55 protein-coding genes and 2 tRNA genes (1 of these 57 running past the window's edge) are annotated in these 56,561 nt (G+C 62.6%); 40 read left to right on the plus strand and 17 right to left on the minus strand.

All coding sequences use genetic code 11. The annotated features are described in order from the left end of the window. Window positions 1-1,144 precede the first annotated feature (1,144 nt). Window positions 1,145-1,957: a fructosamine kinase family protein gene (locus tag HMPREF1137_RS09040; protein WP_009054731.1), complete on the plus strand. Its 813-nt coding sequence runs from the start codon at window positions 1,145-1,147 to the stop codon at window positions 1,955-1,957. 80 nt (window positions 1,958-2,037) lie between these two features. Here HMPREF1137_RS09040 and HMPREF1137_RS09045 read toward each other — a convergent pair whose 3' ends face one another. After that, the gene (locus tag HMPREF1137_RS09045) at window positions 2,038-3,603 is read right to left on the minus strand and encodes a molybdopterin-dependent oxidoreductase (protein ID WP_009054707.1); all 1,566 of its coding nucleotides are present in this window, start codon (window positions 3,601-3,603) and stop codon (window positions 2,038-2,040) included. A 260-nt stretch (window positions 3,604-3,863) separates the two neighbouring features. Further along, on the minus strand, window positions 3,864-5,606 hold the full coding sequence (locus HMPREF1137_RS09050; protein ID WP_009054712.1) for a pyruvate dehydrogenase: 1,743 nt from the start codon (window positions 5,604-5,606) through the stop codon (window positions 3,864-3,866). Window positions 5,607-5,747: 141 nt separating this feature from the next. Here HMPREF1137_RS09050 and HMPREF1137_RS09055 point away from each other — a divergent pair. Then, a tRNA-Ile gene (locus HMPREF1137_RS09055) sits at window positions 5,748-5,824 on the plus strand. Here the strand turns inward: HMPREF1137_RS09055 and HMPREF1137_RS10665 are convergent. Further along, entirely contained in the window at window positions 5,781-6,122 is a 342-nt protein-coding gene (locus HMPREF1137_RS10665; protein ID WP_155835418.1) for a helix-turn-helix domain-containing protein, read from the minus strand. The two genes, HMPREF1137_RS09055 and HMPREF1137_RS10665, sit on opposite strands and share 44 nt — an antisense overlap. A gap of 95 nt (window positions 6,123-6,217) precedes the next feature. Here HMPREF1137_RS10665 and HMPREF1137_RS10670 point away from each other — a divergent pair, with 95 nt between their 5' ends. Together HMPREF1137_RS10670 and HMPREF1137_RS09065 are read left to right on the plus strand one after the other, a co-directional pair. Beyond that, window positions 6,218-6,445 carry a helix-turn-helix domain-containing protein gene (locus tag HMPREF1137_RS10670; protein WP_155835419.1) on the plus strand — a complete coding sequence of 76 codons (228 nt, stop codon included), beginning with the start codon at window positions 6,218-6,220 and terminating at the stop codon, window positions 6,443-6,445. 741 nt (window positions 6,446-7,186) lie between these two features. Continuing rightward, window positions 7,187-7,693, plus strand: a complete 507-nt coding sequence (locus HMPREF1137_RS09065) for a hypothetical protein (protein WP_009054745.1) — start codon at window positions 7,187-7,189, stop codon at window positions 7,691-7,693. A gap of 250 nt (window positions 7,694-7,943) precedes the next feature. Here HMPREF1137_RS09065 and HMPREF1137_RS10585 read toward each other — a convergent pair whose 3' ends face one another. Further along, window positions 7,944-8,117, minus strand: a complete 174-nt coding sequence (locus HMPREF1137_RS10585) for a hypothetical protein (protein WP_231284103.1) — start codon at window positions 8,115-8,117, stop codon at window positions 7,944-7,946. A gap of 93 nt (window positions 8,118-8,210) precedes the next feature. On the opposite strand from HMPREF1137_RS10585, the gene HMPREF1137_RS10590 reads away from it, so the two are divergent. Next, window positions 8,211-8,771: a hypothetical protein gene (locus HMPREF1137_RS10590; RefSeq protein ID WP_231284105.1), complete on the plus strand. Its 561-nt coding sequence runs from the start codon at window positions 8,211-8,213 to the stop codon at window positions 8,769-8,771. 72 nt (window positions 8,772-8,843) lie between these two features. Here the strand turns inward: HMPREF1137_RS10590 and HMPREF1137_RS09075 are convergent, their stop codons facing one another. Beyond that, window positions 8,844-9,161, minus strand: a complete 318-nt coding sequence (locus tag HMPREF1137_RS09075; RefSeq protein ID WP_009054701.1) for a hypothetical protein — start codon at window positions 9,159-9,161, stop codon at window positions 8,844-8,846. 193 nt (window positions 9,162-9,354) lie between these two features. Between HMPREF1137_RS09075 and HMPREF1137_RS10185 the strand changes: the two genes are divergently transcribed. From HMPREF1137_RS10185 to HMPREF1137_RS09110, 8 genes are read left to right on the plus strand one after another with little or no spacing between them, the layout of a single operon-like run. Continuing rightward, on the plus strand, window positions 9,355-9,897 hold the full coding sequence (locus HMPREF1137_RS10185) for a DUF6668 family protein (protein ID WP_009054703.1): 543 nt from the start codon (window positions 9,355-9,357) through the stop codon (window positions 9,895-9,897). Continuing rightward, a complete protein-coding gene (locus HMPREF1137_RS09080) occupies window positions 9,894-10,193 on the plus strand; it encodes a hypothetical protein (RefSeq protein WP_009054690.1) in 300 nt (99 codons plus the stop codon). The genes HMPREF1137_RS10185 and HMPREF1137_RS09080 overlap by 4 nt, the downstream gene beginning before the upstream one ends. 10 nt (window positions 10,194-10,203) lie before the next feature. Then, window positions 10,204-11,028, plus strand: coding sequence for a DUF8175 domain-containg protein (locus HMPREF1137_RS09085; protein ID WP_009054727.1), 825 nt, complete (start codon window positions 10,204-10,206; stop codon window positions 11,026-11,028). Window position 11,029: 1 nt separating this feature from the next. Further along, the gene (locus HMPREF1137_RS09090) at window positions 11,030-12,211 is read left to right on the plus strand and encodes a TrbL/VirB6 family protein (RefSeq protein ID WP_009054705.1); all 1,182 of its coding nucleotides are present in this window, start codon (window positions 11,030-11,032) and stop codon (window positions 12,209-12,211) included. Continuing rightward, a complete protein-coding gene (locus HMPREF1137_RS09095) occupies window positions 12,208-13,692 on the plus strand; it encodes an SCO6880 family protein (RefSeq protein ID WP_009054655.1) in 1,485 nt (494 codons plus the stop codon). Before HMPREF1137_RS09090 ends, HMPREF1137_RS09095 begins: the two co-directional genes overlap by 4 nt. After that, on the plus strand, window positions 13,689-15,119 hold the full coding sequence (locus HMPREF1137_RS09100) for a putative type IV secretion/conjugal transfer ATPase (RefSeq protein ID WP_009054715.1): 1,431 nt from the start codon (window positions 13,689-13,691) through the stop codon (window positions 15,117-15,119). The genes HMPREF1137_RS09095 and HMPREF1137_RS09100 overlap by 4 nt, the downstream gene beginning before the upstream one ends. 16 nt (window positions 15,120-15,135) lie before the next feature. Further along, a complete protein-coding gene (locus HMPREF1137_RS09105; protein ID WP_231284109.1) occupies window positions 15,136-16,779 on the plus strand; it encodes a type IV secretory system conjugative DNA transfer family protein in 1,644 nt (547 codons plus the stop codon). 9 nt (window positions 16,780-16,788) lie between these two features. After that, window positions 16,789-17,715 (plus strand): hypothetical protein, encoded by a 927-nt coding sequence (locus tag HMPREF1137_RS09110; RefSeq protein ID WP_009054654.1) that lies wholly within the window; start codon window positions 16,789-16,791, stop codon window positions 17,713-17,715. A 59-nt stretch (window positions 17,716-17,774) separates the two neighbouring features. Here the strand turns inward: HMPREF1137_RS09110 and HMPREF1137_RS09115 are convergent, their stop codons facing one another. The 12 genes from HMPREF1137_RS09115 to HMPREF1137_RS10680 all read right to left on the minus strand — a co-directional run bounded on the left by HMPREF1137_RS09115 (window position 17,775) and on the right by HMPREF1137_RS10680 (window position 30,055). Continuing rightward, a complete protein-coding gene (locus tag HMPREF1137_RS09115) occupies window positions 17,775-18,248 on the minus strand; it encodes a DUF4913 domain-containing protein (RefSeq protein ID WP_009054670.1) in 474 nt (157 codons plus the stop codon). Further along, window positions 18,245-19,786, minus strand: coding sequence for a hypothetical protein (locus HMPREF1137_RS09120; protein ID WP_009054678.1), 1,542 nt, complete (start codon window positions 19,784-19,786; stop codon window positions 18,245-18,247). Before HMPREF1137_RS09120 ends, HMPREF1137_RS09115 begins: the two co-directional genes overlap by 4 nt. Window positions 19,787-19,876: 90 nt before the next feature. Next, complete coding sequence (locus HMPREF1137_RS09125) at window positions 19,877-21,682, minus strand: relaxase/mobilization nuclease domain-containing protein (RefSeq protein WP_034497642.1); 1,806 nt, start codon at window positions 21,680-21,682, stop codon at window positions 19,877-19,879. After that, window positions 21,679-22,086: a plasmid mobilization protein gene (locus HMPREF1137_RS10620; RefSeq protein WP_081493543.1), complete on the minus strand. Its 408-nt coding sequence runs from the start codon at window positions 22,084-22,086 to the stop codon at window positions 21,679-21,681. Before HMPREF1137_RS10620 ends, HMPREF1137_RS09125 begins: the two co-directional genes overlap by 4 nt. A gap of 909 nt (window positions 22,087-22,995) precedes the next feature. Continuing rightward, window positions 22,996-23,580 (minus strand): recombinase family protein, encoded by a 585-nt coding sequence (locus HMPREF1137_RS09130; RefSeq protein WP_034497645.1) that lies wholly within the window; start codon window positions 23,578-23,580, stop codon window positions 22,996-22,998. Between the two features lie 38 nt (window positions 23,581-23,618). Continuing rightward, the gene (locus HMPREF1137_RS09135) at window positions 23,619-24,524 is read right to left on the minus strand and encodes a Fic/DOC family protein (protein WP_009054740.1); all 906 of its coding nucleotides are present in this window, start codon (window positions 24,522-24,524) and stop codon (window positions 23,619-23,621) included. Further along, window positions 24,517-24,726 (minus strand): hypothetical protein, encoded by a 210-nt coding sequence (locus HMPREF1137_RS09140; protein WP_009054677.1) that lies wholly within the window; start codon window positions 24,724-24,726, stop codon window positions 24,517-24,519. Before HMPREF1137_RS09140 ends, HMPREF1137_RS09135 begins: the two co-directional genes overlap by 8 nt. A gap of 179 nt (window positions 24,727-24,905) precedes the next feature. Beyond that, window positions 24,906-25,523 carry a hypothetical protein gene (locus HMPREF1137_RS09145; protein ID WP_155835416.1) on the minus strand — a complete coding sequence of 206 codons (618 nt, stop codon included), beginning with the start codon at window positions 25,521-25,523 and terminating at the stop codon, window positions 24,906-24,908. Window positions 25,524-25,563: 40 nt separating this feature from the next. Further along, window positions 25,564-26,496, minus strand: coding sequence for a C40 family peptidase (locus HMPREF1137_RS10625; RefSeq protein ID WP_286131811.1), 933 nt, complete (start codon window positions 26,494-26,496; stop codon window positions 25,564-25,566). A 68-nt stretch (window positions 26,497-26,564) separates the two neighbouring features. Further along, a complete protein-coding gene (locus tag HMPREF1137_RS09155) occupies window positions 26,565-26,906 on the minus strand; it encodes a glutaredoxin family protein (protein ID WP_009054648.1) in 342 nt (113 codons plus the stop codon). 1,366 nt (window positions 26,907-28,272) lie between these two features. Beyond that, window positions 28,273-29,073, minus strand: a complete 801-nt coding sequence (locus HMPREF1137_RS09165) for a ParA family protein (protein ID WP_009054675.1) — start codon at window positions 29,071-29,073, stop codon at window positions 28,273-28,275. A 64-nt stretch (window positions 29,074-29,137) separates the two neighbouring features. Next, window positions 29,138-30,055, minus strand: a complete 918-nt coding sequence (locus HMPREF1137_RS10680; protein ID WP_081493544.1) for a tyrosine-type recombinase/integrase — start codon at window positions 30,053-30,055, stop codon at window positions 29,138-29,140. An 81-nt stretch (window positions 30,056-30,136) separates the two neighbouring features. On the opposite strand from HMPREF1137_RS10680, the gene HMPREF1137_RS10320 reads away from it, so the two are divergent. From HMPREF1137_RS10320 to rplR, 27 genes are all read left to right on the plus strand, one after another. Next, window positions 30,137-30,262, plus strand: a tRNA-OTHER gene (locus HMPREF1137_RS10320). A 254-nt stretch (window positions 30,263-30,516) separates the two neighbouring features. Then, entirely contained in the window at window positions 30,517-33,993 is a 3,477-nt protein-coding gene (rpoB, locus tag HMPREF1137_RS09170) for a DNA-directed RNA polymerase subunit beta (RefSeq protein WP_009054749.1), read from the plus strand. Window positions 33,994-34,008: 15 nt separating this feature from the next. Continuing rightward, window positions 34,009-37,911 (plus strand): DNA-directed RNA polymerase subunit beta', encoded by a 3,903-nt coding sequence (locus HMPREF1137_RS09175; protein WP_009054724.1) that lies wholly within the window; start codon window positions 34,009-34,011, stop codon window positions 37,909-37,911. Window positions 37,912-38,141: 230 nt separating this feature from the next. Further along, a complete protein-coding gene (locus tag HMPREF1137_RS09180; RefSeq protein WP_009054697.1) occupies window positions 38,142-39,590 on the plus strand; it encodes an LPXTG cell wall anchor domain-containing protein in 1,449 nt (482 codons plus the stop codon). A 349-nt stretch (window positions 39,591-39,939) separates the two neighbouring features. Further along, the gene (locus tag HMPREF1137_RS09185; protein ID WP_009054729.1) at window positions 39,940-42,891 is read left to right on the plus strand and encodes a glycoside hydrolase family 3 C-terminal domain-containing protein; all 2,952 of its coding nucleotides are present in this window, start codon (window positions 39,940-39,942) and stop codon (window positions 42,889-42,891) included. A 504-nt stretch (window positions 42,892-43,395) separates the two neighbouring features. Beyond that, a complete protein-coding gene (rpsL, locus tag HMPREF1137_RS09190) occupies window positions 43,396-43,770 on the plus strand; it encodes a 30S ribosomal protein S12 (RefSeq protein WP_003790639.1) in 375 nt (124 codons plus the stop codon). Further along, window positions 43,770-44,240 carry a 30S ribosomal protein S7 gene (gene rpsG / locus HMPREF1137_RS09195; RefSeq protein ID WP_003790637.1) on the plus strand — a complete coding sequence of 157 codons (471 nt, stop codon included), beginning with the start codon at window positions 43,770-43,772 and terminating at the stop codon, window positions 44,238-44,240. Before rpsL ends, rpsG begins: the two co-directional genes overlap by 1 nt. An 80-nt stretch (window positions 44,241-44,320) precedes the next feature. Continuing rightward, the gene (gene fusA, locus HMPREF1137_RS09200; protein WP_009054718.1) at window positions 44,321-46,444 is read left to right on the plus strand and encodes an elongation factor G; all 2,124 of its coding nucleotides are present in this window, start codon (window positions 44,321-44,323) and stop codon (window positions 46,442-46,444) included. A 147-nt stretch (window positions 46,445-46,591) separates the two neighbouring features. Continuing rightward, on the plus strand, window positions 46,592-47,779 hold the full coding sequence (gene tuf, locus HMPREF1137_RS09205; protein WP_003790633.1) for an elongation factor Tu: 1,188 nt from the start codon (window positions 46,592-46,594) through the stop codon (window positions 47,777-47,779). Between the two features lie 607 nt (window positions 47,780-48,386). Continuing rightward, window positions 48,387-48,695 (plus strand): 30S ribosomal protein S10, encoded by a 309-nt coding sequence (rpsJ, locus tag HMPREF1137_RS09210; protein ID WP_003790631.1) that lies wholly within the window; start codon window positions 48,387-48,389, stop codon window positions 48,693-48,695. Between the two features lie 11 nt (window positions 48,696-48,706). Then, window positions 48,707-49,372: a 50S ribosomal protein L3 gene (gene rplC / locus HMPREF1137_RS09215; RefSeq protein ID WP_009054692.1), complete on the plus strand. Its 666-nt coding sequence runs from the start codon at window positions 48,707-48,709 to the stop codon at window positions 49,370-49,372. A gap of 2 nt (window positions 49,373-49,374) precedes the next feature. Further along, window positions 49,375-50,019, plus strand: a complete 645-nt coding sequence (rplD, locus tag HMPREF1137_RS09220) for a 50S ribosomal protein L4 (RefSeq protein WP_009054699.1) — start codon at window positions 49,375-49,377, stop codon at window positions 50,017-50,019. Then, window positions 50,016-50,321, plus strand: coding sequence for a 50S ribosomal protein L23 (gene rplW, locus HMPREF1137_RS09225; protein ID WP_003790626.1), 306 nt, complete (start codon window positions 50,016-50,018; stop codon window positions 50,319-50,321). Before rplD ends, rplW begins: the two co-directional genes overlap by 4 nt. Window positions 50,322-50,343: 22 nt before the next feature. Continuing rightward, the gene (gene rplB, locus HMPREF1137_RS09230) at window positions 50,344-51,180 is read left to right on the plus strand and encodes a 50S ribosomal protein L2 (protein WP_009054709.1); all 837 of its coding nucleotides are present in this window, start codon (window positions 50,344-50,346) and stop codon (window positions 51,178-51,180) included. Window positions 51,181-51,196: 16 nt separating this feature from the next. Further along, window positions 51,197-51,478 (plus strand): 30S ribosomal protein S19, encoded by a 282-nt coding sequence (gene rpsS, locus HMPREF1137_RS09235; RefSeq protein WP_003790621.1) that lies wholly within the window; start codon window positions 51,197-51,199, stop codon window positions 51,476-51,478. A 29-nt stretch (window positions 51,479-51,507) separates the two neighbouring features. Further along, a complete protein-coding gene (gene rplV, locus HMPREF1137_RS09240) occupies window positions 51,508-51,879 on the plus strand; it encodes a 50S ribosomal protein L22 (RefSeq protein WP_003790620.1) in 372 nt (123 codons plus the stop codon). 1 nt (window position 51,880) lies between these two features. Beyond that, entirely contained in the window at window positions 51,881-52,693 is an 813-nt protein-coding gene (rpsC, locus tag HMPREF1137_RS09245) for a 30S ribosomal protein S3 (RefSeq protein WP_009054672.1), read from the plus strand. Between the two features lie 5 nt (window positions 52,694-52,698). Then, window positions 52,699-53,118 carry a 50S ribosomal protein L16 gene (gene rplP, locus HMPREF1137_RS09250; RefSeq protein WP_003790615.1) on the plus strand — a complete coding sequence of 140 codons (420 nt, stop codon included), beginning with the start codon at window positions 52,699-52,701 and terminating at the stop codon, window positions 53,116-53,118. Next, a complete protein-coding gene (gene rpmC, locus HMPREF1137_RS09255; protein WP_003790613.1) occupies window positions 53,118-53,351 on the plus strand; it encodes a 50S ribosomal protein L29 in 234 nt (77 codons plus the stop codon). The genes rplP and rpmC overlap by 1 nt, the downstream gene beginning before the upstream one ends. Before the next feature lie 5 nt (window positions 53,352-53,356). Next, on the plus strand, window positions 53,357-53,623 hold the full coding sequence (gene rpsQ, locus HMPREF1137_RS09260; protein WP_003790611.1) for a 30S ribosomal protein S17: 267 nt from the start codon (window positions 53,357-53,359) through the stop codon (window positions 53,621-53,623). Between the two features lie 88 nt (window positions 53,624-53,711). Beyond that, window positions 53,712-54,080: a 50S ribosomal protein L14 gene (gene rplN / locus HMPREF1137_RS09265; protein WP_003790609.1), complete on the plus strand. Its 369-nt coding sequence runs from the start codon at window positions 53,712-53,714 to the stop codon at window positions 54,078-54,080. 3 nt (window positions 54,081-54,083) lie between these two features. Then, window positions 54,084-54,515, plus strand: a complete 432-nt coding sequence (gene rplX / locus HMPREF1137_RS09270; protein WP_009054686.1) for a 50S ribosomal protein L24 — start codon at window positions 54,084-54,086, stop codon at window positions 54,513-54,515. A gap of 2 nt (window positions 54,516-54,517) precedes the next feature. Next, complete coding sequence (rplE, locus tag HMPREF1137_RS09275; protein WP_003790605.1) at window positions 54,518-55,063, plus strand: 50S ribosomal protein L5; 546 nt, start codon at window positions 54,518-54,520, stop codon at window positions 55,061-55,063. A gap of 3 nt (window positions 55,064-55,066) precedes the next feature. Beyond that, the gene (locus tag HMPREF1137_RS09280) at window positions 55,067-55,252 is read left to right on the plus strand and encodes a type Z 30S ribosomal protein S14 (RefSeq protein ID WP_003790603.1); all 186 of its coding nucleotides are present in this window, start codon (window positions 55,067-55,069) and stop codon (window positions 55,250-55,252) included. Between the two features lie 62 nt (window positions 55,253-55,314). Then, window positions 55,315-55,713 (plus strand): 30S ribosomal protein S8, encoded by a 399-nt coding sequence (gene rpsH, locus HMPREF1137_RS09285; RefSeq protein WP_009054660.1) that lies wholly within the window; start codon window positions 55,315-55,317, stop codon window positions 55,711-55,713. 15 nt (window positions 55,714-55,728) lie between these two features. Continuing rightward, window positions 55,729-56,271 carry a 50S ribosomal protein L6 gene (gene rplF / locus HMPREF1137_RS09290; RefSeq protein ID WP_009054657.1) on the plus strand — a complete coding sequence of 181 codons (543 nt, stop codon included), beginning with the start codon at window positions 55,729-55,731 and terminating at the stop codon, window positions 56,269-56,271. Beyond that, window positions 56,271-56,561: the 5' portion of a 50S ribosomal protein L18 gene (rplR, locus tag HMPREF1137_RS09295; protein ID WP_003790591.1), read on the plus strand. The gene runs 81 nt beyond the window's last position; 291 of the gene's 372 nt are visible here — the first part of the coding sequence; the start codon lies at window positions 56,271-56,273; the stop codon falls past the right edge of the window. Before rplF ends, rplR begins: the two co-directional genes overlap by 1 nt.

Raw genomic sequence — 56,561 nt, forward strand, 5'->3', positions numbered from 1 at the left:
GGCCCGCCCTGGCCCTGCCTCCACCCACCGGCACCGCGGCCAGGCTATCCGGCGCCCTCCACACCGGCGGCAGCTGGTGTCTCGAAGCCAGGCCAGGCACAGCCGCCGCCCATGGGCACCGCAGCCTGGCCCTCCGGACCCTCCGGCGCCCTTCACACCGGCGGTACCTGGTGTACTGATGGTGTTGCGCGTCGGCTCGAAGACCGGCCAGGCCCCGCCACCGCCCACCGGGACCGCGGTCTGGCCCTGCCACCGCTCACGGGCACCGCGGTCTGGCCCTTCGGTCCCTCCGGCACCCTCCATACCGGCGGCACTTGGTGTGCGGTTGTGTCGACTGGCTCCGCATCCACCTTGTATGCGGTACAAAGTTCGCCCTGCTCGGGTTGTTGGTGGCCAAAGCGGTACAAAGTTCGCCCTGCACGCACGAAACTCGCCAAAACGGGCCATTTCGAGCGAGCAGGGCGAGTTTTATACCGCACATGCAATGAGGAGGGGTGTGCAGGGCGATTTTTGTACCGGAAGCGGGGACGTATGGCTCGTGCAGGGCGAATTTTGTCGCGCCCTCCGGCACCGTCATCAGGCCCCGAACCCCTCCACAGGCACTGAGGACAGGCCGTCCCGTGTGCCGCTGCCCTCCAGATCGGCGAAACCTGCTGCGTACGCGGTTAGGTTATAGGCATCCAGCCAACCTATCCGCATGGGCCCAGGTCTGTCCTCGCGTGCTTGCCGCGCCGTCGGCCGTGGGGGTTTTGCAGCATTAGAAGGCGGCTATCGGCGTGTCGCCGGCGTGTCGGATCTCTAATGATGCAATTCCCCCCGATCAATGGTGTGCAAGCCATGACTCACGAGGGTTGGTGCCCAAAACGCAGACCACCTCGGTGAAATACGTTGAAAATGGGCTCTTGTAGGTGAGGTGGTCTGCGTTTTGGGCAAATCGGCTGCTGATGGGGCGCGTTGTTTGCGCGTGAACCCGCTATTCCGAGCGTTAACCTGCGCTGTTGGCTGGCCGACCTGCAACGACGCTGCGTGTCGGAGGAGTTGCCTCTGCCCCGAACGACCCTTGATATCGTTGAGCCGTCTCGCGCTGATGCGCCACAAACAGGGGGAGCGCCGCAGCTTCCACGTGGACAGGAGGCCACACACGATGGACACCATCAGGAAAGCGGATAGCCGCCGCGGGCGAATCGCCTACGAGGTGGCTGGGCTCGCGTGGCTCGCCGAGGCCTCGGACCCCGGGGCCGCCGTCGTGCCCGTGCTCGATTACGGCGTGACGTGGCTCGAGGAGCACCGCTTGGTCTCCGTCGCCCCAACTCCCAAGGCGGCCGAAGACTTCGGCCGCGCCCTCGCCCACACGCATGCCGCCGGCGCCAGCCACCTGGGTGCGCCGCCGCCCGGCTTCGAGGGGGATGGCTGGATGGGGGAGGCCCACCTGTCGCTACCCGCCCACCCGAGCCCGGCCCCGGCCTCGTCCCACGGTAAATCCTGGGGTGCCTTCTACGCGCGCGAGCGCATCGCCCCCTACGCCGACGACCGCACCTTCACGGCCACAGAACGCGCGCGCATCGAAAAACTCTGCGAGCGCCTCGAATCGGGGGCGCTGGACCATGGCCAGCCGTACCTCGTAGAAGACGCGAAAAACCGCCACAACAACATCGGCGCCGCCCGCACCCACGGCGACCTGTGGAGCGGCAACGTCATGTGGACCCCCGATGGCGCGTTCCTCATCGACCCCGCAGCGCAGGGCGGCCACGCCGAGGAGGACCTCGCGGCCCTCGCCGTCTTCGGCTGCCCGCACTACGAGCGGATCCTCGCCGCCTACAACGAGGCCTCGCCCCTGGAGGACGGCTGGCGCGAGCGCTTCGCCCTCCACCAGATGCACATCATCATGATCCACTGCGCCGTCTTCGGGCGCTCCTACGTGCCCGAGGCCATGGCGATCGCCCGCAGGTACGCATAGACCGCGCCTCTCACCTCGCGCCCGCATTCGCATGCGTGGAGACGAGGAGGGAGGCGTGGTACCGCTCGAAGGCGGGGGAATCAGGCGCGAGCGTCGTAGTGCTGCAGGCCCGAATCCTCTCGTGAGCCGCCCTGGCCGTCGCCCACGTCGTGGTAGTCGTGGATCCACTCCAGGCGGCGCACCCACTTGACCATCTTGTAGCCGTGCTGGGAATCGGCGCGCAGGCGTAGAGGGCCGCCGTAGACCTCGGGCAGAGGCTCGTCGTTCATGCCCCAGGCGAGGATGCACTCGTCGTCGTCGATCATCGACGGGTCGATGCACTCGTAGTAGGGCTCGGTCGGGCGCCCGTCGTAGGTGTGTCCGACGTGTCCGAATGAGGTGACCATCAGGTAGTGCGCGCCTTCCGTGGGCGTGACCTGCTCGAGGAGGTCCTTGAGGCGGATGCCCTCCCACTTCGCGATGCCCGTCCATCCCTGCATGCAGGTGTGCATCGTAATGTTCGTGACTTTACCCAGGGCCTTCAGCTCATCGATGGAGAAAGACTTTTCCTCCTCGACCAGGCCTCCGATTTCGAGTCGGAAGTCTTTGAAGTCGTCCTCGCGCAGGGCGATGTACTCCTCGGACTGCTCCTTTGTCGGCGGGCGCGTGTTGACCCAGTGGAACGGGGAAATGTCGTCCTCGGTGAAGGTCTTCTTCGCGACCTGACGCGACTTCAGGCGGTCGATCGTGAGCGCGCGAATCGGCTGCGTGGCACCCCAGATCCAGCGCTGGGTGCGGCGCAGGTTCGACAGGGACCAGTAGGAGGCTCCGATCCACAGGGCGATGGCCACGACGATGCCGATAATCAGCATGGTGACAGCCTGAGCGAATTGCGCTGCCGAGATGTCGTCGTAGTTTTCGCCGAGCATCATGTGCGCGATGTTGTACTTCGGGTGGACGATGAACACGAGCGCGACGTGCATGACAACGAAGAAGCAGTAGAACGCCATGCCGAGGAAGTGGATCGAACGCGCCGTCTGGCGGTTGCGGAAGATCTTGACATACCCGGGGAAGCGTCCCGCGAACGTGGGGGACATGATGGGGCCGGTCGCGATCATGAGGGGCGCGACGATGAAGACGACCGTGAAGTACATGAGCTTCTGGAGGGCGTCATAGGGCTGGAAGTGCTCGATAGAGGGAATCTGCAGACCCATGTAGATCTTTGCGCTCTCCCAGGCCTCGGGGAAGATGGACCACGAGGTGGGGACGATGCGACGCCACTGGCCAGTCCCGAAGAGGAGAACGACGTACACGAATCCGTTGACGAGCCAGATGGCCGTGACGAGCGCGTGCCACGCGCGGCCCAGGCCGATCTGTCCGCGTCCGGGCAGGGAGATGAGCGGGTGGAGGTTGCGCTGGTCGTCGCGTGCCGTGAACTCGCCGGGAACGGTCGACACCTTGTCCTTCGTGAACTTGAGCCACTCGGATCCGGGCGTGCAGTGATTGTTCCAGTACAGACGTGGGTGCGATGCGAGGACCTCCCAGCCGGAGCGGATGAGGAAGCCCATCATGATGAAGTTGATGAAGTGGGTGATCCTCAGCCAAGCGGGAAAAGTATCGAGGTCGACGGCACCGGCTGCGCTAGCCATTGCTGCGAGCGCGTGCATGGGGGTTCCTCCTGTGTGACGTGAGCGATAGAACGCTTCGTAGATTAGAGGGGAAATGCGCGCAAAAATAGCTGTCAAAACGTAAAGTGTTGCAAGTGACTACAAGTTATGAGCTTGTCTAGCTCTCTTTGAGAGGGTAAAAACCATTTTTTTAGAAAAAAGAATGTTGTTAAAATGCGGGTTTTAGCCATGAAAAACGAGGCCGGGGCCAGGTCGTGTGGTGACCCAGCCCCGGCCTCGTCTCCGGAGATGTGAATGACCTACAGGCGCGGGATGTTGCGCATGTTGGAGGTGGCCATCGAGAAGGCCTCAGCGATGCCGCGGTTGAGGACAATCTTGCTCATTGCGGTCGCGAAACCGACGACCTGGCCACCCGTGATGGCCGGCGGAAGCGAGAGCGCGTTCGGATCCGTGATGACCTCAACGAGGGCGGGGCCGGGCGCTGCGAACGCCTCGCGGTACGCATCCTCCAGACGTGACGCGTCCTCGACGCGCTCCGCGTGGAAGCCAATTGCGCGGGCGATCTCCGCGTAATTCGTATCCGGAACGTCCGTCTGGAAGTCCGGGAGGCCGTTGACCAGCATCTCTAGCTTCACCATGCCAAGCGTCGAATTGTTGAAGACAACCACCTTGACCGGCAGGTCGTACATCTTCGCGGTGATGAGCTCGCCGAGCAGCATCGAGAGGCCGCCGTCTCCCGACACAGACACGACCTGGCGATCCGGGTAGGCAACCTGAGCGCCCAGTGCCATCGGCAGGGCGTTTGCCATCGACCCGTGCAGCAGTGAACCGATGAGGCGGCGCGTGCCGAGGGGATCGATGTAGCGGGCGGTCCACACGTTGCACATGCCTGTGTCAGCGGTGAAAATCGCGTCCTTCGCGGCCGTCTCGTTGAGGAGGTGGGCGGCGTACTCGGGGTGGATCGGATGCATCTTCTCCACGTTGCGTGTGTAGGCGCCGACGGGAGCGTGCATGATCTCCGAGTGCTTCTTGATCTTGGACTTCAGGAAGGAATCAGAGCGGCCAGCGCGCAGGTGGGGGAGGAGCGCCTCGATGAAGGGCTTGACCTGTGCGTGAATCGCGAGGCCAACGTCCGTGCGGCGGCCCAGCTTCTCGGCGTGCGTGTCCACCTGAATGGTCGGTGTGGACGGCAGGAACTGGTCGTAGGGGAAGTCAGTGCCCAGCAGAATCAGCACGTCGGCGTCGTTCATGCCCTCAGCGGCCGCACCGTAGCCCAGTAGGCCCGTCATACCCACGTCGAAGGGGTTGTCATACTGGATGAAGTGCTTGCCGCGCAGCGAGTGGCCGATCGGTGCCTTGAGTGCATCCGCCAGGGCGATGACCTCGTCGTGAGCTCCCTCGACGCCGGCGCCAGCGAAGATAGCGACCTTGTCGGCCTTGTTCAGGAGGGCTGCGGCCTCTTCGATGTCGGCGGCGTTGGGAGCCAGCGTCGCGGGGCGCGCGGGCGCGTAGGTGGGAATGTGATCGACGGCCTTGAGGTCGGAGACGTCGCCGGGCAGAGTGATGACCGAGACGCCGCCCAGGCCGACCGCGTGACGGATCGCCGAGTTCACCGTGCGCGGCGACTGCGCCGCGGAGGAGATGAGTTCGTTGTAGACCGAGCATTCCTCGAAAATGCGGTCCGGGTGGGTCTCCTGGAAGTACGTCGTGCCGATCTGCACGCTCGGGATGTGCGAGGCAATGGCCAGGACGGGCGCGCCCGTGCGGTTCGCGTCGTACAGGCCGTTGATGAGGTGCAGGTTGCCCGGGCCGCACGAGCCTGCGCACACGGCGAGCTTGCCGGTGAGCTGAGCTTCGGCCGACGCTGCGAACGCCGCCGCCTCCTCGTGGCGCACGTGGATCCAGTCGATGCCGCCCTTCTTTGAGCCGCCTGTCTTGCGCACGGCGTCAACGATGGGGTTGAGCGAGTCGCCGACAATGCCGTAGATCCGGTGTACCCCTGCATCAACAAGCTGGTTCACGATCTGTTCCGCTACGTTCATGCCATCTCCTTAAATTGATTGGCTGCGGCCTTGTAAAACCACCTTAGGCTCGACTAAGGTCCTATGTCGCTGTAGCGTGATCGACAGATCAAGGCGAAGTGTCGGTGGAAGAGGCTCGCGTTCCTCCGATAGGATGGCACCGCCCCAATAGCTCAGTCGGTCAGAGCAGCGGACTCATAATCCGTGGGTCGTCGGTTCAAGCCCGACTTGGGGCACCAATGCGTCGACATCTCGACGCCTGGCAGATTTGAAGGGTGCGGGGATCCATCCGCCCATTCCGTCTGGGGTGGGCATGAGGTCTGCGGGCTCGATGCCAAAGAAGCTGGCGGCAGTTAGTAGTTCTGTCACCGACCAGCCGACGTTTCCTCGCAGCTTGCGACTCACTGTGGCTCCGGAAACCCCGATAACTGGCCCAAAACTATTGCCAGACATCTTGCGCGCAAACAAGTGTTGATTGATTGTCATGCCGATCGCTTCGTCGGGCGCTAGTCCGTGTTGAACCTTCATTGTTGTCATGCTGCAATAGTACACAAACGCTGCAGAAACTGCAATGATATCTCTTGACGGTAACACTGTATGGATGCATCATATACGGTATGACACTGCAAAAAATGCAACAGCTTATCAGTTCTGGCGAGGCTGCCAAGCTTGTAGGTGTTTCTCCGGACACTCTGCGGCGGTGGGCGAAGTCGGGGCGTGTTCGGCATGTGGTGACGCCGTCGCGGCGAATTCTGTTTGACCCTGCGGATATCGAGGCGATGTACAGGACTGTTGATCCTGATAGCGAGTCGTCGGTGCCGGATGTTCCGCTACCTGGTTTGGGCGGGGCAGGGAGGTGACTCATTGTGAGCATCTACGGTGTCGCTTGGGCGTTGGATAGGGTTCGTGGGATCTCGGTTGGCGCGAAGATCGTGTTGATCTCGTTGGCGGAGTTCGCTAACGAGCAGGATGTGACGTGGGTGTCGCGAGAGCGTCTCATTAGCCGTGTGGAGTGCTCGACACGCGCGCTGAGTGGTTACTTCAAGGAGTTGGAAGCGTGCGGGGCACTGACTCGCGAGGCGCGCTACGAGTGGTGCACGTCCGAATCATGCTCGCGTACGGGTGAGCATAAGCATCGTCGTGGCACGGTCTATCGGATTCATCCAGAGCTGCGTATCGACATGCGCGAGGCCACAAGCGCAGATTCTGCGTCTGTGACGGAATCGTTGGAATATCAACGAAAGTCTCACAGTGGCAGTATCTGCGCCAGTGAGGACACAGTGGCAAATTCACGTCGTTCACAGGAGCAGACGTCTGCGACCATTACTTATAGGAAAGAACCATCAATAGAACCACCAAACCTAACCCCCCCACCCCCTGTGGTTGAAGGTTCGGTTGGGTTGGGGACCGGCTTCGCCGATCGAGTGGCTGCCGAGGGGGAGCCTGCGTCGCCGGTGGCGACATCAGTGCCCCCAGAGGGTCGCAGAGGCCCTCAGAAGCCCCGTAGAAGTCCGAAGTCTGAGGCTGATCGTGGTGCTGAAAGTGCCTCAGAAGCCGATCTGGCGATTTTGGCGGCGTGTGTACCTGAGCCGATGCGGGTGATGGACGCGCGGGGTCTTGGCCTCGTCGTTGATTTGCTGCGCGAACGGCTGGATGCCGGATGGACGCCAGGGGAGATCAAGCGGTTGCTGGATTCGCCGTTGCCTGATCGCGTTGCTCGGATGTCGGGTTTTGTGGCTTCGCGGCTGCGTCGTCTGGTGGCTGTGGGGGAGTCTCCTCGAGCTCAGGCTGCAGCTGCCGCGCGTGAGCGTGAACGCCTTGAGGCCGAGCGAGCTGCCGCCGAGGATGAGCGCGTGGCGCAGACGGCTCCGTCGTTGTTGCACATGCGGATTCATGACCTGGCGAAGGAGATGGCTCCGGGGTTGTCGCCCGCTCGGTGCGCAGTGGTTGAACTTGCGGTTCAGCAGGCTCTTGCGGATGCGTGGCGTCGTGAGAACCCTCAAGGAGGGAAGCCGTCGCCGTCAGTGCTGCTGGAGGTTCTCGCGGCATCTGGTGAGCAGATCGCGGGTCGCGTGATTGCTGAGCATGTAGACGGGGAGGTGGCCTGAGATGGTGGATGTGGTCTTGTCTTGGCCTGCATGGGCCCGAGCTCAGCGAGGTTTAGGGGCTTCGGCCCGCGCGTGTTTGCGTGAGCTGGCTTCCTTAGCGGATGATCGTGGGGCCGCGATTGTGGAGATCAGCTGGTTGGCCGAGATGACAGATCGATCTCGCCGGACGGTGTGGCGTGGTCTAGCGGAGCTAGAGGATCGTGCGCTGATCGTGCGTGAGGAGCGCCGAGAGGCGGGGCATCGCGCGCCGTCACGATTCCAGCTGGTCCGTGACCCCGCAGTTGCCGTGGAGCGAACCCGTGATCGGATGCAGGGCCTGGGTGTCGTCGTCGATGTCTTCACTGGGGGCGCGGTTGACCCGGATGACAATGAGGGGCTGCGCGCAGTCCTCGTTGAGGCCTGTCAGGCGGGCTGGGTTGGGCAAGGTGCGAGCCGGTTAGCTGTGACGTTACTGGAGCATGGCCCCAAGCAATTTGGACGCCTCGCGGTGCGACAAGCGCGTTTCGAGGGGGAGACGGTGTCGAATGCTTTGGCTGATGTCTTGACGTTGGCATGGTTGGAGGCGCGCGCGTCCGCCGCGTCGATGATTCGCGCCCGCCGCCCGTGGGCGGTCTGGTCGCGGGCCGTGGAGTGCGCAGTTGCAGAGGAGTCGTTGGCAAGCCTAGAGGATCGCAACGCAGTGACCATCGAGGGCGTTGTCCCCGAAGGGGGTTCTTCCCTCGCCGGTGGGGCCGGGGAGCTGTATGTGGGGATTGATGAGCTGACGGGACCTTTCGTGCGCGTCATTGACGCGTTGCGTGAGGCAGGTATGCCGTCGACCCTCGCGTGGGCGGGCAGTGTGCGTATCGCGCAGATCGCTGCTCATGTTTCGGTCGCGAATGCTCACACGATGGCTGCGCGCGACGCCACGCTCGCCTCTCTCGGGGTGAGTCCTACAGCTGCGCGCGCGTGGATGACTCTCCTGGTTGGGTCACGGCGTGGGACGGTATTGAATGCTCTCGATGCTGATCAGAAATCGCTGGCTGAACAGGCCGCTGTCGTCGCAGCCGCGTGGCGCAAGACATTGCTTATTGCGTAGGTCACATGGGTGTGATTGAGGTGCCTGTCAAAAGTGTCAGGTAGCTCCACTTTCGTTGGATTATCGGGGTTTTTATAGTTGGTCAGGAAATGTATGGCCGTCGATCTGCTGAATGTCTTTGATGATGTCGTCAATGAGTTCTTGGTCGTCGATGGTGGCGTCGTCTTCGGCCCATTCACTCTTGACGGTTATCTCGAGGCGCTGGAAGACACGCATTTGGGACATGTCGATGCCTTGGCGCATCGCTTTGTCGATGGCTTGTGCGATCGCGTAGGCGCGATCAGTTGAGGGCCATCCTGCGGTGTTGAGCTGGCCACCGGCGCCGGGAGGGCGGCCGTCGAAGGTGACGGCCCAGTATTGGAGACGTTCAGGCTGGGAGTTGTGGTTCATGCGGGGTGCTCCAGGAGGTGTCAAACAATCTGTATTAATGATGCCATCTTGGCTGGTCGTCAGCGTGCACGTCGATGTGCGTGTACGTGCTGACGGATAGGGCGTAGTGAGAGGAGCGCACATGTCGTCTTATCCGGATCTAGGTCTGACCTCACCTGCACAAGAATCGTGGCAGGCCCCTAAAGGTTCGTCTGTGCCGATTCCACCCCCGCCCGCTGTGGTCGCTGCGCGCCCGTGGGCGCCGGGCGTCGATGGGCTTACCGTTCGTCGGCACATCCGGCGCTCCACCGTCGATGGCGCGCCCCTCCTGTGGATCGTGGGTGCCCACGGCGGTGCAGGAACCTCGACCTGGGCGCATCTGCTTGGTGCCGGTGATGCTGGTGCTGCGTGGCCGCAGCACGTCAACCCAACGCGACTTTTGAGCATCGTGGTCTGTTGCCGCTCAACTGCGGCGGGGCTGCGTGCCGCGCAGGACGTGGCTATCGAGTGGGCGTCGGGTGCCCTCCCCGGGCAACTTGTCGGCCTCGTTGTTGGGGCTGATGCCCCCGGGCGTCTCCCTCGTGAGCTCCGTGATCAACTACAGATCACGTCGGGCGCATTCCCGCATTGTGTATTCGTTCCGTGGCAGGCACACTGGCGCTTCGCCAAGGAAAACGACGTGAATGCCGATCATTCGCGCCGTATCAACAAGATCGCCGCCACCGTGGCGGCATGGACCGAAAGGATACTCGGATGATGATTTCGACTCGACTGGCTACGTTACTCGGGACTGACACGTCGGTTGTTCCCGACGTGAAGCCGAAGATCATTGAAGGGCTGGTGGGTCCTGTCAAAGAGATACTGGGCAATGCCATGTGGGTTGGCATTATCTGCGGAGTGCTCGGCCTGATAATCGCAGGCGCGATGATCGCCATCCACAACCGGCAAGGGCCTGGAGCTGGTGGCGAAGCCGTCGAAAAGATCGGGTGGACCATTGCCGGTGTTCTCATCGCCTTGTCGGCACCGATTCTTATCCGGCAGATTATTATCTAAAGGAGATGTGATGAGCGATAATGATGAGGAAAGGGAACGGAGCCCATTCGCATCCCCGTGGGTTATTGCCTCCGGTCTGATTGTCATTGTCATTGTGGCCATGGGGATTGGTCTAGGAGTTGGGCTGGCGATGCGCGGCTCTACAATGAAGCAGCCGTCGAATCAGTCAGGCCTGCCGACCGGCAGGCCAACGGTGATTACGACGTCGCCGAGTGCGTCGCCATCGCTCATGCCCTCCCCGACCCCCACGGAGGGGGTGCTCGGAATGGACTACATTTCGCAGCCATGTTACGTCGACGAGGTCAATATGCTGCCGCTGGGTCAAACCCCTCGAGCGACGCGCGTGAGCACTGTACAGGGAGGTCGGTCGGTCGAGGTTGCAACTAAGGCTGGACCATTCGCTACTATGGATCGCACAAATCTGTCGTACTGCTACTCACATACGGCTGAAGGTGCGATCACAGCGGGCGCGAACTTCCTCCTGCATTCAACATGGGATGCTGAACGACGCGACTCGATCGCGATGGACCTTGCAGATAATTCCGATGGCACCCTCGCCGGTAAGGTTTTTGACTCGAGTCGCTCGCAGTCCGGTGTCTACTCCATGCAGGAAGCACATATCACGGGCTACTACTACGAAATCCGTGATGAGAACAATGTGCTTGTTGTCTATACCTTTACTCTCAGAGACGATCCAAAGACGCTGACCATTCCACTGCGCATGACGTGGGTAAAAGACTGGAAAGTCGTCTACCCCGAAACCCCTGACGCCTGGGGAATCGGTGAACTCACGGATGAAGCAAAAACGCGTATCACCCCGTGGAGCGTGAACTAGCATGGGGATGCTCGAAAACTTTGTCAATGAGGTGACAAAGTCGCTCGGAGAAATCATCCTCAATCTGGGAACGTGGTGGGTGAAGGCGCCTGTTCCCTCACTCTTCGTCACGTCTTCTCCAGCGTATAAGCTGCAGGATTACTTGCGCTTTCTCCTGGCTGCCGTGATGATCGCGTCCCTCATATGTGCGGGAATTAAAGTCATCATTGAGGGGCGTGGTGATTCGCTACGCCAAGTCGCACAATCTCTTGTCACAGTTGTCGTCATTTCGGGAGCAGGGCTTACGTTGGCATCAACTCTCATTAGTATCTTTGACCAGACGGCGGTGTGGCTCTTGGATACTGTCACGGAAGAAAGTGCAGAGACGTTTGGAAAACGAATCATTCCGGTTCTATGGGAGAGTACCCATGTTCCGGGTGGTACAGTTCCTGTTCTCCTGCTCGCGCTGGCGGGGATCCTCGCGAACGTCATTCAGATGGCGATGATCTGGATTCGATCGATTTTGCTTATGGTGATTATGGGGTTGGCGCCGATCATCGCTTCAACGATTGGCACGTCATGGGGGCGTGCGTGGGCGGGGAAGATCCTGGGCTTCTTCTCAGGACTTGTCCTCTACAAGTTGGCTGTATCAGTCATTTATGCGACAACAATCCTTTTCCTGACGTCGGAGAGTGGTCTGGACGGTTTTGTTTCTTTTCTTGTTGGTGTCATGCTCATGGTTTTCGCGGCCGTGTGTCCGTTTGCGCTCGTGGGGTTACTCATGCCCACGGGAGCGATGATTGCTTCCTCAATGGGCGGGGTTGGCGGCGCGGCTACAGGGGCAGCGACGGTAGCCTCGGGCGCGGTCGACGTGGTGCATAGGGGGCATGTATCGGCAGATGCATCACCGGCACCGTCACCTCATGACGGTGGAACAGGGGGAGTGGGGTCTCCGTCAGGCGCTACTGCTGCGCCCGACGCCGGAGCGGTGGGCTCAAGCGGTGCCGCCGGTGCAAGCAACGGTGCAGCCAGTGGTGCGGCTGCAGGTGCGGCAGAAGGTGGGGCCGCTGCCGGTAGTGCAGCTGCTGGAGCTGCTACTGGCGGCGCCGCCCTCATCGTGCAGGCCGTCGCAGAAGGCGCTTCACAAGCGCAACAAGGCATCAGCGACATGGTTGAGACCAGTGCGGAAGGAGCACACGCATGAGCACGATCGGTGCAACAGAGACACAGATCCGTACGTATGGGAACTGGCGTCACCCACGTCTAGCGGGCCTGGGCAAACTGAGCTTCTTCCAGACCATGGCGCTACTGGCACTGCTCATCGTGTCAATCCTCGTCTATGGATCGCTTGGCCTCGCGCACGCAGCTGTTCTGTTACTTTCAGGGCTGTCCGTTTTGGGAGCGATGGAGATCAGAGACGCCCATGGCGTGAGTGTGTGGGACAAGATGGTTGAGCGTGTGTCGTTTGCTCGGCGTCGTCGAGCTCGACGCACCGTGTACAGGTCCGGGCCGATCGGTGTTGTCCCGGGTGGGCGCGCGCGCCTTCCTGGCCTGCTTTCGGGATCGCGTATCAGCGAGCACGTTGATTCGTATGATCGACCGTTTGCCCTCATCCACCACGGTAACGCTCATGTGAGCGTCATTATGGGGGTCGCTCCGTCGGGTATCGCTCTGGTTGATCAGGAACGCATCGACCAGCAGGTCGCACACTGGGGCGCCTGGCTTGCCGACCTAGGGAGCGAAATCGGCGTCGCCCAGGCCAGTGTCTGCGTGGAGACGGTGCCCGATACAGGTGGCGCCCTTGAGCGCCAGGTGAACGCTCGCCTCGACGCAAACGCTCCGGCGATCGCACTGAGCGTTGTGCGCGACGCTGTCTCGCAGTACCGCTCGGGCGCGGCGCAGCTGCGCTGCACAGTGACCATCACCTTCGACACGAAGCGCATGAGCGTGAAGAAACGCTCAACCGACCAGGTAGCCCGTGAGATCGGGACACGCCTGCCCTACTTGACGCACTCGCTGGAGGCGGCCGGGACGGGGCCTGCCCACCTCCTCACAGCCGCCGACGTGACTCGCTTGGTGCGCGTGGCATACGACCCGGCATCCGAACCGCTCTTCGAAGAAGCGACAGCCGCTGGACAGGAGGTCGAATTGGACTGGGAGGACGCTGGCCCAGTTGGTGCCCATACTTCCTTCGATTCGTTCCGTCATGATTCGGGATTGTCACGCACCTGGTTGATGACCAAGGCGCCAACGGGAGTCGTCCAATCGGGTGTGCTGTCGAAGCTGCTGTCGATTTCACGGGATGTTGAGCGCAAGCGCGTCACCCTGCTACTTCGCCCGATTGATGCCGCCATGACGGGTGACATCGTTGAGCGCGATATGACGACGGCCGCGGCGGCGGCTGGCATGTCGAAGAAAGTTACGGCGCGCGCCGCGCGCGAGGTGGCAATCGCGAGGAAGAACGCTCAGGAGGAAGCCAGCGGTGCGGGTCTCGTGGACTTCACAGTCCTGGTGACAGCGACTGTGACGGGGGATGACCTCGACGACACGGCTGCGGCCATCACGTCGCTTGCGTCCGCATCGAAGTTGCGCATGCGGCCTGCCTACGGAGCGCAGGATTCTGCGTTTGCCCTCGCGCTTCCCCTGGGCGTCGTCCCTTCGTGGCAAAAGGTGTGGTCGATATGAGCATGAGGATAACGGTTGCGGATCTCAACCGCCCCGGCGGTGGCGGCGTCACGCCGCTTCCCCGCATTCACGACTATCGTGGCACGAGCGTCCAGGTGTGTGGCCTGTATCCGTTTGTTGCGGGTGGGACCCCGCCACCTGTTGGTGTACCACTTGGACGGGCGACGGATGGGACTGGCGCGGTGTGCGCCGACCCGATTAGTTGGTTTCAGAAGGGGCTGATTTCTGCTCCGTCTGCGATGGTTCTGGGCCTGAATGGTTTGGGAAAATCCTCACTGATCAGAAGGATGGTTCTGGGGGCTGAAGCATTCGGTATTCATTCGATGGTTGTTGGAGACGTCAAAGGTGAATACGCTGACGTCATCGATGCTCTGGGCGGACAGATCATTTCCATCGGACACGGAAAAACCGGGCTGAATCCACTTGATGGAGGGAACGCTGGTGAAGCGGCAGAGATGCTGCGTGCTGCTGGGTATGTCCGCGAAGCCCAGGAGGTAATGGAGGCGGCTCACGAGCGCAAGAAGCAGCTGGTGTGTTCGCTGATCCAGATCATTCGTCGACAGGCGCCCACGGATCGTGAGGAGACGATTGTTGATGCCGCTATCCGTGTCCTCGAGGAGACATACGTTGGCACGCCGACTCTCGCCGATGTTCTTCGGGTTGTCCAAGAGGGGCCTGAGCAGCTCCATGCGGCCGCCCTCGATAAAGGGAAGCCGGGGGAGTATGAGCGGTTGACCAATGAACTTGAGGCCTCACTCCAGGCGCTGCTCATGGGGCGTTTTGGCGCGCTGTTCGCAGCGAAGAAGACCGTGTCCATGCGCATGGATGCCTCTGTCGTTTTTGATGTCTCATCGCTCATGTACGCCGACGAAGACCTGCAAGCAGCGGTCCTACTGTCATGCTGGTCATACGGTTTTGCCACCGTCGAGGTCACTCAGGTGCTCGCCGACACGGGGCTGATTGCCCGGCAGCGCTATCAGCTCATCATGGATGAGCTATGGCGCATCCTTCGGTCTTCACCGGGCATGGTCGAGCGCGTCGATTCGCTCACCCGCCTCAACAGGACTGTGGGTGTCGGACAAATTATGATCACCCACTCCGTCGCAGACTTTCAGGCGTTACCGTCGGTTTCTGATCGACAGAAAGCCCAAGGGTTTATTGAGCGATCGAAAATGTTGTTCATCGGCGGTGTTCCCCCCAAAGAGGTCCGCGAGCTCAGATCTGTCATGGCGTTCTCACTCCGTGAGGAAGCCCTCGTTTCATCGTGGAATGCCCCTGGGGAGTATGACCCGATTACGGGAGGTAGTGCGGCCCCCATTGGCCGTGGGCGATTCCTTCTTAAAACGTCGGACGCCCCGGCGTACCCATTCCAGGTTGACTTCACGCCGGTGGAATACGAACTGTCGAACACGAACAAGAGGTGGTGACACCATGTGGGATTCAATGAGTGATAGCGGACGAGGCATCTGGCTTCTTCTCATCACGCTCGGGGTCGGTGGAACATGCCTGTACGGTGCACGCGCCCTGTACACCTGGTGGACGGGGATCGAGTTACCCTCGAATCTTCTGGAACTGGCAGGGGGGATCATCCGGGGCCAGCAGCCACGCGCAGTGGCCGTTCTCGCTCTCCTCATTCTCCTGACCGGCTTCGCGTGCCTGGTTGTCATCACCCGGTGGCGACACCGAGGCCCGCGTCGACGCAAGCGCGGAGATAAAGTCGCTCGCAAGGCTGCCGCACGGCGCGAGGTCGCTGTCCTGGGGGAACGGGCGGTGGCATCGCAGGCATCCCGGCTGGGTGTCGTGGCCGATTCTCCTGGTTTGCCGATCGGGCGCATGGTGCGAGGAAACGCGTGGTTGTTTTCGTCCTGGGAGTTCGTGTGTCTGATGATTGCAGGCCCGAGGACGGGTAAGACCACGGCGTGGCTGGTCCCGCGGATTCTCGTAGCGCCCGGCGCAGTCCTCGCGACCTCGAACAAACGTGACATCGTTGATGTGACTCGTCTGGAACGAAGCAGATTTGGCCGAACCTGGGTATTTGATCCCCAAGGGATTGCGGGGGAAGACCAATCGTGGTGGTGGAACATCCTGGCGGGGGTGAAGACCCCCGTTGACGCCATTTCGCTAGCGGAAGTCTTCATCGATTCTCAGCGCGATCCAGGTGCCACCAAGGATGCGTACTTCGATGGGGCATCGAAAGACCTGGTCGCTGCGCTTGTATTGGCGGCCGCCCTCGGTGGCCGAGACATTCGGATGGTGCACGAGTGGCTGACGCGGCCCCTCGATGATGAGCCGGTGGGGATCCTTGAACGCGCCGGGCAGATGATGACCGCACAGTCGCTGCGCGGGATGATGAATCTGCCAGCCGAAACCCGAGGTGGCGTGTATGGCGGTGCCTCACAAACGATGTCATTCCTACTCAACGATGAGGCGCTGCGCTGGGTCCTGCCCCCGACAGTGAAGGACGGTGAGACCGACATGATGGAGTTTCGCCCCACCGACTTTGTGGCATCAACCGATACGCTGTATTGCCTGTCGCAGGAGGGCCGTGGCAGTGCATCCCCGATCGTGACGGCACTGACTGTCGCGGTCATTGAGGCCGCCCTCGAGCACGCAAAAAACCAGCCCAGTGGCAGGCTCGCTCTCCCGCTCTTTGTTGCCCTCGATGAGGCCGCGAACGTCTGCCGGTGGAGGGAGTTGCCTGATCTCTATAGCCATTTTGGTTCTCGGGGCATCGTCGTCGACACGATCCTGCAGTCGTGGAGCCAGGGCGTGAGCGTATGGGGCGAACCAGGCATGAACAAACTCTGGAGCGCCGCCAACGTCAAGGCGTACGGCGGCGGCGTCTCAGAAGATAAATTCCTCCAGTCGCTGTCGACCCTGATTGGCATGGAGTATGTCGATCAGGTACAGACGTCCTCAAGTCGGCAGGGGACCTCGAGGAGCGTGTCTGTAGGGGCAGCTCAGCGTCCGATTGCCCCGGTGTCGGAACTTATGGCCATGCCCCCCAACCGTGCGTGGGTGTTTGCATCAGGGGCGCCCGCCGTCTACGTGCGCACCGTGCCCTACTGGGAAACCAAGAAGCGATAGGAGAAACCCATGAGTGCCGAGCAGATCGAGCAACAAATATCCATACAAGCCACGCAACTGATGCGCGCAGCAATCATGATTGCTCGAGCACTAGCTGCGCGTGAGGCGGCCGCGCGGCGTGCGGCCGCGCGCGCCTCCCTCGAGCACGCCCGCGCCCTGCGCACAGTAACCGAACAGCAGCGGCGTCTCGCAGCACCGATCTATCGTGCGGCACGCCGCGACGGCTGGTGGGATGACCCCAAGATCAGTGCCACAGAAAGAGCTCGAGCAGTCGGCTTAGCCGAGCGTTTTGCGCACGTCGACGAGGATGCGCGGGAAGTAGCGGCGGAGGCACATCGGCGCCTGGAAGCCGAGGCCCGTGCCCGGGAGGCTGCTGAGGCACGAGCTCGCGAGGAATCCCGCAACCCACGATCATTCCGAGACCAGCGCAAGGATGAGTTCGTTGACATGACGCTCGTCTCTGTGGCAGAGCTGGCCGCTGCCGCTCCCCTCGTCGACGGGGAAAATCTCGAGCAATCCCTTGAGGAAATCCTCGAGGAGATTCGTACCGATCCACAAGCTGCCACCACACAGCTGTCGGATTCACTGGCAGAGGATGTGGCTGTGGCCGCGCCTAAGCCGGGTGAGAAGAAGCTGGATATGTACACGGTTTATGGGCTCATGACGACTCAGCCGGACAAACCGATGTCTGTGAGCGATCTCGACAGGCCAGATATGAGCGTGAACGTTCCCGCGTGGGATAGCGCTGACGCGCGTCAGGCCTGGGCAGCGCACCTGCTCGATGCGGGTGTTGACGCAGATGGGGTGAGGGCGTTCACGGTGGCATCGCAAGCCCAGCCTGCGCCCGCACAGGACATGTTGGCGACGTCGGTGAGTGTGCCGGCCGGCCGAGTGCCGGCCGCGCCCCTCGAGGACGTGCACACACTGCACCGATAGAGTGAACGCATGGGGGTGGGGTAGCCAGTTTGGCTACCCCACCCCCATGTTTGCGTCCGTTATCGGCGCTCGTCGACGAGCCCGGGCGGCGGGGGCGTCGTCGGTAGCACGCGCCCCGGGTGAGGTGCGGATTCGTCTTTGTGTTCGCCCTTGCGGTGCCGTTCGTCGGGTTGGCACCCCTTGAACGGGCCGTTTTCGGCCATTAGGCGATCCATGATCGGGTAGAGGTACTGCACGGACCAGGTAGCCATTGCCGTGAGCTCGCCGGATGCTCGCAGGCCCTCCCACGAGTGCCACAGGGCGGTCAAGTGGAACACCGCTTCGGTGTGCTTCCACCACTCGGAGCACCAGTTGAGGCCAGTTCCTAGAGGGCGATCGTAGATCTGTGTGAGAAATTCGTCGACGAACGCATGAACACTCGAGTAGTACAGCTGGGGCTCGTCCCTCGAGGGATCGGCGGGCGCCACGTCCTCGGGGTCGCTGGGCAGCGGCTCGACGTCGATCGGGGGGACGTCCTGGTACGGATCATTCACAGTGATCGTCCTTCGGCTTGGTGAATCGTTGGCGAGGGAGCCCACCGCATTGGTGTTGTCGGCACGGCCTGCTTTCCGATATGTGGAGTGCTCCTTCCGAGCATCTCAGGGGGAATCGATGAACGCTGTGCTACATGGGCAGCGGTGTCCTGAGCTGCTCGAGCGGCCTCATAAACAATGGAAAAAGTTTCCCACTTGTCGCCTCTTATCGCGCGACTGTGAATTCTGGCGAGCTGATTGGAAAAATTAGTGATGAAGGTTGCAACGCTCTCCGGTTCAACCCCTACTCGATCGAATGCCGCAGCCTCCTGGCAGATGAAATCATCTACGTAGGGGGACTGAATGACGTCGAGGAGGTTTTGTCCTTCTTTGTCGTGGAACGTGATCGAGATGGTGTTCACTGTACATTCATTGAGGTGTGGATCTGTTGAGCGTGCCCAGGCTTCCAAGGATGAGTCACGTTTTACCTGTTCGCGGATGAATTCGGAGATTCCCTGATGAATCGCATGGTGACGCTCATTTCGCGATGCATCGCTATCCCATTCGGCGGCGTATCGGAGAAACTCCTGGCACGCGATCTCGCCAGTAAGCTCCGCTTCCCAGTTATCATCGATGACCATCGGAGGCTCGCCAGCGTAGACTTCGACGACGCGGCCGGAAGCATCTGTCACTATGTGTGCAAACGAGTCAAAGCACTGATAGTCAGAGAACAGTACCTTTCCGTCGTCTAGCAACTCTGGGGGGTGCCGGATGTCTTCGGGTTTGGGTGCAGCGAAGCCAAGCCGTGCGAGTTGCTGTCGGCCTGCCTCAACGATGGACTGTGCTCTATTAGCCGCTTTGATCGCTTCGGTGAGGGTAGGAACTCCCGGTGCGTGCAGGGCATCGTAGTGAGCCTTGTCCAGGCCATCGGAGAGCGTGGTGAGAAACTCAGCGAGACTCTCACGCGGCATTCCCACCATGTAGGGGAGGCGGGAGAATTCGAGACTTGTGATGATGTTGTCGAGATTATCAAGCGCTTGCTCGGGGAGTTTTGCCCATCCGCCACCAGCAATGGTAGAGGTGTGAAGGTTGATCAATGGGTCGTCGTAAAGATCGAAGAGAGTGAGGGTGAGATTCTCGGTGTCGACGTCGACGGTGGGAGTATGTTCGATCACCCATGCGGCGAGGGGTGGGTTATCTGCTGCCAATTCCGCGATGTGCATCATAATCTGCTCGTGCGCAGTGTCCTGGCGAATAAGATCTGCGTCCTCGCTTCGCCAGGCAATAGCCTGGCGAACATACTCCTGACACGCTGCCTCACCGACGATGGGGATTGCCTGCTCCTCACCATCGGTTGCGGACGTGTATATGGTTGCTTCGAGGGGACGGCCATTTTTGCCCGTCTTGATGACGGTTGGGTTGTTGAACGTCCAGTAGTCGTAAAAAATCGTAGAATCCTCATCCCGGACCGGAGTCGAATCAACGACATTTGGATGTCGCGCCCCCGGATGTAGACCAAGGCGCGCAAGCTCATTGCGGCCCGCGTCGATCGCGTTCATACGAGTCCCTCCAATGTGCGGTACGGAGATACCCCGTGTTGGGCACCTCTCACCACTCATCGTGGGCGCGTACACGCACAGCGCAGAGGCTTACCTGGATGGGCCGGTGTCCTTGTGTTGTGCCCGCTGGGCGGCCTCGGCTGCGAGACGCGCCTCATCCGTGCTTATTGCTGCGGGCTTGAACGTGCGCGGCTGGCCGCCCAGAACGTCACGCGGAATACCCGATCGCGCACCGCGAGGCCGAGAAGAAGCGAGCGGCATTCCGGCCGCGTCTAGTACGGTGCGGACACGGTCAAGGTCATCGTCAGCCGACGCGTTGGCGAGGGCCTGGGCGTCGCGGACGATCGCGCTGTCCTCCCTGGGGGCGCGCGGCGGGGGAGGAGGCGGTACAGCCTCGCGCTGTGCTGGCGCGGAGGTCCGCTCAAGACGCTCATAGGCAGACGTGAGAGCATCGACGTCGACGCGCGGGTATGTGTTCACGCGATCAAAAACAGCTTGCGCGTCGCGCTCGATTGCGGCGGCGGTTGCTGCTTGGCCTGCAGCCTCATGAAGATCCGCGATCGCCTGTACGAGATCGACGGTCGCGTGTGCGAGGGCGACGGCTGCCATGTGCGGGTTTGACGTGGCGGCGATCGACAGCGCCAGGTCTGAGGCCATGCGGGCACCCACGTCGACCAATCGTTTGTCGGCTGGCCGAGTTTTGAGCTGCGCGCACCTGCCCACCTGGACGGCCGCACGCTCGAGCATGTCCCGTCCGCCCGACGTACGAGCCGTAATCGCCTGGGCGTGCAGAAGTCCCGCGATGTCAGCAGATGCGTTCGCAAGTCCCACGTGGTCGGTGGGGGACAGCTGCTCAAGGTATGCGCGGAAGTGCGCGAGGGCGCGAATGCGGTCCTCCCACAGCGGCCCATCGTAGGGCGCCCGCTTCGGGTAGTGCCCCTTCCACGCTTCGACGGCCTCGAGCGCGCTCGTCGGAGTGTCCTCCCAGCGTGTGCGCAGCTGTGTGAGAGTAAGGTCGCGGGCAATCCTGCCACCGCCCCACCATCGGGTCTGTTGGCCGTATTCTTCGGTGCGGAGCGCGGCGCTGTATCCGACCACGACGTCGGTGCGCCCGCGCGCGAACCTGGGGTGCAAACGCACCCCGAGGCGACGAGCTCGACGCACGAAATCAGCTTCACTATCAGCTGCCGTCGCAGCCGCTCGCAAACGTTCCTCAAGGACCGCGCGGTCCGTACGCGAGGCACCCGCGCGCTTCGCGGCGTTTTGCGCGGCCGCGCTGTCGCACCTTGAGCCGCGTGCGTGCTCGCGTGACTCCACCACCAGGAGGCCGTATCGGTGCTCAAGCGTGTTGCAGGCACGCTGCGCTTTACGTTGGTCGTACCACGGGCTCCACTTCGTGCCATCCTCACGCACGATAGTGGCCGCGATGTGGATGTGGTCGCCACCGTTTTTCGCACTCCCGTGATGGATCGCGACCCACCGGCACGGCGCTTTTCCATCTGACCCGGTAAAGCCCATCTCGTCCATGAAGTCCGAGGCGATGCGTCCCCAGACCTCATCCCCGAGAGCTGCTTCCTCTGGTGACAGGGAGAGCGAGCAGTGCCAGACATGGTTGGCCTCGATCTCGCCATTCCACTCCACCTGCCCGGTGGCCGGGTTGAAGCGGCGCGTCTTGCCGGTGGGGAAGGTGCCTGTCTCGTGCATATACGCGTCCAAGCGCGTCGCGATCTCACTGGCCTGCGAGAGGCTGATCGTCTCCCAGTCACCCCACTTGCGCACGATGTCACGCGAGCCCGCGATCACGTGCGGAGTCTCGTGCTCATTAGCGCGCCCCGGCCCCACCAGGTAGCACATGAGCCCGCCGGTGTCGCCGCCGCTGACAATGTTAGGAATCATCGCCGAACCCCATCGAGTCGAGCGTTAATATCCTCGATCGTATCGGCCACGCTCGATACGACAGACGCAAAGTCCTCTGGTACCTCGTGCACTGTGTTTGCATGGTGCGCAATCTGATTCAGGTTCGTCATTGCGCCCTCAAGTTGACGCCGATACGCGCGAAGCAACTCAATCAACTCTTCCGCATGAGATGGCCCAGCAATCCCTTCAGAGGTGGTGACCGGGTGAAGCGCTGCCTCGACCACAAACCGAGACAGAGACACGCCACGAAGACGAGCACCCTCCTCAATGAGAGCGCGCTCCGACGACGTCACCGACACAAGCAGACGAGACCGCTGAACCCCTCGCACCGACCGACGCGCCCTGCGGGCCGTCCGAGAATGCGACATCGCTTCACTACTCATCTAACCCGCCCCTCCTCACACGTTCTTCACGCCAGCGCAGCGATCCTTCGGACCACATCTCCAGTGTGCCACGCGACGCCATATGCATCGCGCTAAAAGCTTAATACCGATATCGGTATTATACAGCTTGCTACGCGAATCTCAGGTAGTGGGATACAGCGAAGACCGCGCATGACAGTGCAAGGACACAACCTTAACGTTCGCCCCCGAAAACTCAGCACAGTTTCTTCGTTCCGGACGGACCGCGAATGCGGTTCGTCCGGGCCCTCGACGCTTACGCTCCGTGCTCTTTCGGGCCGATCTTTGCGTGCTTTGCCGATGCTTTTGTTGCCTTCGCGTCGCTCGAGTGAACAGACAAAACGCTGGGAGACAACACGAGCCTGATGCGCTCATGTTGTTTCGGTTTGGTTGGGGTGGGGCCGTGCCCCCAATGGAGGGGGCACGGCTGCCGCGTCGCCCCGCTCATTCGTCCGGCCCGCAGGAGCTTCCTTGCGTCCTTATCCTCCTTGTGCGCGCACACCGACACGGCACTAGTACCCGGCGCCACACCCGGTGGTGCCACTAATCGAAGGGACACACATGGATCCTCTACACAAGCTGCTCAAGAAAGACGAAGACCGGGAGGCAGCGGTTCGTGCACTCGGCGATGCTCATCACGCCCTCGACGAAGCCGTTGCCGCCTATCGGAGCGCATTCAAGGCAGCCACCTCAATTGGCTGGTCGAAAGCGGACCTGACTCGCGCAGGATTCCCCGACCCAACCCGTCTTCCCAAAGTGAGTACTCGAAGCACCGACGCGGACTCCTGACGATACCTACTGCTCGCGGACGTCGACAACATTCGAACACATGCGGCGGGGGCAGCGCTTAGTCTGTCCCCGCCGCATCCGCGTCTTTCGCCTCATCGTACGCTAAGCTTCGTCACGCTCCTGCCTGCGTTTGGCGAGTGCTCGCGTCACAGTCGACCGATGCACCCCCAACGTCGTTGCGATTTGCTTATGCGTCATTCCCGCCTGAAACATCGCTTCGGCCGCCTCCAAGCGATCCCCAGCCACCCGCGGCCGACGCCCACCAATACGCCCCTCAGCTCGCGCATGGGCCAGGCCCCTGCGCGTATTCTCCCGAATCGTCGACACACGCAGTTGAGCCAACACGGCCATGATCCCAATGATTGCTTCCCCCATCGGCGTGGACCCGTCGACGTCCAGGAACGGCTCGGTCAGTGACCGGAGCCGCACCCCACGCCTTCCCAGATCCCGGATCACGTCGATCGCGATTCTCTCCGAGCCTGCCAACCGATCCAGCGCGCGGACAACAAGCACATCACCCTCACGCAGATACTCCATACATGCATCCCATGCGGGACGGTGCTCGAGCCGAGAACTCACGCCGTGGTCGACGAACACCCGTTGAGCGCCAGCTGCCCGCAGCTCTGCTTCCTGCGCGTCCGTAGCTTGCTCACGCGTCGATACGCGCGCATACCCAACGATCGCCACGCCAACCTCCCGAGACTCCAACCTGAATACCGCACACCCTAACGTGTGTACCCGTCATACTGTGTCGGCGTATACGGCCGTGACGACAGCTCATCCGTGCGCTGAACGTGCGCGCGACCGGGTGGTATCACCCCCGCCGGAAACGCGGCCGACGTAACGGCATGAGCCCTACGTGCCTCGACGGGCACAATTGGTCGGTGCTGCTTCTCTGCCTCGGTGAGGGGACGAACTGCGTAGGACAACACCTCTGCCATAGGACCGGCATCATGGCGATCCTGGTAGTAGAAACGCGCAGCTACCAGCCCGTCGCGTAGCGGGTTGGTCACTCCCGCGAGGATCTGCGCCTGGGACACAGGAGCGAAGGCATCGGCATCCACGTAATAACCTGCATGATGAGCGAGCTCTGAGAAGAACACGAACTGGCTGCGGGTGTTGCCCTCGCGAAACGCATGAACCTGGTTGATGGCGGCCCATCGTTGCGCGAGCGCGTCGACGAAATCATCGACGTCCAGGCCGCGCAGGTAGTCGGCATGACGAATTGCGTCGTACTCGCGCTCGGCCGCTCGCCTCAGCTCAGGACCGGCACGGTAGTACTCATGTGCAACGGAGCGATCCGTCGGATCGTAATCAGGGAATCCGGACACATCTGGTCCATACTTGACCAACGGACCAAGCATTGGGGTCGTACGCTCAACGCCCGCCCACTCGTAAACGTCCTGGAAGATATGCCGGTGAATGGCCTTCATGTGGTCGTAATCAAACAACCCCAGGATCGGATTATCTCGGAGCTCGATAAGGCGCAAGCTCGCCCAGTGTTCCTCCAACGCTCGCAACGCGCGTTCCGAATCAACCCCGTATGGCAACTCGCCGCCGCCGGTGAACTTGTTGCGCAGTACCTGAGTACCCGGGATGAAATACTCATCCCAACTCGGATCCTCACTCATGCGAATACCCGAACTTCTCGTACAGGTACCTTTCTCCCGCACTACCTGCTTCTTCGACCGTGAGCTCGCCCGTGGCCGTCTTCCACTGAAGGTCACGCAGATGAGCATCAGTAACAACGTGCCCAGCAAGATTCAGTGCAGCGTCAGCGAAAGCGATCGACGCTCGTGCTTCCTCATCGGTATGGATCTGATCGTTAGCCATAACGTTCTCCCTTGATTGATCGGCAACGCCGCCGTGAGCCCCCATCATATGCCGAGGTGCATAAACGGTCAACCATCATCGTTTTGCACCGTTGGATTTGCACCTGGTTTCTGCACCCGATTTCTGGCGACTTTCGGTTCACGTTAGGGCTATTGCGTGGCGGGTGCGATAACGGCCGTTTACGCACCAGCCACCACGCCAAGATTCACGGCCGTCACGAACACCCACACACAGACGAACGCCGCTACTGAGGACACCACGAAAGCGGCGATCGCCGCACCGATATGAAAGCCGACGGACGGATTCATGTGTCTGACGCACATGACGTATAGGGCATGGATCAAGCAATTCCACCACAGAGTCACCAGAAACAGGAAAGGCATGATCAGTGACTTGGGGTCACCACGGTCGACTGCCTGCCCATAGAGCCGCACAACGGCGACAGTAACGACCGTAAGAAACGCCAGACTCGGCAGGGCCCACAAGCGCCACCACCTCCAACGCCACCGGCCCCTCGTCGGCACGGGCGTAGGACCAGGCGTACACCACGGATTAAGCGGAGCGCTCGAGTGTGGATTGGCGATCGGCTCGAGGTAGCTCAGATCCTCCTGTGTGGCCGCTGGCGCTGCAACGGCTGTCTGCTCAGGCGCGTGTGCGCGGCCCCGTTCCTCCTCGAGGGCCATGATCACCGCCCACTCCTCATCAATCGACAAGGCGCGAGGTGCCACGGGGTCACTGCTCTCCTGCGCGGACCGGAACGGGCTCGGTTTGCGGTGAGACTCGTCGTCGATGCTCATACCGTGATCATCCCCCATCGCATGCACACCTGCGTCCATTTCACACCGTCCGGCGAATCGGCCACCACGTCATACCCTGCCAATACGGCGTATCAAGGCGCGTCTCTTCGACAACGCCTCCAACATCGGGTGCATGCACCATGATCGGGTGCCCAGCCGCGTCTGTGCCGGCATAGACACCGATATGGTCAACGTAGCCTCCCGGCGTGTGTGAGAACCCGATCATATCGCCAACGACAAGCTGATCGCGGGCGATCGGTGCCGCGTCAGAGTACTTGGTGATCTGATCGGCTGTGCGCACCGATGCCGGGAACGGGTGGCCGAGCTCAGCATAAGACAGCACGATGAGGCCCGAGCAGTCAACGCCAGCGCTGGTTTCCCCACCCCACACGTAGGGAGTACCCATGTGGGTACGCGCCTGCGCAAGAAGTGTGCCGTCGCCCGAGGGCTCCGAGGTCACTGTCTCAACAAAACTAGCCTGCGCCTCACGAATACTCTTCACATACCCCTGCGTCTCCTTAAACGGTGGAATCCCACCCCAGGACCTCACCGCGCCCGGCCCCGCGTTATATGCCGCGAGAGTCAGGTCGACGCGATCCCCTGAGACGAGGCCGGAGGCAAGCCAGGAGTCAACGTTCTGAGCAAGCTCGCACATGTACAGGCCCTGCGAATAGATCGAATCAGCCCCGTTGGTGATGTCAGCTCGCCCATCCCCATCCCCATCATGACCATGGGTGGCCCACGTGCCTGGCATGAACTGAGAGATCCCCCGAGCCCCGGCCGGGCTCGTAATCTGTGGGTCCCACGTGTGCGCCGACTCATGGTCGGCTTGTGCCGCGATCAGCGACGGCGACACAACGTCGCACGCTTGGCCAGCGCGCCACACCACATCCTGGTATTCCTCAGGCACCCCCGACACACGCCCACTCCCACCTCGAGTGTTCCCAGTATGCGCATTCGACTCACTGAGCATCGCAACAGGCATCAGAGCTGCTCCAGGAAGCACAAAAAGCGCGACAAAAAAGACACCCAGCCCCTTCTTCACAGTGCCCTGCCTCGATGAGCCTGCACCTCGGCCGCCGGAGCGGGCACATGGACCTGAGCTCCTTGAACAGTCAGGCGCGCTGGCGTAGCGGCATCAACGATCGCGCGAATCCGATCGGGGCGAAAACCCGCGCTCCTCGAGGTGCCATCGTCAAGGATTGGAGCCTGCAGCAGTCCCTCGCTGCGCATCTGCTCGACGAGATCCGGGCGCCCGCTCAGGTCAATCACCTCATAGGTGATACCAGCGCGATCCAACGCCTGGCGCGTGAGACGACACGACGGGCAATTCGGCGTCGTGTAGATCGTAAGCGTCGGGGTATCCGGGGTAGGGTTCATCATGATTCCTCCTTCGCCCCTCCCCGTAACACCGTGAACGCACACGCCCCCCTTCTGCGTGGCCACGCCAATGTGGCATACTAAAGGGGAGCCGAACAGCGTCACCTGTCCGACTCCCCGGGTATCCGGGCTGGTCTCAGTGCCCGATGAGAGCGCTGAGCAGGAATGCAATCGCCCAGATCAGCTGCGGCAGTGTCGTTACCACTGCTACAGCGATCTGGGCTTTCTGCTTCCCATCTAGACCCGATCGCCTCGCTCGAAGCGGTCGCCTGTCTTTCGCCATGACCCAGTCACCTCCTCTCGTCGGTGTCAACTCCCCGGCAGGAATACTGCTGGTCCGGGGTCGACGCCGCGGAGGCCCCCCAATTCTCTCACGCACACCCATCAACGGCACTGACACCACATCCCATTGCTGGCAGTGCTGGCAATGCCGACATTGCTGGCATTTAACTGTGGGGTGTCCGCCCTCTCTTGAGCAGTGTCAGTGATGTTTTGGAGGAAGCGAGGACTGCCATGTATCGCTAGTTCCATCGAGTCGTGTCCAGCGTATGCGGATACTTCTTGATCCACGCGCCTGCAGCGATGTTGCATAGATGAAGGAGACAGACGCGTTAGAGTCAATACTCCTCGGGCCTTGGCCACCCTCAACGGTGAAGCGAACAGGTTCCAGGGGGCATTCAATGATTACATCGTTAACAGTGTCCGCACCCGTGTTCACCAGTAGATAACGATCACCGCCGGTCCAGCGCAATTCCCACGGTGGTGCTTGCTGTTGCCTTGCGGAGGCATCTGCCAGCACCTCCAGAGATTGGGCCACCTTCTCAGCTACTTCTCTCTCTTCCTTTGACTTGCGCGCCTGAAACACCGAAACGACGGCGCAGGCGGCGGAAACCAAGCCGCCAATGACTCCCAGTAGACTAAGACACCCTTGAAAGTCCATGTTCACCCTCCCTTTCCTCCCATCGAGGTTCTTCGATGGGAAGCACGTTGCTTGGAAACCAAGCCTACCGTCGCCCCTTGGGAATCCTGTCTGCTGCAAGCGGCTCATACCTGCGCCCCCGCTTCTTCTCTGCCCGAGCGAGTGCGACAGTCATTGCCTCGACGATCCACGCCTCGAATGAGGCGGGTCCCCCCTCGAGCACGCCGTCGATGTACGCCGCGCGACACCGGCCAGCAATGTCGGCGCTCACTCGCGCGGTCACCTTGACAATACGCTCATCCGTATCGCTGGCATTGCCAGCATTGCCGGTGTTGGCGGCTTTGCTGGCACGTGTGGCACGGCTGGTAGATGTCGTCTCCTGTGGGGGTGTAATAACAGCAGCGGGACCCGTGCTGAGGTCTGACTTGATCGGTGTTGGCCTACGCGGAGTCATTGGCCGTTCTCCTCGAGGTTGGTGAGCATGGTTGCGGCGTGGTGCGCGTAAGTCTCCAACAACTCGGCTGGGGCGCCGGGGTACTCATCGAGGCCCATTTGGGCCTCCGCAGCGTCGGAGATCACCACGCGCCGGGGGATTGGTGGGTCGAACAGAGGAAGTCCTTTCGACCTGCAGGCTTCTCGCACGTCGTCAAGCCAATGCGAGCCAGCGACAGTACCCGCCTCGTGCATGTTTACCAGGACCCCAACGACGCATAGAGTCGGATTGAGGTAGTGCCGCGCAACACTGATCGTGTTGAGCAGATGTGCCAGGCCTGTTGTCGACAGCAGCTTCGATTGGGTGACGATGAGTACGCCGTCGGCCGCGGCTAACGCGTTCGAGGTCAGTAGATCTAAAGCCGGTGCACAGTCGATCAGAACGACGTCAAAGTCTTCATGGATGAGGGCGAGTTGTTCGCCGAGCCTCGCCTCGCGGCCAGGGCCCGCAATGACGAGTTCGTCGCGCACAGCTGCCAAGGTCTCACCTCCCGACGGAGCGAGGAACACGCGCTCCCACATGGTGGTTGTAATGACGTCGGGGAGTGAAAGGTCGGAGCGTGTTGACAGGGCGTTGGCCACACCAGCCTGATTCTCAACCAAGGGAGGGGAAGCCAGCAGAGAGCTGGCGTTGGCCTGGGGATCCAGGTCGACGACCAGGATGCGGTGACCGACGTGGGCCAGGGCGTTGGCAAGGTGGAAGGTGGTCACCGTCTTGCCGACTCCACCCTTCTGATTGGCGATTGCGATGACGTGCATGATGGTTTCTCATTTCTCTGAAATCGTTGGGGCTGTTAGCGGCTGGCATTGCCAGCCGTGCCGGTTAGGCTGGCGGTGCTGGCAATATCGGGTTGTTTGGAGATGCTGGCGATTGAACGCGGGTTGCATCGAGAACCGCGTCGCGAGCTCGAGGGGATGGCGCGATATAACGGACAGTCGTCTGGAGTGATGCATGGCCCAGGAGCTCACGAACAATGAGCAGATCATGTTCTGCGGAATACGCCTTCGTTGCGTACCGATGGCGTAGCTTGTGCAGTGTCCAGGTGCCAGGCAAAACCCGGCGCCCGATCTGCGAGACTGAATTGGCGGCCATATGTCCGCCGCAACGTCCAGGAAATGCGTACTGTCCAGTTGTTGTGCAGCGTGTAATGATTGCCTGGGCCAGGTCGGCTGTGATCGGCACGGTCCGCGTGCGACCGCCCTTTCCTCGCACAAAAAGATCCCACCCGTCGGCGCCCTCGTAGACATCGCCAACCTCGACCTGAGCGATCTCCACGCACCGCAGGCCAGCCTCGGCGGCCAACCGCAGGATGAGGGCGTCACGTGGACTCGCGTGATCGACACAATCCACCAAGATGGAATCAGGGATGGGGCGCGGTGTCCCAGAGGGACGACGTATGCGGGGGAGAACCGAGGAAATATTGCCACAGTGGTGTCTGGAGTCGAGCCACCCGAAGAACCTCCGGAACGTGCTGTAGTAGGCATGCCTCGTTTCATTAGCCCACGCTCGTGTACCGCACCACTCCACCAGGGATCCGGGATCGAGTTCTGTGGGAGGAATATCGGGGAACGCACGAGCCAGTTGGAGTACATGGTTGCGTTTGGTGCGGATTGAGGTCGCAACGAGCCCTTGAGAGCGCAGGAAGACGATGAAGTTGTCAACGTGCCCCTCCCACATGAGAGGCGTCGGCAGTTCCAAGACATGATGACGGTGAGTGCTCATGGTCCTCAACGTTTTCATCTACGCGGAAACAACGGGACGCAACGTCCGCTGCTGGTAATAGTGGCAATGCTGGCGTAGCTGGCTGTGCCGGTAACGCTGGCATCAGTGGCAATGCTGGCAAATGCGCAAGAATATCGAGGATTACCAGGGTTGCCAGTACAGAATAATCGCGGAAAACCGAGACATATCCGTGGGTCGTCGGTTCAAGCCCGACTTGGGGCACCACCACCCAAGCCCGGGTACTGCCAGCGTCGCACCTGACGAACAAGCTGGCCACGGCCTCGTTTCCGTGAAACCCTGCACATATCACACGCTGCCTTGACTCGCGATGCGACTCACGGTAGCCTGAGTATTTGCGCCTTATCATGCCCGAGGTGACCCGTATCCAGCCGTCGTAACAGGCGCTTGACGGACCAGGACGCGTCAGATAATGGGTGATAAGGCAGCGTGCGCACCGTTCATGCAGGGAAGGATCCCCTTTGGCTGCCAACAGCACCGCCAAACAGCCCAAGCACCGCATCTCGTTCGCCAAGCTTCGTGAACCCCTCCAGGCCCCCAATCTGCTGGGCCTGCAGGTCGAAAGCTTCGACTGGCTGCTGGGCAACGACGCGTGGAAGGCCCGCGTCGAAGCCGCACAGGCATCTGGCCAAGGCGACGTCCCCGACGTCTCCGGCCTCGAAGAAATCTTCCACGAGATTTCCCCCATTGAGGACGTCGCAGGCACCATGAGCCTGTCGTTCCACGACCACCGCCTCGAATCCCCCAAGTACTCCATGGAGGAAGCCAAGGCGAAGGACTACACGTACTCCGCACCGATGTACGTGACCGCCGAGTTCATGAACTACGAAACCGGCGAAATCAAGTCCCAGACCGTGTTCATGGGCGACTTCCCGCTCATGACCCCCCGCGGTACCTTCATCATCAACGGCACCGAGCGTGTCGTCGTCTCCCAGCTCGTGCGTTCCCCCGGCGTGTACTTCGAGAAGCTCTCGGACCGCTCGTCGGACAAGGAGACCTTCGGCGCGAAGATCATCCCCTCGCGCGGCGCATGGCTCGAGTTCGAGATCGACAAGCGCGACGCCGTCGGCGTGCGCATCGACCGCAAGCGTAAGCAGTCGGTGACCCACTTCCTCAAGGCCATCGGCATGACCGAATCCGAGATTCGCGAAACCTTCGCCGCCTACCCCGTCCTCCTCGAGACCCTCGAGAAGGACACGGTCGCCACGCAGGAAGAGGCCCTGCTCGACATCTACCGCAAGCTGCGCCCCGGCGAGCCCGCGAACGTCGACGCCGCCCAGACGCTGCTCAACAACTTCTACTTCGACTCTCGTCGCTACGACCTCGCCAAGGTCGGCCGCTACAAGATCAACAAGAAGCTGGCCATCGAAGCCGACCCCAAGGCCTCGACCCTGTCCCTCGAGGACATCGTCGCGACCGTCAAGTACCTCCTCGCCCTGCACCAGGGCGACAAGACCTTCGCCGGCACCCGCAATGGCGAGGCCGTCGAGGTCCGCGTTGAGGTCGACGACATCGACAACTTCGCCAACCGTCGCATCCGCGCCGTCGGCGAGCTCATCCAGGGTCAGGTCCGCACCGGCCTCGCCCGCATGGAGCGCACCGTGCGCGAGCGCATGACCACCCAGGAGACGGACTCGATCACGCCCCAGACGCTGATCAACATCCGCCCCGTCGTGGCCGCGATCAAGGAGTTCTTCGGAACCTCCCAGCTCTCGCAGTTCATGGACCAGAACAACCCCCTCGCCGGCCTGACCCACAAGCGCCGTCTGTCGGCCCTGGGTCCCGGCGGTCTGTCGCGTGACCGCGCGGGCATGGAAGTTCGAGACGTCCACCCCTCGCACTACGGTCGTATGTGCCCGATCGAGTCCCCTGAAGGCCCGAACATCGGCCTCATCGGCTCGCTCGCGACCTTCGCGCGCATCAACCCCTTCGGTTTCATTGAGACGCCCTACCGCGTCGTCAAGGACGGCAAGGTCACCGACGAAATCCGCTACCTCACCGCGGACGACGAGAAGGGCCACTACATCGCCCAGGCCTCGTCGCCCCTCGAGGCCGACGGCTCCTTCGCCGAGCACGACGTCCTGTGCCGTGTTGCCGGCGACGACCCGACCCTGATCGCCCGCGATCGCGTCGACTACATGGACGTCTCCGCACGTCAGATGGTGTCCGTCGCCGCGGCGTTCATTCCCTTCCTCGAGCACGACGACGCTAACCGAGCCCTCATGGGCGCGAACATGCAGCGTCAGGCCGTGCCGCTGCTCACCACGGAAGCCCCGCTGGTCGGCACCGGCATGGAGATGCGCGCCGCGCATGACTCCGGCGAAATGATCCTCGCCGCGCACTCCGGCGTCGTCTCCGAGGTCTCCGCGGACCTGATCGTCGTCTCCACGGACGAGGGCGGCCGCGACTCCTACCGCCTCGAGAAGTTCGAGCGCTCCAACCCCGGTAACTGCACCAACCAGCGCGTTATCGTGGACGAGGGCGACCGCGTCGAGGTCGGCGACGTCCTGGCCGACGGCCCCGCCACCTCCAACGGTGAGGTCGCGCTCGGCAAGAACCTCCTCGTCGCCTACATGTCGTGGGAAGGCCTCAACTACGAGGACGCCATCATCTTGAGCCGTCGCGTCGTGGAAGAGGACATCCTCACGTCGATCCACATCGAGGAGTACGAGGTCGACGCCCGCGAGACCAAGCTCGGTGAAGAAGAGATCACCCGCGATATCCCCAACGTCTCCGAGGAATCCCTCGCTGACCTGGACGAGCGCGGCATCATCCGCATCGGCGCCGAGGTCACCGCCGGCGACATCCTCGTCGGTAAGGTCACCCCGAAGGGTGAGACCGAGCTGACCTCCGAAGAGCGCCTGCTGCGCGCCATCTTTGGTGAGAAGGCCCGCGAGGTGCGCGACACCTCCCTGCGCGTCCCCCACGGTGAAGAGGGCATCGTCATCGGCGTCCGCGAATTCAACGACGACGAAGACGACCTCAACCCCGGCGTCCGCCAGACCGTGCGCGTCTACGTCGCCCAGCGACGCAAGATCACGATCGGCGACAAGATGGCCGGCCGCCACGGTAACAAGGGCGTCGTGTCCAAGATCCTCCCGGTTGAGGACATGCCCTTCCTTGCCGACGGCACGCCCGTCGACATCATCCTCAACCCGCTGGGTGTCCCCGGCCGAATGAACGTCGGTCAGGTGCTCGAGTACCACCTCGGTTGGCTCGCCCACCAGGGCTGGGATGCCTCGGCCGCTGTCGAGGCCGGCGAAGAGTGGGCGGCGCACCTGCCCGCCGACGGCATCAAGACCGAGCCCGGCACGCCCGTTGCTACCCCCGTGTTCGACGGCCTCGAGGCCGACGAGCTCGCGGGCCTGCTGCGCAACGTGAACCCGAACCGCGACGGCGACGTCCTCACCAACTACGAGGGCAAGGCGCGCCTGTTCGACGGCCGCTCCGGTGAGCCGTTCCCGTACCCGATCTCGGTGGGCTACACCTACATGCTCAAGCTCCACCACCTGGTCGACGACAAGATCCACGCCCGCTCCACGGGTCCGTACTCGATGATCACGCAGCAGCCGCTGGGCGGTAAGGCCCAGTTCGGCGGCCAGCGCTTCGGCGAGATGGAGGTGTGGGCCCTGGAAGCTTACGGCGCCGCCTACGCCCTCCAGGAGCTGCTGACCATCAAGTCGGACGACACCACCGGCCGCGTCAAGGTGTACGAGGCCATCGTTAAGGGCGAGGACATCCCCGAGCCCGGCATCCCCGAGTCCTTCCGAGTCCTCATCCAGGAAATGCGCTCGCTGTGCCTGAACGTCGAAGCTCTCGACGCGGCCGGCAACGTCATTGACCTGCGTGAGCAGGACGAAGACTTCAATGCGCGTGAGGACCTGGGCATCACCCTTGATGCTCGTCCGAACGCTGCGGCGACCATCGATGCGATCTGATAGGGAGAGATAACTTTGCTGGACGCCAAAACGTTCGACAGCCTGAAGATCACCCTGGCCACCGGCGACGATATCGCCGTCTGGAGCCACGGTGAGGTTAAGAAGCCGGAGACCATCAACTACCGTACGCTCAAGCCCGAGCGCGACGGTCTGTTCGGTGAGCAGATCTTCGGCCCCACCCGCGACTGGGAGTGCGCGTGTGGCAAGTACAAGCGCGTGCGTTACAAGGGCATCATCTGCGAGAAGTGTGGAGTTGAGGTCACTCGCTCCCGCGTCCGCCGTGAGCGCATGGGTCACATCGACCTGGCCGCCCCTGTCACGCACATCTGGTACTTCAAGGGTGTTCCCTCGCGCCTGGGCTACGTGCTCAACCTCGCGCCCAAGGACCTCGAGAAGGTCATCTACTTCGCTGCCTACATGATCACCGAGGTCGACGAAAAGGGTCGCCACGAGGATCTGGCTGAACTGCGCGCCGAACTCGAGGTGCAGAAGAAGCAGATGGAGAACAACCGCGACGCGACGATCAACGACTTCGCGGAGCAGCTCGAGTCCGACATGGCCGCCCTGGAAAAGGACGGCGCCTCGCAGGCCGAGCGCGAGCGCGCTCGCAAGCAGGGTGAACGCGAGATGGCCAAGATTCGCCGCCGCTTCGACGGCGACATCGAAGGCCTCGAGGCCGTGTGGGAGCGCTTCAAGGACCTCAAGGTCGGCGACCTTGAGGGCGACGAGCGCCTCTACCGTGCGATGGTGGCCCGCTACGGCACCTACTTCAAGGGTGACATGGGCGCTGCCGCCATCCAGAAGCGCCTGGAAACCTTCGACCTGGAGACCGAGGTCGCCGCGCTGCGTCAGACCATCGCCTCTGACTCCGGCCCGCGCAAGGCCCGCGCCATCAAGCGCCTGAAGGTCATCAACGCCTTCGTTGCGACCGGCAACTCGCCGGCCTCGATGGTCCTCACCAAGATCCCCGTGATCCCGCCGGACCTGCGCCCGATGGTTCAGCTGGACGGCGGCCGCTTCGCGACCTCCGACCTCAACGACCTGTACCGTCGCGTCATCAACCGCAACACCCGACTCAAGCGTCTGCTTGAGCTGGGCGCCCCCGAGATCATCGTCAACAACGAGAAGCGCATGCTTCAGGAGTCCGTTGACGCCCTCTTCGACAACGGCCGCCGTGGCCGCCCCGTCGCGGGCCCGGGCAACCGTCCGCTGAAGTCGATCTCGGACATGCTCAAGGGTAAGCAGGGTCGTTTCCGTCAGAACCTGCTCGGTAAGCGCGTCGACTACTCGGGTCGTTCCGTTATCGTCGTCGGCCCGCAGCTGCAGCTGCACCAGTGTGGTCTGCCCAAGCAGATGGCCCTGGAGCTGTTCAAGCCCTTCGTCATGAAGCGCCTGGTTGAGAAGAACTACGCGCAGAACGTCAAGGCTGCCAAGCGCAAGGTTGAGCGTCAGCGCCCCGAGGTGTGGGACGTCCTCGACGACGTCATCCGCGAGCACCCCGTGCTGCTGAACCGTGCACCTACGCTGCACCGCCTCGGCATCCAGGCGTTCGAGCCCCAGCTGATCGAGGGTAAGGCTATCCAGCTGCACCCCCTCGCCTGTGGCGCCTTCAACGCCGACTTCGACGGCGACCAGATGGCAGTCCACCTGCCGCTGGGCGCTGAGGCGCAGGCCGAGGCCCGCATCCTCATGCTGTCGACGAACAACATCCTCAAGCCCTCCGACGGCCGCCCCGTGGCGATGCCGTCGCAGGACATGATCATCGGTCTGTTCCACCTGACCTCGACGCCCGACCCGTCGGTGCCCGTCGAGAAGGACGAAGACGGAAACCCCGTGATTCCGTACTTCTCCAGCCAGGCGGAAGCCCAGATGGCGTACGACGCCGGCAACCTGCACCTGAACGCGACCGCGCGCATCCGCTTCGCCGACGGCACCGTGCCGCCCGAGGGCTGGGAAGCCCCCGAGGGCTGGGAGCCCGGCGATGAGCTGATCCTCGAGACCAGCCTCGGCCGCGCGATCTTCAACGAGCAGCTGCCCACCGACTACCCGTTCGTCAACGAGGTCGTCGGCAAGAAGCAGCTCGGTAACATCGTGAACACGCTGACCCAGCGTTACCCGAACGTGCTCGTGGCGGACTGCCTCGACGCACTCAAGTCGGCCGGCTTCCACTGGTCGACCTGGTCGGGCATCACGATTGCGTTCTCCGACATTCAGGCCTCGCCGCGTAAGCGCGAGATCCTGGCCCGCTACGAGGCCAAGGCCGCCGAGATCGTCGAGCAGTTCGAGACGGGTATCATCCTCGAGGAGACCCGTTACGAGGAGCTCGTGAAGCTGTGGCTGCAGTGCACCGAAGAGGTCGCCGAGGACATGCGCGCGAACTTCTCCGAGCGCAACACCGTGTACCGCATGGTGAACTCCGGTGCTCGTGGTAACTGGTCGCAGGTTCAGCAGATCGCCGGTATGCGTGGCCTCGTGTCCGACCCGAAGCAGAAGCTGATCGAGCAGCCCATTAAGGCGAACTACCGCGAGGGCCTGACGGTTCTCGAGTACTTCATCGCCACGCACGGCGCCCGTAAGGGCCTGGTCGATACGGCTCTGCGTACCGCCGAGTCGGGCTACCTGACCCGTCGTCTGGTCGACGTCTCGCAGGACGTCATCGTCCGCGAGGCCGACTGTGGCACCCGCGCCGGCCTGAAGATCGACATCGCTCACAAGAACGAGTTCGGTGAGTGGGAGGCGTCCGAGACCATCGAGACGACCGCCTACGCCCGTAACCTCGCCCGTGACGCGGTGAACGAGGCCGGAGAGGTCGTCATGCCCGCGGGCACCGACCTGGGTGACGACCAGCTCGCTGAGCTCGTCGCTGCCGGCGTTGCGCAGATCGTCTGCCGTTCCGTCCTTACCTGTGAGTCGCAGGTCGGCACCTGTGCGGCCTGCTACGGTCGCTCGCTGGCCACCGGCAAGCAGGTCGACATCGGCGAGGCCGTCGGCATTATCGCCGCCCAGTCGATTGGTGAGCCCGGTACGCAGCTGACGATGCGTACGTTCCACACCGGTGGCGCTGCCTCCGCTGCGGATATTACGCAGGGTCTACCCCGTGTTCAGGAACTCTTCGAGGCCCGCAGCCCGAAGGTCGAGGCGAAGATGAACGAGGCCGCCGGCCGCGTCCACATCGACGACGAAGACCCGAGCGCCCGTAAGGTCGTCATCACCCGTGACGACGGCAAGGAAGACCTGGTCATCGAGGTCTCGCGTCGCCAGAAGCTCCTCGTCTCCGAGGGCCAGCACATCGAGGCCGGCACCCCGCTGACCGAGGGCCAGCTGGATCCCAAGGAAATCCTGCGCATCATGGGCCGCAACGTGTCCCAGAAGATGCTCGTGGACGAGGTCCAGAAGGTGTACCGCGACCAGGGCGTGGGCATTCACGCCAAGCACATCGAGGTCATCGTCCGTCAGATGCTGCGCCGCGTCACCATCCTGGAGCCCGGCGACACGACGTTCATGCCCGGCGAGCTCGTCGACCGCATGGCGTACCTGACGCAGAACCGTCGCGTCGCAGCCGAGGGCGGCCAGCCCGCCTCCGGTCGCCAGATGCTGATGGGTATCACGAAGGCGTCGCTGGCCACGGATTCGTGGCTGTCGGCCGCGTCCTTCCAGGAGACCACCAAGGTCCTGACCGAGGCCGCCATGAACGGCAAGTCGGACTCCCTGGTGGGCCTCAAGGAGAACGTCATCCTCGGTAAGCTCATCCCGGCTGGCACCGGCCTGTCGCGCTACAACGACGTCATCGTCGAGCCGACGGCTGAGGCCATGGCGAACTCGAACTACTCCGAGGCCGACTTCGGTGACGGCTCCGTGTCCGAGGACTTCCTCGACGCGCTGGGCGCCATCGACTTTGGCATGAACTTCCGCGAGTAATCCGGTTCGTGACCGCTTGGGGCCCCGGCCTCGTCCGTGAGAACGTGACGAGGCCGGGGCCCCTTGTCGTGCCTGCTTGCTCGCCCTGAGCGCGCCGGGGATGTCTAACGGTGACGCAGATTGAGTGCCAGCTGCGACGGTCAAACATGAAAGTTCAACCATTTGGAAAGCTGTCATACGGATGCTAGATTGGTTGCACAATATCCATCAACGCTTAAGGATGTCTCCTCATGCGCCTGTCCAAGAAACTGGTCATTGCTGCGCTCGGCTCCGCGACCCTCGTTCTCAACCCGTTGGCGGCCCTTGCGGCTGGTCCCACGATTGAGGATACGGACGGACCGCTCGTTCGGATTGCCATCTCCGACACGCTCAACTGCTCGATCAACTACAAGGGCGATAGGTATAACGAGTTCTACAACGCTAACTCCACTACGGATCCAGCCGACTGTGGAACGTTCCTCGCTGTGGGATCTGAGCTGTTCGGTCCGGGGGAGCTGAATTCGCGTCAGGCACGGTCTATGAGTGCGATCGCCTGGACGCCGGTCTCGCAAACGAAGTCAGGAACGGGCACTCAAGCCGATCCGTGGGTCCTCACGACTGTCGTTCGCGGCGGTGGATTCGAGATCACGCAGACGGACACCTACTCCACGGGCAATGAATTCTACGCGACGACCTCGTCGGTGAAGAACATTTCGGATGCTGCTCGGGACTTTACGCTTTACCACGCGGCGGATTGCTACCTCCAGGACGACGATTACGGCTTTGGCGAGTACGACGCGAACACGGGGACGGTCATCTGCCGAGCGAAGGATTCGGAAACCGGCGAGCATACGGATCGTGGTCGAGTCGAGCAGTTCGTCCCGACGACCGCCGGTTCGAACTACTACTACGGTGCCTTCTACGAGGTCTGGGGTAAGCTCAAGGATCGCGCGCCGCTGCCCAACATGCTTGAGGGAGCGCATTCCAACCGGGACAACGGTATGGCTCTGAGCTGGACTCGTACGCTCGAGCCGAATACGACGGCCGACTACTCTCTCATCACCTCCTTCTCGCCGAAGGGCCAGGTCGCGCTGTCCTCCGCGACATGCGCCGTCGCCCAGCCGGGCGCCGACTCCACCGCGACGCGCACCATCGGAGTGACGATCACGAACCCGAACCGTGATGTCAAGTCGGTTCAGACGGTCATTGCGACACTGTCGGACGATGCCACCTACGTTCCCCGGTCGGCCAGCGGTGCCCCCGAGCCGACGGTCGCGGGTAAGGTTCTGACCTTCAAGGATCTCGAGCTTCCCGCCAACGGGTCGGTGAAGTTCTCGTTCCTTATCACCGGCAGCGCTGCGGTGACGCCGCTTGTGAAGATCTCGGGGACGACGACGAGTGGCGCAGCCATCGCCGAGTCCGATACCTCGGCGTCTTCGACGTGCGATTTCCCCGAGCTTCCGAACCCTGAGCAGCCCCAGCCGACTCCCGAGCAGCCCCAGCCGACTGTCGAGCAGCCGCAGCCCACCGCTGAGCAGCCGCAGCCGACTGCCGAGCAGCCCCAACCTGCGGGTGGCACGAGCACTGAAGGTAACAAGCTGGCCAGCACCGGCGCGAACACCGGCGTTGCCATCGCGCTCGTTGGCCTGCTCGGCGTCGCCGGCGTCGGCCTCGTCGTGGCGAGGCGCCGCGCACGCTGATCGGAGAACCGGTCGATAGCGTGACAGGGCCCGGTCCCCGCGAGGGGGCCGGGCCCTCGCGCATCCCCTGTGAACGCCCTAGTCGGTGGCGGGGAGAGTCGCTTTCCGCGTAGGCGGCGAAGCCTGCGGGGTGCCAGGCTGTCCATTCCGACAGATTGTGCGCGCAATCCGACAGAACACACGAGGTCCCACCTCGAGGGGCCGACCGTGCGGTTGAATAGGTGGTGGCGGTTCCCATCTGCCCTCTGGTCTGCGGCGACCTGCGTCGATGGAGACATACACAGGGAAGGCAAGGGAGCTGGTCTGGCTCTGGGATGCAGGGTTTCGGAACTGAAAGAGGACATCAACAATGCTTTCCATCAACTGGTCTGATGTGTGGAAGATGGTTGAGTCGATCAAGGTCCCCTTGATCGTCATCGGCGTGGCGCTGGCGCTCGCCATCATCGTCTCCCTCGCTGTTTTCAAGATGGGCAAGCCTGCCCGCAAGCTCACGCGCTCGACGGCCTGGGTCGCGGCGTTCATCGCCGTCGTCGTGGCTGTCGTGTCGATGCTGTACGGCGGCTTCAAGACGGTGCTCGACCTAGCGGCCGGCACCGGCGCGCTGACGGATGCGTCGAAAGCTCAGGTGGAAGATCTGGGCAACGACATTTCCGACGAGGGCATGGTCCTCCTGAAGAATCAGGGCGGTGCCCTGCCTCTCGCCAAGGGCTCCGCGATCAACGTGTGGGGCTGGGGCTCGACGAACCCGATCTACGGCGGCACCGGCTCCGGCTCGCTGTCGAAGGACAACCCGACAACGACCCTGCTTGATGGCCTGCACAACGCTGGCTTCACCACGAATGATGAGCTGACGAACCTGTACACCGCCTACCGCGCTGAGCGCCCCGAGGTCGGCATGTTCAAGGCTGACTGGTCGCTGCCCGAGCCCACGCAGGACAAGTACTCTGACGACCTGCTCTCCAACGCCGCCGCCTTCGGCGACACCGCAGTCGTGACGATCGCCCGTTCGGGCGGCGAGGGCTTCGACCTGCCCCGCGACGTCAACCAGGAGATGGCTGACAACCCCTACTTCAGCTACACGAACAACTCCGAGGAGGTCGCGGACTTCGAGGATGGCCAGGGCTACCTCGAGCTGACGCGTCCCGAGAAGGACATGATCGAGCTGGCGAAGAAGACCTCGACGAAGACGATCGTCGTTATCAACGCTGCCAACGTCTTCCAGCTGGGTGACCTTCAGGACGACCCGGAGATCGACGCGATCGTGTGGGCGATCCCCGGAGGCCAGGTTGGCTTCAACGCGCTGGGACGCATCCTGGATGGCGAGGTCAACCCTTCCGCTAAGACTCCCGACACCTTCCCGCGTGACATCAAGGCGGGCCCGGCTGCAAACAACTTCGGCGACTTCCAGTACACGAACATGACGGAGTTCGCCCAGGAGGATCCCTTCAACAAGGGCACCCAGACGCAGCCGTCCTTCGTCAACTACAACGACTCGATCTACGTTGGCTATCGCTGGTACGAGACGGCTGCCGCTGAAGGCGTCATCGACTACGGCAACGAGGTCGTCTACCCCTTCGGCTACGGCCTGTCCTACACGATGTTCTCCCAGTCGATGAGTGACATCTCGGTCGACGAGGCCACGGGCACCATGTCCGCGGACGTGACCGTCACGAACACGGGCCAGGTCGCCGGTAAGGACATTGTCCAGATCTATGACAACCCGCCTTACACGGATGGTGGCATCGAAAAGGCTGCGGCGAACCTGCTGTCTTATGAGAAGACGAAGCTGCTGGAGCCCGGCGAATCCCAGACGCTGACGGTCACCTGGAACCGCGATTCGCTCGCCTCCTACGACTCGGTGAACGCGAAGGCCTACGTGCTCGAGGCTGGCGACTACAAGATCTCTGCGCGCACCAACTCGCACGACGTCATCGATGAGAAGACCTACACGGTGGATGCGACGCAGACCTTCAACACCGCCGACAATACGCACGACGGCGACAAGGTCGTGGCCACCAACCAGTTCGACGACGCGAAGGGTGACGTCACCTACCTGTCGCGCGCAGGCCGCTTCGCCAACCTCGCTGAGGCAACCGCAGCCCCCAGGAACTTCGAGATGAGCGAGGCCAGCAAGGAGAAGTTCCTCGCGACGTCGAACTACGACGCGGCAGCCGCCGACGCTGACAGCAGTGCGACGATGCCCACCACGGGGGCGAAGAACGGCCTCGTCCTGGGTGACCTCGCGGGCCTCGATTACGACGACCCGAAGTGGGATCAGCTCCTCGACCAGCTCACCGTCAAGGAAATGAACACCCTCATCTCCAAGGGTGGATACGGCTCCCCGGCGATCTCCTCGATCGGCAAGCTGCGCGTCTCCGACGTGGACGGCCCCGCCTCGCTGAACAACAACTTCACGGGCGTCGGCTCGATTGGCCTGCCCTCCGCGGTATCCGTTGCGGCCACCTTCAACAAGGAGCTCGCACGTTCCTTCGGTGATGCGATCGGCACGATGGCGCACGACATGCAGGTCTCGGGCTGGTACGCGCCGGCCACGAACACGCACCGCTACGCCTACGCGGGCCGTAACTTCGAGTACTTCTCGGAGGATCCGGTCCTGGCCGGCTCTCAGGTCGCCGAGGAGATCAAGGGCGCCCAGGCCAAGGGTGTGTACGCATTCCTCAAGCACTTCGCCCTCAACGACCAGGAAACGAACCGCACGCACATGCTGGCGACCTGGACGAACGAGCAGGCAATGCGCGAAATCTACCTGCGTTCCTTCGAGATCGGCGTCAAGGACGGCGGCGCACACGCGATCATGAGCGCGTTCAACTACATCGGCCCCGAGTACGCGGGTGCGAACTCTGCGCTGCTCAATAACGTCCTGCGCGACGAGTGGGGCTTCCGCGGCATGGTCCTCACCGACTACTTCGCGGGCATGGGATACCAGAACGCGGACCAGATCACGCGCAACGGCGGTGACCTGATGCTCGCGACGATCGACATGCCGATCGCCACGGTCAACGTGCAGGATGCGGCGGGCGTCAGCTCTCTGCGTCGCGCCTCGCACAACATCCTCTACACGGTCGCAAACTCGTGGATGTACGAGAACGGCCAGCCCGAGGTCACCCGGAACGCGTGGGAATACATCACCTGGGTGGTTGCAGGAATCCTCATCCTGTCGCTGCTTGGCCTTGAGGTGGTGGCGATCCGCCGCTACCGTGCGCGCAAAGCCGAGGCCGTGATCACCGTCGAGCCCAACGCGTCGATCGGCGAGGCTCGGGCCGAGAAGGCGGAAGAGTGACCGATCCAGGAACAGACGGACGGAGCATGATCCCCGGGTGGCATTGAGTGCCGTTCACCCGTGGGGGAGGGGCCCGCAGGCAAGCGCCTGCGGGTCCCTCTGCACGGCACTGACATAACAGCGGCCACGCCCGAATGAAACATGGCGTGCCCTTCACTATGCACAAGGGGAGCGCGAAGGAAACGATCTGAGCGCTCCTGTGCCCCGGCCTCGTCGATGAGGGGCGAACCACAATGCACCCCCTTTGACGAACGGCGACGTTTCCCACTATCCTTGAGGATGGTTCCCGCTTCTGTGGAACCTCTGTGCCCGGGAAACCGGGAGCGGGCTCCGTCCGTCGGAGCTCCGGGCGTCATTCTCTGACCCTCATGGTTATCATGGCGCGCCGGCCCCCAGGCGGACACGTGTGCCCACACGGGGGTGACAACAGTCGCGGAAGACTGACAATCAGGGCCGCCCCTTAAAGCGAGGGGAGGCCGCCGACGGAAAGAAACTGGAGACCCAGTGCCTACCATTCAGCAGCTCGTCCGCAAGGGACGTGTCTCGAAGCGCGCGAAGGTGAAGACCCCCGCGCTGAAGGGCTCCCCCCAGCGTCGCGGCGTGTGCACCCGTGTGTACACCACCACGCCGAAGAAGCCGAACTCGGCTCTGCGAAAGGTCGCTCGTGTGCGCCTTTCGTCCGGCATCGAAGTCACCGCCTACATCCCCGGTGAGGGCCACAACCTGCAGGAGCACTCGATCGTGCTCGTGCGCGGTGGTCGTGTGAAGGACCTGCCCGGCGTGCGTTACCGCATCGTCCGCGGCTCGCTCGACACCCAGGGTGTCCGCGGCCGTCAGCAGGCTCGTTCCCGTTACGGCGCGAAGAAGGAGAAGAAGTAATGCCTCGTAAGGGCCCCGCTCCCCGTCGCCCCCTCGTCGATGACCCGGTTTACGGCTCCAAGGTCGTGACCCAGCTGGTCAACCGCGTTCTCCTCGATGGCAAGAAGACCGTCGCCGAGCGCATCGTCTACGGCGCACTTGAAACCGTTCGCGAGCGCACCGAGCAGGAGCCCGTCTCCGTGCTCAAGCGCGCTCTCGAGAACATTCGTCCGGCCCTCGAGGTCCGCTCCCGCCGCGTCGGCGGTGCGACCTACCAGGTCCCCGTCGAGGTTCGCCCCGCGCGCGCCACGACGCTGGCCCTGCGCTGGCTGGTCGACTTCTCGCGTCAGCGTCGCGAGAAGACCATGACCGAGCGTCTCGCCAACGAGATCCTCGACGCCTCCAACGGCCTCGGTGCCGCTGTGAAGCGCCGTGAGGACATGCACAAGATGGCTGAGTCCAACCGCGCCTTCGCGCACTACCGCTGGTGATTTAAAGACGAGGCCTGGGCAACCGGGCCTCGTCTCACGCAGCAAGAACACCCATTACTTCGAACGAAGGAACCACACTCGTGGCACTAGAGGTGCTGACGGATCTCAACAAGGTCCGCAACATTGGCATCATGGCTCACATCGATGCCGGCAAGACGACCGTGACGGAACGAATCCTGTTCTACACGGGCATCAACTACAAGATCGGCGAGACGCACGACGGCGCCTCGACGACCGACTGGATGGAACAGGAAAAGGAACGCGGCATCACGATTACGTCCGCCGCCGTTACCTCTTTCTGGAACGGTAACCAGATCAACATCATTGACACCCCCGGTCACGTTGACTTCACCGTCGAGGTTGAGCGCTCGCTGCGCGTCCTCGACGGCGCCGTCGCCGTGTTCGACGGCAAGGAGGGCGTTGAGCCCCAGTCCGAGACCGTGTGGCGTCAGGCCGACAAGTACGACGTCCCGCGCATCTGCTTCATCAACAAGATGGACAAGATGGGCGCCGACTTCTACTTCTCGGTTGGTACCATCCGCGACCGCCTGCACGCGACCCCGATCGTCATGCAGCTCCCGATGGGCGCCGAGAACGACTTCGTCGGCAACATCGACCTGCTGACCATGGAGGCCCTGACCTACCCGGCCAAGGACGACAAGGGCAACGACACGCTCGGCTCCGTCGTCGAGCGCGGCCCGATCCCCGCCGAGTACCTGGAAAAGGCTGAAGAGTACCGCGAGGCGCTCGTTGAGGCCGCCGCTGAGGGCTCCGACGAGCTGACCGAGGCTTACCTGGAGAACGGCGAGCTCACGCTCGAGCAGATCAAGGAAGGCATCCGCCTCCTGACCATCTCCTCGCGCGCGTTCCCCGTCTACTGCGGTACCGCTCTGCGCAACATGGGCGTGCAGCCCGTCCTCGACGCCGTCGTGGACTTCCTGCCCTCCCCGCTCGACATCGGCGACGTTCGCGGCTTCCTCCCCGGTTCTGAGACCGAGGAAGAGACCGAGGTTCGTAAGCCCGACGAGAACGAGCCCTTCTCCGCTCTGGCGTTCAAGATCGCCGCTCACCCCTTCTACGGCAAGCTCACCTTCATCCGCGTGTACTCCGGTAAGGTCGAGTCCGGCGCCCAGGTCCTCAACTCGACCAAGGGCAAGAAGGAGCGCATCGGCAAGATCTTCCAGATGCACTCGAACAAGGAGAACCCCGTCGACGTGGCGCACGCTGGCCACATCTACGCGGTGATCGGCCTCAAGGACACCACGACCGGCGACACCCTGTCCGCGATGGACAAGCCGATCGTCCTCGAGTCGATGACGTTCCCCGCCCCCGTTATCCAGGTCGCCGTCGAGCCCAAGTCGAAGGCCGACCAGGAGAAGATGGGCGTCGCCATCCAGAAGCTGGCGGAAGAGGACCCGACGTTCACCGTCGAGCTCGACGCCGAGACCGGCCAGACCATCATCGGTGGTATGGGTGAGCTCCACCTCGACATCATCGTCGACCGTATGCGTCGCGAGTTCAAGGTCGAGGCCAACGTGGGTAACCCGATGGTTGCCTACCGCGAGACCATCCGCAAGGCGGTCGAGAAGTACGAATACACGCACAAGAAGCAGACCGGTGGTTCCGGTCAGTTCGCGCGTGTCATCATCGCCCTGGAGCCCCTCCCGGCCGACTCCGAGGAAGAGTACATGTTCGAGGACAAGGTCACCGGTGGCCGCGTTCCTCGCGAGTACATCCCGTCGGTCGACGCGGGCATCAAGGACGCCATGCAGTCCGGCGTTCTCGCCGGCTACCCGATGGTCGACATCAAGGCCACGCTGCTCGACGGCGCCTACCACGAGGTTGACTCCTCCGAAATGGCGTTCAAGGTTGCTGGCTCGATGGCGCTGAAGGAAGCTGCTAAGAAGGCTAACCCCGTCCTCCTCGAGCCGATCATGGCCGTTGAGGTTCGTACTCCCGAGGAGTACATGGGCGATGTCATCGGCGACCTCAACTCTCGTCGTGGTCAGATCTCGTCGATGGACGAGCAGCACGGCGTGCGCGTCGTCAAGGCTCAGGTGCCGCTGTCCGAGATGTTCGGATACGTTGGCGACCTGCGCTCCAAGACGCAGGGCCGCGCTGTCTACTCCATGGAGTTCGACAGCTATGCCGAGGTTCCGCGCGCCGTCGCGGACGAGATCGTCGGCAAGTCTCGGGGCAACTGAGTCCCACCGGGGGCTCGTGGGGCAGGGTGACCTGCCCTGCGAGCCGCCTCACACACAAGTAAACCCAGTAGGTCTCAAGCCCCAGGGGTGTTAAAGTGGCACCTAGCCGTAGGCTGAGAATATCTACCCGAGTCCAGGAGGACACAAGTGGCGAAGGCCAAGTTTGAGCGCACCAAGCCGCACGTCAACATCGGCACGATTGGTCACGTTGACCACGGCAAGACGACGCTGACGGCAGCTATCACCAAGGTGCTGCACGATAAGTACCCGGATCTGAACGAGTTCACCCCCTTCGATCAGGTCGACAACGCTCCCGAGGAGCGCGATCGTGGTATCACGATCAACGTCTCCCACGTCGAGTACCAGACCGAGGCGCGTCACTACGCGCACGTTGACGCCCCCGGCCACGCCGACTACGTCAAGAACATGATCACCGGCGCGGCCCAGATGGACGGCGCGATCCTCGTGGTCGCCGCCACCGACGGCCCCATGGCCCAGACCCGCGAGCACGTTCTGCTCGCCCGTCAGGTCGGCGTCCCCACCATCCTCATCGCCCTCAACAAGGCCGACATGGTCGACGACGAGGAGATGCTGGAGCTGGTTGAGGAAGAGTGCCGCGACCTGCTCGAGTCCCAGGACTTCGACCGCGACGCCCCGATCATCCAGGTGTCCGCTCTGAAGGCCCTCGAGGGCGACCCGGAGTGGGTTGCCAAGGTCGAGGAGCTCATGGAGGCTGTGGATTCCTACATCCCCACCCCCGAGCGCGACATGGACAAGCCCTTCCTCATGCCGATCGAGGACGTCTTCACGATCACCGGTCGTGGCACCGTCGTCACCGGTCGTGTTGAGCGTGGCAAGCTGCCCATCAACTCCGAGGTCGAGATCCTCGGTATCCGTGAGCCTCAGAAGACCACGGTTACCGGCATCGAGATGTTCCACAAGTCGATGGACGAGGCCTGGGCTGGCGAGAACTGTGGTCTGCTCCTCCGCGGCACCAAGCGCGACGAGGTCGAGCGTGGCCAGGTTGTGGCCGTTCCCGGCTCCATCACGCCTCACACCGACTTCGAGGGCCAGGTCTACATCCTCAAGAAGGAAGAGGGCGGCCGTCACAACCCGTTCTTCTCGAACTACCGTCCGCAGTTCTACTTCCGTACCACGGACGTGACCGGCGTCATCACCCTCCCCGAGGGCACCGACATGGTCATGCCTGGCGACACCACCGAGATCTCCGTCCAGCTGATCCAGCCGATCGCTATGGAGCCCGGCCTCGGCTTCGCCATCCGTGAGGGTGGCCGCACCGTTGGTTCCGGTCGTGTCACCAAGATCATCAAGTGAATCGACTTCTGAGTCTTTCTCAGATCTGATTCGCTGCTGATCCAGCGGCATTGAAGGCCCCGCCTCTTTTCAGAGGCGGGGCCTTTCGCTATTCGGCTCGTGAGTGAATGTTTCTGCTCGTGGAGTCACTGTGTGTACGTGAATGCTCTGCGCTCAGTCTTCTGTGACATCCGTGGCTCAAGAGGCATATGGGCATACTGTGCTTCGGCGCTACGTGGCGTATTCACGTGGCTGCCCCGGCCTCGTTCATGGAAATGTGACCGATCACCGGTTGCGACACGCCCGAGTGCGGGGTACGGTAGTTTCTTGGTGACGGTCTGGGCTGTTTTGCGCAGCTTAGGCCATCATCCACGCCAATCTGTCGGTGGTTTCACATGCGAGAACGCTCTTTAGGGTTTGTGCTCGCGGGTGGAACTCTGACAGAATGGCACGGTTGCCTCAGCGTCTCTGGGGTGGTCCATGCGTGCCATCACGTATGGATCGGGCAATATGCCCAAGATCTTTGGACAAGACGTCGGTCCAGCGCGAGCAATCGTGCGCACAACGGCTGCGACACGCCCGAGTGCGGGGACCGGCGGCGAATCTGTACGAGAAGAGGTAAGACGGCATGGCGGGACAGAAGATCCGCATCCGGCTCAAGTCGTATGACCACGAGGTCATCGACAGCTCCGCGCGCAAGATCGTGGACACCGTACAGCGTGCTGGCGCCACGGTCGTGGGCCCGGTGCCGCTGCCGACCGAGAAGAACGTTTTCGTCGTCATTCGGTCGCCCCACAAGTACAAGGACAGCCGCGAGCACTTTGAAATGCGCACGCACAAGCGGCTCATCGACATCATCGACCCGACCCCCAAGGCCGTCGATTCGCTCATGCGCCTCGACCTGCCTGCGGACGTCAACATCGAGATCAAGCTCTGAGGACATCTGCAATGACTAACAAGAAGCAGCACGCTGCCGCGCCCATCAAGGCGCTGCTCGGCCGCAAGCTCGGCATGACCCAGGTTTGGGATGCCGACGGCCACCTCGTGCCCCTGACTGTCGTGCAGGTCGGCACCAACGTCGTCACCCAGGTTCGTACCGAAGAGGTCGACGGCTACTCCGCTATCCAGCTTGGCTTCGGTGAGATTGACTCCCGTAAGGTCACCAAGCCCCTGCAGGGCCACTTCGAGAAGGCCGGAGTTGCTCCGCGCCGTCACCTCGTTGAGGTTCGCACCTCCGAGCATGACTCTTACGAGCTCGGCCAGGAGCTCGACGCCGCCACCTTCGAGGCTGGCCAGGCTGTCGACGTCTCCGGCACCACCAAGGGCAAGGGCTTTGCCGGCGTTATGAAGCGTCACGGCTTCGCCGGCGTTTCCGCCTCCCACGGTGCGCACCGCAACCACCGCAAGCCCGGTTCGATCGGCGCCTGCGCGACGCCCGGTCGCATCTTCAAGGGCCTGCGCATGGCCGGCCGCATGGGTGGCAACCGTCGTACTGTTGAGAACCTGACGATCCAGGCCGTCGACACCGAGAAGGGCCTGCTGCTCATCAGCGGTGCCATCCCCGGCCCCAAGAACGGCGTTGTCCTGGTTCGCTCCTCCGTGAAGGGTGCGTGATCATGGCTGACGATCGTAACGTTGACGTCATCGACCTCAAGGGCAAGAAGGCGGGCTCCGTCGTTCTCCCCGGGTCTATTTTCGACGTCCCCACCAACATTCCGCTGATGCACCAGGTTGTCGTCGCTCAGCTTGCGGCCGCCCGTCAGGGCACGCACGCGACGAAGACCCGCGGTGAGGTCGCTGGTGGCGGCAAGAAGCCGTTCCGCCAGAAGGGCACCGGTAACGCTCGCCAGGGCTCCATCCGTGCGCCTCACTTCACCGGTGGCGGCATCGTCCACGGCCCTCAGCCGCGTGACTACGACCAGCGCACCCCCAAGAAGATGAAGCAGGGCGCTCTGCGCTCCGCTCTGTCCGATCGTGCGCGCGCCGACCGCATCCACGTTGTCACCGCCCTGTTCGAAGGCGACAAGCCCTCGACCAAGGCTGCTCTCGCCGCTCTGCGCGCGATCGTCGAGGACCGTCAGGCTCTCGTCGTCCTCGAGCGTGGCAACGAACTGACCGCGCTGTCCCTGCGCAACGTTCCCGAGGTTCACGTTCTGTGGGCCGACCAGCTGAACACGTACGACGTCTTGGACGCCGATGACATCGTCTTCACGCAGGCCGCCCTTGAGTCCTTCCTCGGTACCAAGGAGGAGACCAAGTGAGCACGATTGAAGCGGGCAAGAACCCCCGCGACATCATCCTGAAGCCGGTCACCACCGAGAAGTCGCTCGCCCTCATGGACCTGGGCAAGTACACCTTCGAGGTTGACCCCCGCGCGAACAAGACCGAGATCAAGATTGCCCTGGAGCGTATCTTCGGCGTCAAGATCGGTTCCATCGCCACCCAGAACCGCAAGGGCAAGACCTACCGCACCCGCAACGGGATCGGTAAGCGCAAGGACGTCAAGCGTGCCATCGTCACCGTGCGTGAGGGCACCATCGACATCTTCGGCGATCAGGCCTGAGGACCGAAGGGACATTTGAACAATGGGAATTCGCAAGTACAAGCCCACGACCCCGGGCCGTCGCTTCTCGTCCGTCTCTGACTTCGTCGAGATCACCCGCGACACCCCCGAGAAGTCGCTGCTGCGCCCGCTGCACAAGACCGGTGGCCGTAACAACAACGGCCGCGTGACCTCCCGCCACCGCGGCGGCGGCCACAAGCGCCAGTACCGCGTGATCGACTTCCGTCGTCACGACAAGGACGGCGTCCCGGCAACGGTCGCTCACATCGAGTACGACCCCAACCGCACCGCTCGCATCGCCCTCCTGCACTACGCGGATGGCGAGAAGCGCTACATCCTCGCTCCGACCGGCCTCAAGCAGGGCGATCAGATCGAGGCTGGCGTTGGCGCTGACATCAAGCCCGGCAACTCGCTGCAGCTGCGCAACATCCCCCTGGGTACCGTTGTGCACGCCGTTGAGCTCTACCCGGGTGGCGGCGCTAAGATCGCCCGTTCCGCTGGCACCTCCGTGCAGCTCGTCGCTAAGGAAGGCCGCTTCGCCCAGCTGCGTATGCCCTCCGGCGAGATCCGCAACGTCGAGGCCACCTGCCGCGCCACCATCGGCGAGGTCGGTAACGCCGAGCAGTCGAACATCAACTGGGGCAAGGCCGGCCGTATGCGCTGGAAGGGCAAGCGCCCGCACGTCCGTGGTGTCGTTATGAACCCGGTTGATCACCCGCACGGCGGTGGTGAAGGCCGCACGTCCGGTGGTCGTCACCCCGTGTCGCCTTGGGGCAAGCCCGAGGGCCGTACGCGTCGTCCGAAGAAGGCGTCCGATCGTCTGATCGTCCGCCGTCGCAAGACCGGCAAGAACCGCTGAGTAGGAGTCGATTGAAATGCCGCGTAGTTTGAAGAAGGGCCCGTTCGTCGACGACCACCTGCTCAAGAAGGTCGACGCCGCGAACGAATCCGGCTCTAAGAACGTCATCAAGACCTGGTCGCGTCGCTCGGTCATCACCCCGGACTTCCTGGGTCTGACCATCGCCGTCCACGACGGCCGTAAGCATGTGCCCGTTTTCGTCACCGAGTCGATGGTGGGCCACAAGCTCGGCGAGTTCGCTCCCACGCGTACTTTCCGCAGCCACGACAAGGACGATCGTAAGGGACGTCGGCGCTGAGCCGGCCCCACGGAAGAAGAGGCAGATACATGGAAGCCAAGGCGCAGGCGCGATTCATCCGCGTCACGCCCCAGAAGTCCCGCCGTGTTGTGAACGAGGTTCGCGGCAAGCGTGTTCTGGAGGCCGCCGACATTCTGCGGTTCGCCCCGCAGGCCGTCGCCACCGATGTCCGCAAGGTGCTCCTGAGCGCCGTCGCCAACTCGAAGGTCAAGGCTGAGAACGCCGGCGAGACCTTCAACGAGGCCGACCTGCTCGTCCTGGAGGCATACGTGGACGAGGGTCCGACCATGAAGCGCATTCGTCCCCGTGCACAGGGGCGCGCCGGTCGTATCCTGAAGCGCACCTCCCACATCACCATCGTGGTGGGTACCAAGGAAGACAAGAAGAAGGGAGACCGCTGATATGGGTCAGAAGGTCAACCCCCGCGGGTTCCGTCTGGGAATCACCACTGACCACCGGTCTCGCTGGTTCTCCGACTCCACCACCAAGGGACAGCGCTACGCGGATTACGTGGCCGAAGACGTCGCGATCCGCAAGTTCCTGACCGACAACCTCGAGCGCGCCGGCATCGCCGAGGTGAGCATCGAGCGCACGCGTGACCGCGTTCGCGTCGATCTGCACACCGCTCGCCCGGGCATCGTCATCGGTCGCCGTGGTGCAGAGGCCGACCGCCTGCGCGTTCAGCTCGAGAAGCTGACGGGCAAGCAGGTTCAGCTGAACATCCTTGAGGTCAAGAACCCCGACCTCGAAGCGCAGCTCGTTGCGCAGGGCATTGCCGAGCAGCTCGCTGCCCGCGTGTCCTTCCGTCGTGCGATGCGTAAGGGCATCCAGTCCGCGCAGCGCGCTGGCGCCAAGGGCATTCGTGTCCAGGTGTCCGGCCGTCTGGGTGGCGCTGAAATGTCCCGCTCCGAGTTCTACCGTGAGGGTCGCGTGCCGCTGCACACCCTCCGCGCGAACATCGACTACGGATTCCACGAGGCTCGTACGACCTTCGGTCGCATCGGCGTCAAGGTGTGGATCTACAAGGGCGACATCACCGAGCGCGAGTTCGCTCGCCAGCAGGCCGAGCAGGCCCAGCGTGGCGGCCGTCGCGATGGCCGCCGTGGTGGCCCGCGCCGCGGTGGACGCCCCAACCAGGAGACCGCTGCGCAGCAGGCTCCCCGCGAGGCTTCGGCCTCCGAGGCCGCTGCGCCCACGACCGGAACGGAGGCCTGAGCCCAATGCTCATTCCCCGTCGGACTAAGTACCGCAAGCAGCACCGTCCTCACCGCACTGGCTTTGCCTCCGGTGGCACCGAACTGGCGTTCGGCGACTACGGCATCCAGGCTCTCGAGGCTGCGTACATCACCAACCGTCAGATTGAGGCGGCTCGTATTGCCGTGACCCGTCACATCAAGCGTGGCGGTAAGGTCTGGATCAACATCTTCCCGGACCGCCCGCTGACCAAGAAGCCCGCCGAAACCCGAATGGGTTCCGGTAAGGGTGCTCCGGAGTGGTGGGTTGCCCCCGTCAAGCCCGGACGTGTCATGTTCGAGCTGGCAGGCGTCCCCGAGGAGCTCGCTCGCGAGGCCCTCAGCCGTGCCCAGCACAAGCTTCCTATCAAGACCCGCTTCGTGGTCCGAGAGGGTGGTGACATCTGATGGCAGATAAGGGTCTGACCACCGAGCAGCTCGACGCCATGGACAACTCCCAGCTGTCCAAGGAGCTCGAGAAGGCGAAGGCTGAGCTGTTCAACCTGCGTTTCGCGCAGGCCGTTGGCAACCTCGAGGATCACGGTCGCATGAAGACCGTGCGTCGCGACATTGCCCGGATCTACACCATCGCGCGTGAGCGGGAGCTTGGCTACCGCACCGCCCCGAGCACTGAGGAGTGAGCCTGATGGCAGAAACCACCGCTCGTAACGAGCGTAAGGTCCGTCGCGGCTACGTCGTCAGCGACAAGATGGACAAGACCGTTGTCGTCCAGATCGAGGACCGCGTCAAGCACGCCCTCTACGGCAAGGTCATGCGCAAGAACAAGAAGGTCAAGGTTCACGACGAGCACAACGAGTGCGGTGTCGGCGATCTCGTCCTCATCATGGAGACCCGCCCGCTGTCGGCCACCAAGCGCTGGCGCGTTGTGGAGATCCTCGAAAAGGCGAAGTGACCTTCGCTCACAGACCGAAATCCGTTCGGCAAGGCTCGACCGGTACAATCCGGAAGAGAACCGGCACGACGACAGGAGTCAATAGAAAATGATCCAGCAGGAGTCGCGACTGAAGGTCGCCGATAACACAGGGGCCAAGGAGATCCTGACCATCCGTGTTCTCGGTGGCTCGGGTCGGCGCTACGCGGGTATCGGCGACACCATTGTCGCTACCGTGAAGGACGCCATCCCCGGCGGCAACGTCAAGAAGGGCGAAGTCGTCAAGGCAGTGATCGTTCGCACGCGTAAGGAAACCCGCCGCCCCGACGGTTCCTACATTCGTTTCGACGAGAATGCGGCCGTCATCATCAACAACAATGGCGAGCCGCGTGGCACGCGTATCTTCGGCCCCGTGGGCCGCGAGCTGCGCGACAAGAAGTTCATGCGTATCGTCTCCCTCGCTCCGGAGGTGATCTGATCCATGGCAGCCAAGATTCGTAAGAATGACCTCGTCGAGGTCGTTCGCGGACGCACGTCCGACGAGAAGGCGCTGGCCAAGCGCAACGCCCGTCGCGCTGAGGAGGGCCTCGAGCCCTTGAAGCCCGGCGATAAGGGCAAGCAGGGCCGCGTCATCCAGGTGTTCCCGGCTGAGGGCAAGGTCCTCGTCGAGGGCATCAACCTGAAGACGCGCCACGTGCGCCAGGGCCAGCAGGGCAGCGCCGGCGGCATCGAGACCATCGAAGCCCCCATCGCCCTGTCGAAGGTCGCTCTGGTCGACCCCGAGACCAAGAAGCGCGTTCGCGTCGGTTTCCGCGAGGACACCGTTGAGCGCGGCGGCCGCACCCGCACCGTCCGAGTCCGCGTGACTCGTGGCGGCGCGCAGCGCGGCGTTGAGCAGGGCAAGGAGATCTGAGCATGGCCCCGCGTCTGAAGGAAAAGTACGTCTCCGAGATCCGCGAGGCGCTCCGTGCAGAGTTCAAGCACGAGAACGTCATGCAGGTCGGCGGACTGACGAAGATTGTCGTCAACATGGGTGTCGGCGAGGCCGCTCGCGACTCGAAGGCACTCGAGGGCGCGCTCCGCGACCTCACCGCGATCACCGGCCAGAAGCCCGTGACCACCCGCGCCAAGAAGTCCATCGCGCAGTTCAAGCTGCGTGAGGGCCAGGCGATTGGTGCGCACGTGACGCTTCGCGGCGACCGCATGTGGGAGTTCCTGGACCGCCTCCTCTCGACGGCGCTTCCCCGTATCCGTGACTTCCGCGGACTGTCCCCCAAGCAGTTCGACGGTCACGGTAACTACACCTTCGGTCTCACGGAACAGTCGATGTTCCACGAGATCGACCAGGACTCGATCGACCGAGTGCGCGGCATGGACATCACGGTTGTCACCTCGGCCACCACCGACGAAGAGGGTCGCGCCCTTCTCCGTCACCTCGGCTTCCCGTTCAAGGAGGACTGACCCATGGCCAAGACATCCCTGAAGGTCAAGGCTGCCCGCAAGCCGAAGTTCGGCGTGCGTGCCTACACCCGGTGCAACCGTTGCGGTCGTCCGCACTCGGTGTACCGCAAGTTCGGACTGTGCCGCGTGTGCCTGCGCGAGCTTGCCCACCGTGGCGAGCTCCCCGGTGTCACCAAGAGCAGCTGGTAAAACGAACGTCGCAGGTCCCGGGTAACCGGAGAAACCGCGACGAGGAAGGGGAATAAACCCCCATGACAATGACAGACCCGATTGCAGATATGCTGACGCGTCTGCGCAACGCGAATCGTGCGCACCACGATGCGGTTTCCATGCCGTACTCGAAGCTCAAGAACGCGATTGCGAACATCCTGGTCGAGGAAGGCTACATCGCCTCGACCTCCGTCGAGGATGCCCGCGTGGGCAAGACCCTGACGATCAACCTGAAGTACGGCTCGCACCGCGAAGCCGCCATCCAGGGGCTCAAGCGCGTGTCCAAGCCCGGTCTGCGCGTGTACGCCAAGTCCACCAACCTGCCCAAGGTCCGCGGCGGCCTCGGCGTGGCGATTCTGTCCACGTCCTCCGGCCTGCTCACCGACCGCCAGGCAGCCGAGAAGGGTGTGGGTGGGGAAGTCCTCGCCTACATCTGGTGATGAGGAGGCTGAACAATGTCGCGAATTGGTAAGAACCCCATCGCTATCCCCGCCGGCGTCGACGTGACGATTGACGGCCAGAACGTGACCGTGAAGGGCCCCAAGGGCACCCTCTCTCACGTTGTCGCCGAGCCCATCGTCGCGAAGATCGAAGACGGCCAGGTTGTCGTTGAGCGTCCGAACGACGAGCGCACCTCGCGTTCGCTCCACGGACTGTCCCGCACGCTGATCGCCAACATGATTGTTGGCGTGACCGAGGGCTACAAGAAGGATCTCGAAATCACGGGCACCGGTTACCGCGTGGTCGCCAAGGGTAAGGACCTCGAGTTCTCCCTGGGCTTCTCCCACACGATCACCATCACCCCGCCCGAGGGCATCGAGTTCACGATCGCTCCGAAGTCCCAGACGCTGTTCACGGTCTCCGGAATCGACAAGCAGCTCGTCGGCGAGACCGCTGCTCGCATCCGCAAGCTGAAGAAGCCGGAGCCCTACAAGGGCAAGGGCATCCACTACGTGGGCGAGACCATCCGTCGCAAGGTCGGAAAGGCTGGTAAGTGATGGCTTACTCGATCAAGGGCAAGGGCAAGTTCGTCGCTCGCAAGCGCCGTCACCTCCGCCTCCGCAAGAAGATCAACGGCACGCCCGAGCGTCCCCGTCTGGTCGTCACCCGTTCGAACCGCCACATGGTGGCTCAGGTCATCGACGATACGGTCGGCCACACCCTGGTGTCGGCCTCCGACATCGAGACCGAGGTCGCCGGTTCCGAGGGCACGAAGACCGACAAGGCTCGCAAGGTTGGCGCTCTGATCGCCGAGCGTGCGAAGGCTGCCGGTATCTCCGCTGTCGTC

The sequence above is a fragment of the Actinomyces sp. ICM39 genome, assembly GCF_000282935.1.
GTDB classification, from domain to species: domain Bacteria; phylum Actinomycetota; class Actinomycetes; order Actinomycetales; family Actinomycetaceae; genus Pauljensenia; species Pauljensenia odontolytica_B.

Excerpts from the sequence above, each read along its gene's own strand:
- rpmC (WP_003790613.1), top strand. The coding sequence starts at position 53,118 with ATGGCAGATAAGGGTCTGACCACCGAGCAGCTCGACGCCATGGACAAC.
- rpsG (WP_003790637.1), top strand. The coding sequence starts at position 43,770 with ATGCCTCGTAAGGGCCCCGCTCCCCGTCGCCCCCTCGTCGATGACCCG.
- HMPREF1137_RS09155 (WP_009054648.1), bottom strand. The coding sequence starts at position 26,906 with ATGATGAACCCTACCCCGGATACCCCGACGCTTACGATCTACACGACG.
- HMPREF1137_RS10625 (WP_286131811.1), bottom strand. The coding sequence starts at position 26,496 with ATGCTCAGTGAGTCGAATGCGCATACTGGGAACACTCGAGGTGGGAGT.
- HMPREF1137_RS09085 (WP_009054727.1), top strand. The coding sequence starts at position 10,204 with ATGAGCGATAATGATGAGGAAAGGGAACGGAGCCCATTCGCATCCCCG.
- HMPREF1137_RS09135 (WP_009054740.1), bottom strand. The coding sequence starts at position 24,524 with ATGAGTGAGGATCCGAGTTGGGATGAGTATTTCATCCCGGGTACTCAG.
- HMPREF1137_RS09045 (WP_009054707.1), bottom strand. The coding sequence starts at position 3,603 with ATGCACGCGCTCGCAGCAATGGCTAGCGCAGCCGGTGCCGTCGACCTC.
- HMPREF1137_RS09065 (WP_009054745.1), top strand. The coding sequence starts at position 7,187 with ATGGACGCGCGGGGTCTTGGCCTCGTCGTTGATTTGCTGCGCGAACGG.
- HMPREF1137_RS09125 (WP_034497642.1), bottom strand. The coding sequence starts at position 21,682 with ATGATTCCTAACATTGTCAGCGGCGGCGACACCGGCGGGCTCATGTGC.
- HMPREF1137_RS09280 (WP_003790603.1), top strand. The coding sequence starts at position 55,067 with ATGGCCAAGACATCCCTGAAGGTCAAGGCTGCCCGCAAGCCGAAGTTC.
- HMPREF1137_RS09100 (WP_009054715.1), top strand. The coding sequence starts at position 13,689 with ATGAGCATGAGGATAACGGTTGCGGATCTCAACCGCCCCGGCGGTGGC.
- HMPREF1137_RS10670 (WP_155835419.1), top strand. The coding sequence starts at position 6,218 with ATGCAACAGCTTATCAGTTCTGGCGAGGCTGCCAAGCTTGTAGGTGTT.
- HMPREF1137_RS09090 (WP_009054705.1), top strand. The coding sequence starts at position 11,030 with ATGGGGATGCTCGAAAACTTTGTCAATGAGGTGACAAAGTCGCTCGGA.
- rpsS (WP_003790621.1), top strand. The coding sequence starts at position 51,197 with ATGCCGCGTAGTTTGAAGAAGGGCCCGTTCGTCGACGACCACCTGCTC.
- HMPREF1137_RS09050 (WP_009054712.1), bottom strand. The coding sequence starts at position 5,606 with ATGAACGTAGCGGAACAGATCGTGAACCAGCTTGTTGATGCAGGGGTA.
- rpsQ (WP_003790611.1), top strand. The coding sequence starts at position 53,357 with ATGGCAGAAACCACCGCTCGTAACGAGCGTAAGGTCCGTCGCGGCTAC.
- HMPREF1137_RS10620 (WP_081493543.1), bottom strand. The coding sequence starts at position 22,086 with ATGAGTAGTGAAGCGATGTCGCATTCTCGGACGGCCCGCAGGGCGCGT.
- HMPREF1137_RS09105 (WP_231284109.1), top strand. The coding sequence starts at position 15,136 with ATGAGTGATAGCGGACGAGGCATCTGGCTTCTTCTCATCACGCTCGGG.
- HMPREF1137_RS10665 (WP_155835418.1), bottom strand. The coding sequence starts at position 6,122 with ATGACAACAATGAAGGTTCAACACGGACTAGCGCCCGACGAAGCGATC.
- HMPREF1137_RS09095 (WP_009054655.1), top strand. The coding sequence starts at position 12,208 with ATGAGCACGATCGGTGCAACAGAGACACAGATCCGTACGTATGGGAAC.
- rpsC (WP_009054672.1), top strand. The coding sequence starts at position 51,881 with ATGGGTCAGAAGGTCAACCCCCGCGGGTTCCGTCTGGGAATCACCACT.
- HMPREF1137_RS09110 (WP_009054654.1), top strand. The coding sequence starts at position 16,789 with ATGAGTGCCGAGCAGATCGAGCAACAAATATCCATACAAGCCACGCAA.
- HMPREF1137_RS09080 (WP_009054690.1), top strand. The coding sequence starts at position 9,894 with ATGATGATTTCGACTCGACTGGCTACGTTACTCGGGACTGACACGTCG.
- HMPREF1137_RS09180 (WP_009054697.1), top strand. The coding sequence starts at position 38,142 with ATGCGCCTGTCCAAGAAACTGGTCATTGCTGCGCTCGGCTCCGCGACC.
- HMPREF1137_RS09040 (WP_009054731.1), top strand. The coding sequence starts at position 1,145 with ATGGACACCATCAGGAAAGCGGATAGCCGCCGCGGGCGAATCGCCTAC.
- rplF (WP_009054657.1), top strand. The coding sequence starts at position 55,729 with ATGTCGCGAATTGGTAAGAACCCCATCGCTATCCCCGCCGGCGTCGAC.
- rpsJ (WP_003790631.1), top strand. The coding sequence starts at position 48,387 with ATGGCGGGACAGAAGATCCGCATCCGGCTCAAGTCGTATGACCACGAG.
- rplD (WP_009054699.1), top strand. The coding sequence starts at position 49,375 with ATGGCTGACGATCGTAACGTTGACGTCATCGACCTCAAGGGCAAGAAG.
- rplN (WP_003790609.1), top strand. The coding sequence starts at position 53,712 with ATGATCCAGCAGGAGTCGCGACTGAAGGTCGCCGATAACACAGGGGCC.
- rplC (WP_009054692.1), top strand. The coding sequence starts at position 48,707 with ATGACTAACAAGAAGCAGCACGCTGCCGCGCCCATCAAGGCGCTGCTC.
- HMPREF1137_RS09075 (WP_009054701.1), bottom strand. The coding sequence starts at position 9,161 with ATGAACCACAACTCCCAGCCTGAACGTCTCCAATACTGGGCCGTCACC.
- HMPREF1137_RS09145 (WP_155835416.1), bottom strand. The coding sequence starts at position 25,523 with ATGAGCATCGACGACGAGTCTCACCGCAAACCGAGCCCGTTCCGGTCC.
- HMPREF1137_RS09120 (WP_009054678.1), bottom strand. The coding sequence starts at position 19,786 with ATGAACGCGATCGACGCGGGCCGCAATGAGCTTGCGCGCCTTGGTCTA.
- rplB (WP_009054709.1), top strand. The coding sequence starts at position 50,344 with ATGGGAATTCGCAAGTACAAGCCCACGACCCCGGGCCGTCGCTTCTCG.
- rplE (WP_003790605.1), top strand. The coding sequence starts at position 54,518 with ATGGCCCCGCGTCTGAAGGAAAAGTACGTCTCCGAGATCCGCGAGGCG.
- rpsH (WP_009054660.1), top strand. The coding sequence starts at position 55,315 with ATGACAATGACAGACCCGATTGCAGATATGCTGACGCGTCTGCGCAAC.
- HMPREF1137_RS09165 (WP_009054675.1), bottom strand. The coding sequence starts at position 29,073 with ATGCACGTCATCGCAATCGCCAATCAGAAGGGTGGAGTCGGCAAGACG.
- rplV (WP_003790620.1), top strand. The coding sequence starts at position 51,508 with ATGGAAGCCAAGGCGCAGGCGCGATTCATCCGCGTCACGCCCCAGAAG.
- HMPREF1137_RS10680 (WP_081493544.1), bottom strand. The coding sequence starts at position 30,055 with ATGAAAACGTTGAGGACCATGAGCACTCACCGTCATCATGTCTTGGAA.
- rplX (WP_009054686.1), top strand. The coding sequence starts at position 54,084 with ATGGCAGCCAAGATTCGTAAGAATGACCTCGTCGAGGTCGTTCGCGGA.
- HMPREF1137_RS09140 (WP_009054677.1), bottom strand. The coding sequence starts at position 24,726 with ATGGCTAACGATCAGATCCATACCGATGAGGAAGCACGAGCGTCGATC.
- HMPREF1137_RS09185 (WP_009054729.1), top strand. The coding sequence starts at position 39,940 with ATGCTTTCCATCAACTGGTCTGATGTGTGGAAGATGGTTGAGTCGATC.
- rplP (WP_003790615.1), top strand. The coding sequence starts at position 52,699 with ATGCTCATTCCCCGTCGGACTAAGTACCGCAAGCAGCACCGTCCTCAC.